This is a genomic window from Gilliamella sp. B3022, assembly GCF_028751545.1.
GTDB lineage: Bacteria > Pseudomonadota > Gammaproteobacteria > Enterobacterales > Orbaceae > Gilliamella.
The window spans coordinates 519,043-576,713 of record NZ_CP071867.1; the positions used below are offsets into that span (position 1 = coordinate 519,043).

Here is a 57,671-nt window from a genome sequence, read left to right on the forward strand (position 1 = left end):
AACGATACTGATCAAAATAGGCAACCTCAAGCTTAGTGCCACAATGCACACTACCTGATGTAGGTATTAAATTGCCAAGCATCAATTTTAACAATGTAGTTTTACCAATACCATTAGGGCCAATCAGTGCAATTTTATCGCCTCTCAAAACTTGTACTGAAAAGTCATTGATCAACAATTTATCTTCAACTTGGTAAGTCACATTTTCTAATTCAAAAACGATTTTTCCTGAACGTAATGCTTCCTCAATTTGCATTTTAGCTTTTCCCATCACTTGGCGACGCTCAGAATACTCTTGTCGCATTGCCTTTAATGCTCGTACTCGACCTTCATTACGGGTGCGACGTGCTTTGATACCTTGACGGATCCATACCTCTTCTTGAGCTAATTTTTTATCGAATTCGGTATTTTGTAGTTCTTCAACACGCAATGCTTCTTCTTTACCAAGTAAGTAATTATCATAATTACCACTCCAAGAAGCGATTTTGCCACGATCTAAATCAATAATCCGTGTTGCCATTTGACGAATGAACGAACGGTCATGCGAAATAAATACAATGCTACCATTAAAACTTTTTAAAAATTCTTCTAACCATTTGATAGTTTTAATATCTAAATGGTTAGTTGGTTCATCTAGTAATAAAACTGTTGGCTGACAAACCAAAGCTTTAGCTAAAGCCGCTTTACGCAACCAACCTCCAGAAAGTGATGATAATTGAGCTTCACTATCAAGTGATAATGATGAAATCACATTACGAATCCGATTTTCAAGTTGCCAACCATTTTGGTGATCTAACTGCTCTTGCATTTTAGCTAATTTTGTTAAATTACTTTCACTGGGTTCTAGCTCAACTCGACGCGATAATTCGTGAAAGTTCTTTAATAACTGCGATTGTTCTTGTAATCCTTCTGCCACAAAATCAAATACATTACCTTGGATATCACGAGGAGGATCTTGTTGTAAGCGTGATACGATAACGTTAGTTTCATAAACAATTTGCCCTTCATCCAATGGTACTTCTTTATTAAGTACTTTAAGTAAAGTGGATTTACCTGCACCATTACGACCAACAAGACAAACACGTTCGTTGGCTTCTATCGCCATATCAATATGATCCAATAGTGGTGCATCACTAAATGAAAGATAAGCATTGGTAAGATTAATTAATGACATATTTATGATTTTTATTTGGATATTAAATAATAAAGCGTTATTCTATCACAAAGTTGTGAAAGGCAACTAAAATTCAACTTACAAAGAATATAAAACCCTTACAAAATCAGAATTGTGTTTCTCTTCGATAACAGAAACAAATGCAACGATATTTATTGATAATTTTAGTTTAAAAAATTTATTACCAATTGAATATGCAAATAATATGTTGGTACGGAGGTTATTTATGAGTCATATGTGGACATTCCAACGGGTCGGTGGATTAGATCAAGTTGTATTTAAAAACGCTAGCGACATTATCAATCTACCTGATTTAGATCCTAAATTATGGGTAGCATTAAGTTGCCCAACTACAGGGTTAGATTTTGATAAACGAACCTTAGCTTTACTTGATACAGACCAAGACGGACGCATTCGTATACCGGATATTTTAGATGCAATTAGTTGGACCAAAGACAAAATATTATCGTTTGGCAGTATTTTACAATCCTCTAACACATTACCATTATCTGAAATCAACACCTCAACAGAACAAGGTAAAAAACTTTCCGTTACTGCACACAGCATTCTTGCGAATTTAAACAAACATGATATAAATTATTTAACTCAAGAAGATGTGCAAGATTCGATAAAAATTAATGCAGGTAAGCTTTACAATGGTGATTTAATTTTTCCATCTTCTGCCGAGTTATCACCTGAAATGCAAACATTCATTCAAACGGCAATTAAAACAACCGGTGCCATGAAAGATATGAGTGGGCAAGATGGCATTAACTTAGAGATTGCGCAAACCTTTATGGATAATCTTAAAACTTGGCAGCTGTGGCAAACTGACATTAGCAACACCCAAACTCCATTTGGTGAAAACCGAGCAGAAATTTGGAAATTAGTCCAACTTTTAAAACCCAAAATTGATGATTATTTTCTACGTGTTGAATTGGCCGAATATGCTCCACAAGCACAAACAGCGCTCAATGTAGACGAAAAATATATTGTCCCTAACGAAAATGGTTTACTCTCAGATGAAGCTTTATCTGAATTACCTTTATCAAAAATTGACTCCACCCGTTATCTTGATTTAGTCAATGGGCTAAATCCGCTTTGGAAAGAAAAAATTACTCGTTTTAAAACCTTAGTTTCCTCATCATTATCTAATCCTGACCAACTAACCCAACAAGAATGGCAAAATATTCAACACAGCTTACAAGAATACACTACGTTGATCAGTTCAAAACCAGAACTTGTACAATTAAATGTTGCTATCGAGCCAACAGCGAGTATAGAAGACATTCACAATGATGTTATCTCCAGATTGTTAAACTCAGATTTATTAATAGAATTCAAGCAAATGGTTGAGCAAGATAACCAAACCCCTATTTCAGCATCCGATGTGCTGGTGCTTGAAAAGTTAGTTTTGTTTCATAAACATCTTTATCGCTTACTGGTTAATTTTTCCTCGTTTGCTGATTTCTTCTCGCCCGAAAAAAGAGCTGCTTTTCAGCTAGGTAAACTGTATATTGATGGTCGCTGTGCTACCCTTTGTGTCGCCGTCGATAACATTGCCAAACATGCCAATATGGCAAATTATTCTGAGCTTTGTTTACTCTATTGTGAATGTACCCGTCATGGTGAAAAGAAACTGATTGCAGCGGCAATAACCGCTGGACAAGGTGATTTATTGATTGAAGGTCGTAATGGTGTGTTTATTGATAATGAAGGGAATGATTGGGATGCCAATGTGATTAAAATGATCACCAAACCTATCAGTATTCAACAAGCCATTTGGGCTCCATATCAACGTTTTGGTCGTTTAATTACCGAACAAATTAACAAATGGGCAACGGATAAAGATGCCGATATCGAAAAGTCTAGCGAACAAGCCTTACAAAATCCTGCTAATAAATTCGATATTGGTAAAAGCATGGGGATTTTTGCTGCAATTGGTTTAGCTATTGGAGCTATTGGTACAGCATTAGCCTCTATTTTTCAAGCAATCTTTTCGCTCGCTTGGTGGCAATTCCCATTAGTTATTTTTGGGCTATTTTTGATTGTCTCTGGACCTTCAGTAATCTTAGCATGGCTAAAACTACGCCGTCGTACACTTGGACCCTTACTCGAAGCATCAGGCTGGGCAATAAATGGACAAGTGAAAATTAACTTAATGTTAGGCGGATTGCTCACGAGCAAAGCCGAACTACCTAATAATGCTAAACGAAATTTGCGTGATCCCATGAAACAGAACAATCATAGGCTCATCGCTATTTTTTGGTTAGCCATATTATTAGGTGTGGGGATTAGCGGTGGCTGGCTTTGGCATAAAGGTTATTTAAACAAATTTATTGAACCACAACATCATATTCAACAAAATGTGCAACAACAATCACACATTCATAATAATAACAACGTAAGTGAAAATCATAAAAAAATGAAATGACTATCGGAGATTCAAGCCGATAGCCAATACAAACTTTGCCGACTGATTATGTCGGCAAAAGTTAACTAAATAACAGTCAATCAGTGTTGATAAACGGGTAAACGACGACAAACAGCTAATACTTTAGCTTTTACGGTTTGAATAGTTTGCTCGTCATCAATGTTATCTAAAACATCACAAATCCAATTTGCCAACTCACGTGATTCTGCTTCTTTGAAACCTCGGCGAGTGATGGCTGGTGAACCGATACGTACGCCTGATGTCACAAATGGGCTTTGCGGATCTTTTGGTACACTGTTTTTATTTACCGTAATATTCGCGCTACCTAATGCGGCGTCAGCTTCTTTACCTGTAATTTTTTTATCCACTAAATCAATTAAAAATAGATGATTTTGCGTTTCACCTGAAACCACTTTATAACCACGTTTTAAAATAACATCAACCATGGCTTGCGCATTTTTTATTACTTGATGTTGATATTCTTTATAGGCTGGTTCCATCGCTTCTTTTAAAGCTACCGCTTTGGCGGCAATTACGTGCATTAAAGGTCCCCCTTGAGCCCCAGGGAAGACAGATGAATTTAATCTTTTATAAAGATCGTCACTACCGCCTTTGGCTAAAATTAACCCCCCACGAGGTCCGCCTAATGTTTTATGAGTTGTCGTAGTAACTACATGAGCAAAAGGTACTGGGTTAGGATATACACCTGCGGCAACTAAACCAGCAACATGAGCCATATCCACAAACAAGAACGCACCGACACTATCAGCAATCTCGCGCATGCGCTTCCAATCGACCACACCTGAATAAGCAGAAAAACCACCAATAATCATTTTAGGTTTTGAATCTAAAGCTATTTTTGCCAATTGTTCGTAATCAATATGTCCAGTTTCGTCAACACCATAAGCGACTACATTATATAATTTACCTGAAAAACTGACTGGTGAACCATGTGTGAGATGCCCGCCTTCTGACAAATTCATACCTAGCACCGTATCACCTGGTTTTAATAATGTCATATAGACAGCAAAATTAGCCTGTGAACCTGAATGCGGTTGCACATTAGCATAGTCAGCACCAAACAACGTTTTTGCTCGCTCAATAGCTAACCGCTCAACAATATCAACGTATTCACAACCGCCATAATAACGTTTACCTGGATAACCTTCGGCATATTTATTGGTTAATTGCGATCCTTGTGCTTGCATTACGCGAGGACTGGTATAGTTTTCGGATGCGATTAGCTCAAGATGATCTTCTTGACGTTGTTCTTCACCTTTGATGGCATTCCATAATTCTTTATCATAATTGGCAATGGTCATATCTTTACTGAACATATTGGCTCCTTGTTAATAATTGCATTCACCATTAAGCATAACTGCACTTATTGGTTTAAAAACACATCATCAGCAATTATCCTCACTTAATCAGCATATTATTTCAATCTTTTTTTTGGATTATAAAAAAATTTTATATTAAAACGGTAGTTAAATACGACAGTTTTTATTGCTGGTTTCATCTGTAAAAACTTACTTTAAATTCAATTGTTTTATCAATTATCTTTTTTGACAAAACAAATTTTACTTAAATTCTGTAAACAAAAATCAACAACATTTCTTGAGTCACCTAGTTAGAATCAGTTTAGGTAATCATTTGATAGCTTTTGCCATCATCATAAAAACAAAATTATAGAATTGCGTCTAAATACACTTTTTTCTAATCGTGTTATTGGTATTCATTTTTTTCTAATGCCAATAATTTTATTTTGGTTTTGAAGAATTCAAATCCCCCATAGCGATAATGTCTTCATTCGCATCCATCTCGCTGCTTGATTCATAGATTTATGTGAACAGTCAAGTCCTTTAACAAAGGAGAGTAATGAAATAAATATAAACAAGATAAAGATAGTTAACTTCTTCATAGTTATTTCTTTTATTTAATGAAGTTAATAGTAGAACTGAAAAAGTTAATTGCCATTTATTTCATTAATTAACATAAATGAATTTTGTGTTTAGACTATACAAAAATGAAAGATTAAGTAATCATCAAAATAATATAAAAAATCAATTTTAATTATTTTGAATGTCACAAAATTGCAATAGCACTTTTTTATTTATTAATATTATGTATATACTGTTGCTAAAATTGATTATTGAGTAACACGTTTTATGCCCTTATCTACGCTCGTTATTTTGCCTTTTTTAATATTAACCATTACTTTTGCTTCACTTTTTCAACAAAAAAAATGGCAATTACTGATTATTGTCTTAATGACAGTTTTCATCGTGATGGAACTCACCTCTGTCTATTTTAGTGGTGGTTTTATTAACTATCAGTTTTTTGTGAATTTAAATGTAAATGATATCATTGAAGGTTTGTTCATTTTTAAACTGCAAGCGGTACTAGTTATTGCTGTCTTTTTTGGGTTGGTATTTATATTGTCAAAATTGGCCAATCTATACAAACGTAAATGTCGGTTATTTATTCGCTTATTATTTGCCGGTTTTGCCATCATCTCAATAAGTTACCCTAACGGTCCTTTAAGTCGTTTGTATGAAATATATCAAGTAACGAGTGCTCCTCATAAACCGTTTCAACAAGCGCTACAATCATTAAATATGATTGACTATCCAACCAAAGATCAAATTGTAAGCCAAAAGGGCAAAAATATTATCGTATTGTCTCTTGAATCTTTTGAACAAGGCTTTTTGGATTTTGAAGAAATTACACCCAATCTACGACAATTACGCCAAGATTATACCTTCTTTGCTAATATGCCAATGAGTACGGGCAGCAGTTGGACTACCGCTTCAATGTATACTTATATGACAGGCATGCCATTTCTAATTGGAGGATACACAACCTCACCATTAATGAAAGCAAACCAAACACAATTAGTAAGCTTGGGGGATGTACTTAGACAGGCAGGCTACCAAACACGTTATGTAATGGCGGGTCCTAACTTTGCAGGAATTGGGCACACAGCTGGATTATTTGGTATGCAAATTGTCTCCGAAGAAACTTATGTTGGTCAATATCCCAATGCCCCATTTGGATTATACGACAAGGATATTTTAGATATAGCTCAAAAACAGATTATTGAGATGAACAGCTCAGGTAAGCCATTTGCTTTATTTATTTCAACAGTTTCAACTCATGCGCCTAATGGCTTCAATGATGAACGCATGCAATCAGTCATATCACCTAAAGATGATAATATGTCATTTGTCGCTGCTTCGCTCGATTATAATGTTGGACAATTTATCCGATATTTAAAAGATAATGGATTATTGGATAACACTGTGTTTTATATTTTCCCCGATCATTTAATGATGGGTGCAGGCACTGCAACAATTAATCGCTTATCCCAAAAAGAGCGCAAACTTTACCTACTCACCAATGCTAAAACTAAAAATTTACATAAAACACCCGATCAAGTCATTTACCAAATTGATCTACCTCGTTTAATTTTAAATGGTGCGCAAGTTAAAAGTAATGCTAAATTTTTAACTGATTACCTAACGGAGCCCAATTTAAATAAAAAACAATTTATTGAGCAATATAAATCAAAAATTGCAACGATAAATAATTCTGCACAAGTATTTAAATAGGTATAAAATGACAGTCGATACATTAATGCTAGTCATCACTATCAGTTTTTTAGGATTGATTTCACCGGGACCTGATTTTTTTCTGATTCTGAAAAACAGTTTGAGCTATAGCCGAAAAATCGCGTTGATGTCTTGTTTAGGCGTGATTATGGCGATATTAATTCATATGAGTTATTGTATTGCCGGTATTGCCATACTCATTGCAACAACACCGATTCTTTATAATGGATTACGTTATGCAGGTTCAGCTTACTTATTATGGCTCGGAATAAAAGCATTACTAGCAAAGAAAGCAAGTACAACTTATCTTATTCAACAATCGAACATCAAATGTATTTCCGCTAAAACGGCCTTTATGCAAGGCCTATTTTGCAATCTACTTAATCCTAAAGCAACACTCTACTTCTTAGCAATTTTCACTCAAGTATTAAGTGCAAATTCATCAATGATTGATAAACTTTTGGTAGCACTTATCATTTGGATAGAAGCTGTTATTTGGTGGCCTTTTGTTGTGTATATATTCCAAACACCAGCTGTACAACGAAAATATTTTAAAATACAAATAATTATTGATAAATTATTAGGTATTATTTTAATAACATTAGGTATAAAAGTTGCATTAGGATTTTAATATAAATTTCTCAATATTTTTTTACTAAAACATTATGTTCACCTGAAACTTTTTTACATCAAAACTTTCTTTTTTTGAATCTTCTATAGTTAATGATACACTGTTAGCAATATGATTGATTATAATTAACCATTATTGATTATCGATTATAGCTATATGATTTACTTATATTTAAATATATTAGGTTAGTAAATATGAACAAATTATTACAATATGGTCGAGAACTTCTTGAATTAGAACTTCAAGAAGCCCAAAAATTACCTGATCGACTAGGTAAAGATTTTATTGAAGCGTGTCAACTTATTTTATCAAATAAAGGGAAAGTCGTTGTATCAGGTATTGGAAAATCCGGACATATTGGAAAAAAAATCGCAGCATCATTAGCAAGCACCGGTAGTCCAGCTTTTTTCATGCACCCATCTGAAGCCTTACATGGGGATTTAGGTATGGTCACTAAAAATGATGTAGCCATTCTTATCTCATACTCTGGACGAGCAAAAGAATTTAACTTTATTTTACCAATGCTGTCAGCAATGAACGTACCTGTGATAGCCATTACAGGTGGATTGGATTCTCCATTAGCTAAATCAGCGCAAGCAGTACTCGATGTATCAATCGAACAAGAAGCATGTCCAATGGGACTTGCACCGACTTCAAGTTCAACCAATACTCTACTAATGGGTGATGCACTCGCTATCGCAGTTATGCGTGCTCGTGGATTCAAAGAAGAAGATTTTGCTCGCTCTCATCCTGCGGGTAGTTTGGGAGCTAAATTACTCAATCATGTCAAAGATGTCATGAGACAAGGTGATTTAATTCCAAAAGTACCTCAGACTGCAACTGTATTCGATGCCATGTTAGAATTAAGCCGAACTGGAGTGGGTTTAGTTGCAATCTGTCAGGATAATAATAAAATAATTGGTGTTTTTACCGACGGAGACTTACGTCGATTATTACTAAAAAATGGTACATTGCAAGATAGTATTAGCTCTGTTATGACAAGCCCTGGCTATCAAATACCTGAGAGTTGGAAAGCAGTAGAAGCTTTAAAATCATTTAATGATCATAATATTACCGCAGCACCTGTCGTTAATAGTTCAGGTGAATTAGTAGGCGCTTTAAATATTCATGATTTACATCAAGCAGGAATAAGCTAAAAACTATTATAAATACTTATTGCAAAAAGGTACTATCTATTGAGATAATTACCGACCTAAATTTTTGTCGTTAGACGGAGATCCAAGAAAAGTTACACAGTTAACAATGCGAATGATTAAATAAATCATTGAACGTTAATGTTGTGTTGTATATTTTAACCAAAATTAATAGATGATGAAACTACAATGGCAGAAAAGCGAAATATCTTTCTAATTGGCCCAATGGGGGCAGGAAAAAGCACAATAGGCCGACAGATTGCACAACAGCTAGGCATGGAATTTTTTGATTCAGACCAAGAGATTGAAAAACGTACAGGCGCTGATATTGCATGGATTTTTGATTTAGAGGGTGAAGACGGATTCCGAGCCAGAGAAGAAAAAGTCATTAATGAATTGACTGAAAAACAAGGCGTAGTACTTGCAACCGGAGGGGGTTCAGTATTATCGAAAGAGACTCGTAATCGATTATCGGCTCGTGGCATTGTTGTTTATCTTGAAACAACCATTGAAAAACAAATGGCTAGAACGCAAAAAGATAAACGTCGTCCACTTTTACAAGGCGGCAATACTCCAAGAGAACTTTACGAAGAACTTGCCGGCGAGCGAGAACCTCTTTACGAAGAAATTGCGGATATTACAATCAAAACTGATGAACAAAGTGCTAAAGGTGTTGCAAGTTATATTATTGAGAAAATAGAGCAAATTTAAGTCGCTTATTTTAGAAATAATGGTACTTTATAAGGCAATAATCTTTTGATAGGTTAAGGAGGAAATATGCGTGTAGATAAAGACGATCGTTATATATCAGAACAACCTAGCAAGGATTCAACGCCCCCATTAAAATTGCCTAATTTTCTTCAAAATTATCCAAAGAAAAAACTTATTATTTGCGGTTTGATAATCCTAGTTATTTTTTTAATAATAAGCTTGATTATTTTCCGACCTTCACGAAAAAGCGAACCAACGCCTTTAACGCCTCCTGTGGTTAACGGTGTTGCTTCAACAGTTGAAACGGATAATATTAATGCTGTTTATGATGGACAAAGCAATGTTACAGATAATGGAAAAACTACTGATAATTCATTGGTGAATTTGGAAAGATTGAATCCATCTAAACCTGAAGTGCCAAAACCATCTGAAAATAACAGTAATGGTATAATTTCAACTGATAATTCAAATATGGCATCAAATGCCAATCGTAATGGCGAAAAAAAACCAACTAAAAAGATAGTTAATCTAAACGACGACAAAAATAGTTTAGCTAAAAACTCTAGGATAAAAGATGATCATTATGTGATTCAAATTACTGCATCTAGGTCGATTGAGGGCTTAAAAAAATTTGTTACACAAAATAAAATAGCGAATTACCATATTTATGAAACTCAATACAGCAATGGTAAATGGTTTATTTTAGTTAAAGGTAATTATTCATCAATTGATGAGGCTCATAAAGCGATCAAGTCACTACCAACAGCTCTCCAAAAAGATAAACCATGGGTTAAGTCGGGAGCAATGGTTAATAAAGAAAAAATAGTAAACTAATAAAGGATATCGTCCATTTATCCTACTAGCAACGAAAAAATAGGAGCAACCGTTGAAGAAGCAACGAGCCTTTTTAAAATGGGCCGGAGGAAAATATGCGCTTGTAGACACAATTAAGCAATATCTACCAGAAGGGGAACAATTAATTGAACCTTTTGTTGGCGCAGGTTCTGTTTTTTTAAATACCGATTACAAAAGTTATATTTTAGCTGATATCAATCATGATTTAATTGCACTATTTAAACTACTAAAAACAAACCCTGATCAATTTATTAATGATCTTAAACCATTATTTAATGAGCAAAATAATCAATCTGAGGCATTTTACCAACTTCGAGATGTATTTAATGGTAGTAACGATCAGTATTTAAGATCGTTACTCTTTGTCTATTTCAATCGACATGGTTATAACGGGTTATGTCGTTATAATACTAATGGAAAATTTAATGTACCCTTTGGTCGATATAAAACAGTCTATTTCCCTGAAAAAGAACTTTACTTTTTTGCTGAAAAAGCACAAAAGGCTGAGTTTATTTGTGCGCCTTATCATGAGGTCATGCAAAAGGCTGAACAAAATTCGGTGATTTATTGTGATCCACCTTATATTCCACCTAATAAATCAGGAGGATTTACGTCTTATTATTCCAATATTTTTGGCTTTGAAGAGCACAAAAATTTGTCTAAATTAGCGGAAACAGTGGCATATAAAAAAAATATACCCGTACTGGTGTCTAACCATTATACTGAATACACCATGACGCTCTATAATAAGGCGAGTTATCTTTACCGAGCAGAAATGCGTCGTTCAATCAGTTGTGCAGGTGGAAGCAGAAAAAAGATTGATGAGATTTTAGCTTTATATAAAAAGTCATGAGCAAGCTTATATGTAAAGTTGATTATTTAGAGGTAGGTTATGAAAGAATTTATTATTGCACCATCAATATTGTCCGCGGATTTTGCTCGCCTTGGGGATGATACTCAAAAAGTACTTGATGCGGGTGCAGATGTTATCCATTTTGATGTAATGGATAATCATTTTGTACCAAATCTAACCATGGGTTCAATGTTTTGCAAAGCGTTACGTGACTATGGGATTACCGCACCGATTGATGTGCATTTAATGGTTTCGCCAGTCGAAGAATTAATTACCTCTTTCGCCAAAGCTGGCGCTACGAATATCTCTATTCATCCGGAAGCGACCATCCATTTGGATCGAGCGATACAGTTAATCAAAGATCATGGTTGCAATGCTGGTATTGTATTTAATCCAGCCACCCCATTAGATTATTTAGATTATGTAATCGATAAAATTGATATTATTTTATTAATGAGCGTTAATCCTGGTTTTGGCGGACAATCTTTTATTCCTTCCACCTTAAAAAAATTACAACAAACAAGAAAACGCATTATTGATTCGGGACGAGATATTCGTTTAGAAGTCGATGGAGGCGTTAAAGTTGATAATATAGCCGAAATTGCCAAAGCTGGTGCCGATATGTTTGTAGCAGGTTCAGCTGTTTTTGGTGAACCAGATTATAAAACGGTAATTGACGCTATGCGCCAACAGTTAGCAGGAGTTACATATGCATAAATTACAAGATATTCAAGCAATCGCCTTTGATTTAGATGGCACACTTGTTGATAGTGTGCCAGGACTTACGCTTGCTGCGCAAAATATGCTTGCAGATTTAAAACTTGCCACTATAACAAATGAACAAGTAAAAAACTTTGTTGGAAATGGCATTGATGTGATGTTAGAACGCATATTTAAAGCAATTAATGTTATACCATCAGCTGAACAATTTGCCAAAGCTAAAGCACTATTTAATCAACATTATGACAAGGTCATCGATGCCGAAACTAAGCTATTCCCTCATGTCAAAGAAACCTTAAAAACACTGCATAATAATCAATATTCATTGGCACTAGTGACGAACAAACCCGCTCAATTTTTACCAGATTTGCTATCATCGCTTGGCATAAAAGAGTACTTTTCCCTGATACTTGGAGGTGGTGATGTTATTAAATTAAAACCACATCCAGCACCACTATACCAAGTCATGGCAACCTTCGGTTTATTCAGCGATCAGTTATTGTTTGTGGGAGATTCTAAAAACGATATTACTGCTGCCCAAAATGCCAAATGCCCTACTGTTGCACTAACCTATGGATACAATTATGGCATCTCGATTGCGACCAGCAATCCTGATTTTTTATTTGATGATTTTAAAGATATATTAACCTTATTACCTCAGCCCAAAGCTGAAGCTAAAAAATAATGATTAAAGATAAAAAATAACCAGATTAGGAATAAATTATGAGTAAACCGATTGTATTTAGTGGCGCTCAGCCCTCAGGCGAACTAACACTTGGCAACTATTTAGGGGCTTTAAAAAACTGGGTAACTTTGCAAAGCGAATATGATTGCGTTTATTGTATCGTCAATCAGCACGCCATTACTGTACGTCAGGATCCGCAAAAACTGCGTAAAGCAACACTTGATACATTAGCCTTATATTTAGCTTGTGGTATCGATCCGAAGCAAAGTACTATTTTTGTACAATCACAGGTACCCGCTCATGCTGAACTGGGTTGGGCATTAAACTGTTACACCTATTTTGGTGAATTGAGCCGTATGACGCAATTTAAAGATAAGTCTTCTCGTCATTCTGAAAATATTAACGCTGGACTGTTTGATTATCCTGTTTTGATGGCGGCAGATATATTATTATATCAAGCCAATTTAGTACCTGTTGGTGACGATCAAAAACAACATCTTGAATTATCACGCGATATTGCGATGCGTTTTAATGCACTTTATGGTGATATTTTTTCTGTACCTGAGCCATTTATTTCTAAGGTTGGCGCGCGGGTCATGTCATTACAAGACCCAACCAAAAAAATGTCTAAATCAGATGAAAATCGCAACAATGTGATTGGTTTACTCGAAAATCCTAAAGATATTGAAAAGAAAATTAAACGGGCAATGACCGATTCTGACGAACCACCAGTAGTACGTTATGATTTAAAAAATAAAGCTGGCGTATCAAACCTGCTCGATATCTTAACAGGTATTACCGGTAAACCAATTGCTGAACTTGAAAAAGAGTTTGAAGGCAAAATGTACGGGCACCTCAAAACCGAAGTGGCAACTCAAGTGATTGATATGTTAACCGCATTACAAACTAAATATTACCAATTTCGTAATGATGAGAATTATTTACTTTCAGTCATGCAAGAAGGGGCAGAAAAAGCACGCTCCAAAGCCAAACCAACCTTGAAAAAGGTTTATGATGCAATTGGTTTTGTATAAACAATAAGCCATTAACTGCTAAACCAAAAAACTGATAGTTAAAATTCAAAATTATTACCTATCACAAAAAAATAGTATAGATTGGCTTTAATTAATGGATATGATGAGTAACGATTAAAGTCATCTGAATATATGGGTTGGTTATGAAGATTATTATTCTTGGTGCCGGACAAACAGGCAGTGCTTTAGCTGAATACCTTGTTACCGAAAAACAAAACGATGTCACTGTAATTGATGAAAATCATGATAAATTGCAATCTTTACAAGAGCGTTTTGATTTACAGGTCATTTGTGGCAAATCATCTTACCCACAAGTATTAGAAAGCGCTGGTGCTGAATCGGCTGATATGCTGGTTGCCGTCACTAATTCGGATGAAGTCAATATGATGGCTTGCCAAATAGGTCATGTCATGTTTAATATTCCGCAAAAAGTCGCACGCATTCGCGCACCAGAATATAATGACGAAAAATATTCGTTCTTTAATAAAGATTGCATTAATATCGACCATATTATTGCTCCAGAGAATCTTATTACCAATCATGTCAGTCAGTTAGTACAATATCCAGGATCTTTACAGTTTGCTTCTTTCTACGATAATCGTGTATGTTTGGTTGCAGTCACTGCCTATTATGGTGGAGCATTAGTCGGAAGTGAACTGTCTGAACTGAAAGAACATTTACCCCATGTTGAAGCTAGGGTTGTTGCAATATATCGAAAAAACCGCTTTATTCGCCCATTAGCTTCCACACTTATTGAGGCTGGTGATATGGTCTATTTCATTACTCCACCTAGCAACATCAAAGCAGTAACAAGTGAATTACAGAGACTTGAAAAACCTTATAAGCGTATCATTATTAGTGGCGGTGGCGGCATAGCGGTTGCCCTAGCCAAACGTTTAGAAAATGATTATCAAGTCAAATTAATCGAACGTAATGCTGAGCGTGCCGAATTAATTGCCGAACAATTGGTCAATACCACTGTTTTACATGGTGAATCGTCAGATCAAGAGCTACTATCACAAGAACAAGTTGAACTGACTGATCTATTTATTGCCGTAACAAGTGACGATGAATCTAACATTATGTCATCAATGCTGGCTAAAAGAATGGGCGCAAAAAAAGTTATTGTTTTAATTCAAAAGCAAGCCTACCTTGAACTGATTAATGATAGTGTTATTGATATTGCTATTTCACCACAACACGCCACTATTTCAGAGTTATTAAGTCATGTAAGGCAAACAGGTGTAGTCAAAGTTGTCTCTTTAAGGCAAGGTGAATCAGAAATAGTAGAGGTGGTAGCTCAGGGGGATAAAGACAGTTCCAAACTGGTTGGTAAAAATATCAATGGTTTAAAGTTACCTTCAGGTGCCACTATCGGTGCAGTAGTGCGTGGGGAAGATGTGATTATCGTTAATACCGATCTAACCATTGAAAGTAACGATCATCTTATCATCTTCTTACCCGACCGTCGTGATATAACTGATATAGAAAAATTATTACAATAGCTTGTGTTAAATTTTTAGTCAGTCCATAATAAATACTCTTTGACTCGGGGTGTTTTTTGTAAAGTACAAAAAACTGAGATTTTACCCGTTGAACCTGATCTGGATTATACCAGCGTAGGGAAGTCTCAGCCTTGAAAATTCTAGATTGGCCACTCTTCCCTTAATTAATTTTAAACATCGTAGTAAGGAAAGAATATGTCTGCCATCAATACTCTACAACTAGCTCAAGTTAGGCCTTTTATTGATCACATAAAACAACGATCTCCATTAATACATTGTATTACTAATGATGTCGTACAGAACTTTACCGCCAATGTCTTATTAGCGATTGGTGCATCGCCAGCGATGGTCATTGCGGAACAAGAAGTTGCTACTTTTGCACAAATTGCCAGTGGTTTATTAATCAATGTTGGTACCATTCATAGCAGCAGTGCGCAAAGTATGTTATTAGCCGCTGCTAGCGCTCAACAAAATCAAACACCATGGGTACTTGATCCGGTTGCTATTGGGCCTGCGCTCGCCTATCGCAGTGAAATCGTCCAACAATTATTAGCTTTTAAGCCAACAGTAGTGCGTGGCAATGCATCAGAAATATTGGCATTAAATGGTGAGACCACATCTGCTAAAGGTCCTGATGGTCAAGACTCCACCGAATCTGCTTTAAATGCAGCTAAAAAGCAAGCACTAAAACATCAAACCATTATTGCTATTACGGGCGATATCGACTATATCACCAATGGCACGGAAACTTATAGCATCAAAGGTGGCGATATTACATTAACTAAAATTACAGGCACCGGCTGCTCGCTCTCTGCCATGGTTGCAGCGTTTATTGCCGGATCAACTAATCCCTTACTTGCAGCGGCTTCAGCTTGCTTTATGATGAAAAAAGCTGGCGAGCTTGCCAATAAACATCAAGGATTAGGCACTTACTCTGTGTCATTATTGGATAAGCTTTCACTATTTAACTCATTATATGTATAAAGAAATCACATGAAAAAACAACTCGATTTAAGTCTCTATTTAGTATTAGATCCAATGTTATGCGGTGGCATTAAAGGCATGATAGAAACCACCAAAATAGCTGTTGCCAATGGGGTAACGGCAGTACAATTAAGATCAGAACATGACTTTTCTGGCAAAGATTGGTATCACACCGCACTGGCATTAAAAGAGCTGCTAAATGACACTACCGTCCCCTTATTGATTAATGATCATGTCGATATTGCCCTAGCCGTTGATGCCGATGGTGTCCATATTGGGCAAAGCGATTTACCTGTCGATGTTGCCCGTAAATTAATCGGTAATGATAAGTGGTTAGGATTTTCGGTCGCCAATCGTCAACAACTGAATGCGGTTCCATGGCAACTTGTCGATTATATTGGGATTGGTCCTATTTATCCTACCACCACTAAACAAGATGCAGAACCAGCAATAGGCATGCCACAATTATCCCAATTAGTTAAGCTAAAACAATGCCCTGCTGTCGCTATAGGCGGTATTAATACCAACAATGCCACACAAATACTACAAACCGGCATTGAAGGTATCGCGGTGGTGTCAGCTATTTGTGGTCAAAAAAATGTACAACAATCTACGTTATTGCTACTCGAAAAAATACAACCAATTAAATTAAGATAGGAAGAAAAATTATGACAACAGTGGCCTTAACAATGGCCGGTTCTGATCCAAGTGGTGGTGCCGGAATTCAAGCCGATTTAAAAGCCTTTTCTGCGATCGGAGCATATGGAATGTCGGTAATAACAGCGCTCACGGCCCAAAGTACCCAAGGAGTAAATGGTGTGATGGCAATCGATCCCGAATTTGTAGCCGCACAATTTAACACCCTTTATCGTGATATCAAAATTGATTCCGTAAAAATAGGTATGTTAATGAATAAAGAGATTGTGACTACGGTTTATCATCTATTAAATGATAATCCTATTGCCAATATAGTGCTAGATACCGTAATGATTGCTAAAGGTGGACATTCACTTTTAAAATCTGATGCAGTTAAAGCAATTCGTGAATTACTATTACCTTTAGCCACGGTAATAACACCTAACTTACCTGAAGCTGCTGCCTTACTGGAATGTGATGAGGCAAAAAGCGAAGATGAAATGCAACAACAGGGGCATGACTTATTAAAATTCGGCTGTAAAGCGGTATTAATAAAAGGTGGGCATTTGCAAAGTCAAGAAAGCCCCGATTATTTAATCACCCCAACAAGAACCATCAAAATGGTATCATCACGCATCCAAACTAAAAACACTCATGGCACAGGTTGCACATTATCAGCAGCAATTGCAGCTTTGTTACCAACACATAATTTAGAACACACCGTACGACAAGCAAAAGAATACTTGCAAGGTGCGATAAGTCATGCGGATGATTTAAAAATTGGTCAAGGAATTGGACCAACGCATCATTTTTATCGATGGTGGTAAATGAAGTTTTTAATGAATATTGACAACAGGTGTAACTAATAAGATGATTAATACAATTTTTAAACATAACGACACAGTAGTACGGCATAGATACTCAAAGTATTTTAATTTTGATTAATAATTGAAATCAACTATCTATTAATGCTAATAAACCAATAACAACGAAAACTACAGGAATTAAAATCGTTATTGCACGTAGCATAAATCCAAATTACTTTTTAAAAAATAAATTTTTAAGTATAAGAGCAATGATTAAAATAACTTTGATAAAGCCCTTCAGTGCAACATAATTTTATATTAAAAGAATCTCCACATTACAAGGAATTAATGGCGATTCTTTGATTCACTCACACTACAGTGGAGCGTACCTTGTTTTACATTTTCATCTTCTGAATAAATAACCCAGCAACTCTTCATTGAAGGGTCAATTTTTTTGGTTATTGCAATTCCACTCTCTGCATATACACAAACAGCATAATAAGGGGCAGTATCTTCAGCATTATTGACTCTCCACACTAATTGCTGTTTAAAGCCATCACTTGTGCCAGATACGGGCACTTGCGCAGCTTTTTTCACAGGATTATCATAATAAAGTTCTAAATTTAAAAAAAATGAAGTAACAGTTTTATCTTCAGATACATCCCATCCATCGGGCTTATCTTCAACTTTTTCTTTAAAGGTGATCTCTTTTGGACAATCTATCTGGTACGCGTTCACAGTAAAAACGCTCGCTAACCAAGCGATAATTATCATAGTATTGCATAATCTTTTCCATGTCATATCCTATGTCCTCTCTAAACTGTCTTTACAATTAATAATTAGAAAAACAGGTTAATATTGTAAATTGTCATGATAATTTGATTAAAATAGTAAATAGATATCATTAAATTTTTAAAAATTAGATTATTCATTATCTTGTTTTGATAATAAAATTCTTACCTAATTTTTTGTATCGCTCGTTTTATTTGTAGTGCAGTTAAGCGAAACAACATTATTTACTACTTTTCCGTATTTATCCTCAGAATAAAAACTTTTGCATATATTCACTGAACGATCTATTTTTTTTATCATTTCGATTTTACTTCCAACATAAATACAGTCGACATAAAAAGGAATATCATCTATAGGTCGACTGACCTGCCAGGTAAGCTCAAATTGTTTACCCCAATTCTTACGACCAATTAAAGTTTCTTCTGGCTTTTGTTGAATCTTTTTAACTGGTTTATTGTAATAAACTGCTATGCTTAAAGGTTCATATATAGCACCATCTTCACTCTCAACAACCTCCCATCCATTTGTCAGATTTTCAACATATTTTTTGACTTTCAGTTCTTTTGGACATTCAATCTGATAAGCATTCACAAAAAAAACTGCTGCCAACCAAGCCATTGAAGCAACAGTAATACGTAATATTTTATCATCCATATTATAGATCCTTTAAAATTAGCACATTATCACATATACCAAATTTGCTATTATTTCAGATGATTATGCCAACACCATGAGAAAAATCAAGAAGAATTAATATGTTATATATTGGGGAAAATATTGATTTTTAAAAAAATAAACTAAACTTTTGGAGAAGATGGATGTTTAAATCGATTTTGTGTGATAAAAAAGGCGATTTTTTAGTTTAATCGCCTGAATTTATTAATATTATAAGTTTATATTATTAATTTCTAATACGAGATACCCACAAATTCAAATCCCGCTTCATTAACTGCTAAAATGGCTGCTTCTTGTGAGATCGTTCCTCCTTCTATATCAACTTCATGCTTAGTAAGATTTACAGTCACTCTCGCTTTAGGATCGATATCGTTGATTGCTTTAGTAATGGTATTTACACAATGTTGACAACTCATATTATCCACAATTAATTTCATAATGAACCCCTTATAGTTATTAAATAGTTTAACTACATTCTATCCTACTCACATCATAGAAAATGTCAGATTTTCTCTATACTTTTGATGCGTTGTACAAAACGATTTAGTTAGTTTTAGCCATCAGCTAAGTTAAACATATTGATTATATTACGCCAAAACTAACCAAATCCAAACCGACAAAAAAATAAATTGAACATGTTAATTTCAATTTAACGTTATTAAATTAAATACAAGAACCAATAAAACTGACATTGCCGCACAATTAGTATAAATAATGATACCCATATTAGACGGTTGAATAACCGGCAGATTATTTTGCAATTATATTTTCAAGTCATACACATCTTCCAATATAAAATTAAATAAATCATAGGATCAACAAAAATTGGAGGTATTGTATATATATTAAACGAATGAGTTGTTGTGATTGATTTGTATGCAATTTTTTAATTTTTCTTGGCTTAGGATTTTATGCCACACCATCGATTGACACAGCAATATCTAGCGCCTATAAAGATAAAGTTGGTATTGCATCAGGAATACCTAAAATGGCAATCTCATTAGGCGGTTCATTTGGGGTGGCAATTTCGGCATGAATCTATTCAGTAAGTATTGCCTGAGATCAATGTGTAACTATAGGTGTTGCACTAGAACTATGGTTCAATGTGGTATTTTGTCTCTTATGTTTTATCTCAATTTTAGTTTTAATTTTAATTTTAGTTTCAAATAATGCTGGAAAAAATAAATAAGTCAGCTTAATTTTTCATAATTTTACTATTTACTATAGGGTCGAAATTTTAAACTCTATACCTATTTTATAGAAGATAGATGAATTCAACCTATAAAGCTCAAAAAGCAATATAGGTTGAATATTGAAGAATCTCCAAAAAGGAGATTAATTTATAACGCTCAACTTATTTGCCAATACAAAATGAACTGAATATTCTTCCTAATAAATCATCAGAAGTAAATTGACCTGTAATTTCACTTAAGGCTTCTTGAGCTAGTCTGAGCTCTTCAGCTAATAGTTCACCAGCATGAAATGTCGCGAGTTGGTATTTACCATTATTTAAATGCTCTGAGGCTTTTTCAAGTGCTTGCAAGTGGCGACGCCGAGCTAAAAAACCACCTTCTGTGCTGCTTGAAAAGCCCATAGCTTGTTTTAGATGATCACGCAATAGTGTTATACCTTCACCCGTTCGAGCTGATAATTGTATGAGCGCATACCCCTCTTGTTCGCTATAATCAAGTATTTCGCCGGTTAAATCAGCTTTATTGCGAATTACGGTTATAGGAATATTTTTAGGTAATCGTTCAATAAATTCTGGCCATAATTTTTCTGGATTGGTTTCACTAGTAGTTGTGCTATCAACCATAAATAAAACGCGATCGGCTTGTTCTATTTCTTGCCATGCACGCTCAATACCTATACGCTCTACTTCATCACTGGCCTGACGCAGTCCAGCTGTATCAATGATATGCAAAGGCATACCATCAATGTGGATATGTTCTCGCAGTACATCACGGGTAGTCCCTGCAATATTAGTAACAATAGCAGCATCACGCCCAGCTAGAGCATTAAGCAAACTGGATTTTCCCGCATTGGGTCGACCAGCAATGACCACTTTCATGCCTTCACGTAATAATGTGCCTTGTTTGGCTTCCTGTCGAACTTCATTAAGGCGAGTAATAACATCGTTAAGTTGCGCCTCAATTTTACCATCGGATAAGAAGTCAATCTCTTCTTCCGGAAAATCGATAGCCGCTTCGGTAAAAATGCGTAAATGGATCAATGCTTCAACCAACGCATTCACTTTTTTAGAAAATACGCCTTGCAAAGATGATATCGCTGATTTTGCTGCTTGTTCTGAACTGGCATCAATTAAGTCAGCAATAGCTTCGGCTTGGGCTAAATCAAGTTTATCATTTAAAAATGCCCTTTCCGAAAATTCACCCGGTTTGGCAATGCGAACGTTAGCTATTTCAAGTACGCGTTTTAAAAGTAAATCTAAAATAACAGGACCACCGTGTCCTTGCAATTCAAGCACATCTTCACCAGTGAATGAGTGCGGATTAGGAAAGAATAACGCTATACCTTCGTCAAGTGTTGAGCCATCATTCGCTAAAAAGGGAAGATATTCGGCATACCTTGGTTTAGGTAATTTACCTAATACTGCGTGTGCAATCTCTTGCGCTTTCGGGCCTGATATACGCAATATGCCCACCCCCCCACGCCCTGGTGGCGTTGCTTGTGCAACAATTGTATCTGATTTCATAATTTTGTTTATAGCTAAATTAAATTGAATAGTTAATAATATCATGGACGCCCGGCAAAAACAGCTGTGACTATCGCTTTTGCTGAGCAGTTATTCGCTAATTTTAGCGTATTTTATATATCATTTTGTGGTTAATTTGTAAGTTTTGTATTGTCATCAGGATGATCAAAGAGCCAAGAGTTTGCTAATGCAAGCGGCTCACGAATTAATGCCACATATTTATCAGCATCATTAAATGCTAATGGTGCTGATAAACCTGATACATCATTAACACCTGAACGTTTGGCAAGCATTATTGAACGCAAAATATGAAAATCATTGGTGACCACTACCGTTTTCCCCAAAGGTAATATCCGATTTGCAAAAATAAATTGCTCAGCAGTGCGCCTTGACTTATCTTCTTGATAAACTCGGTTTGCATCAATTCCTTTGTCGATAAGATATTTTGCCATTACACTGGCTTCAGCTGTGGACTCATCTTCACCTTGTCCGCCACATACTATCACTTTAGTTTGAGGATTTTTATTGAGGTATTGGACAGCAGCATCTAATCTGTCCGCTAAAGTAGGTGGGGCTATAGCGGGTGTACCCGTGACTTGGGCCCCCAATATAACCATTGTTTGAGCATGTTGACTTGGTTTTTGCTGAGCATAAATATAGATAACAATGTTACAGACGATAAAATAGATTAATATGAATAAAAAACCAAACTTTAGTAATTTCATTATCATAACCCTACTCTCCTAGTTTCATTTTTTTAAAACAATTTTCAACATGATCATCGACAAGTCCCATTGATTGCATAAAAGCATAGCATATAGTTGAACCTACAAAAGAAAATCCACGTTTTTTTAGCTCTTTTGACATTCGATCAGACATATCGGTATTAATTGGTACTTCGCTTTTATCTTTAAAGTGGTTGATTATTGGTTTATTATCAACAAAAGACCAAATAAATTGTGAAAAATTCTCACCATTTTCCATCATATTTAAATAAGCATGAGCATTGTTAACAATACTATTAAGCTTTAAACGGTTGCGAATCAATCCTTTATTCTCAAGCAGATGTTCAATATCTTCAGGCCTGAGTTGGATGATTTTACAAGGGTCAAAATTAAAAAAACAACGACGATATTCATCACGTTTTTTTAAAATAGTAATCCATGATAATCCTGCTTGTTGCCCTTCAAGACAGATTTTTTCAAATAATTTTAAGCTATCATATTGAGCAACGCCCCATTCATTATCATGATAATTAATATAAATTTGATCGTTTAACAACCAATCACAGCGCACTTTTTTAATATGATTCATTCTTATTTTCATCCAAATTATTTAATATTTTAAAAATATTTATTCGATTAAATTATAAATCAAACCCTCGGTTTTATTGCATACATTAAATTTTTTTATGACGGAAAAAAAGCCAAATTTTTGTGGCAGAATAATTTCTACATTTAAAAAGATCAAAAAAGATAGTTTTTTTCTATCTATCTCAAATAAATAGAAGGTTTTTTCATGAGTCAATCTGAAATCAATGCCCAATGGCAACCCAATGCTCGACCATTAAATAGTAAGGATTTTAAAACATTAATCTTGTCATCTTTAGGTGGAACCCTTGAATTTTATGACTTTGTTATCTACGCACTATATATTGATACCATTGTCAAACCACTGTTTTTACCTCATACCTTATCCCCATTAACATTAGATTTGTTTGCCTGGGGTATTTTTGCTGCTGGTTATTTGGTTCGTCCAATTGGTGGTATTATTATGGCACACTTTGGTGACAAAGTAGGTAGAAAACAGATGTTTACCCTAAGTGTAGCAATGATGGCGCTACCAACCTTTATTATTGGTGTGTTACCAACATACGAAACAATTGGCATTTTTGCACCATTACTATTGTTAGTAATGCGTATGCTACAAGGTGCCGCAATCGGAGGGGAAATGCCAGGTGCTTGGGTATTTATTGCAGAACATACGCCAAAACAACGTTATGGTTTAGGCGTTGGCACTTTAACCTCTGGTATTACGGGTGGTATATTACTTGGATTTTTCGTCACAATTATTATTGATCTCTATTTTACTAACCAAAGTATTTTGGATTTTGCATGGCGTATTCCATTTATTATTGGTGGTATTTTTGGAGTCATTTCCGTCTATTTGCGCAAATTTTTATCTGAAACGCCAATTTTTAAAGAATTAGCAGCCCGCAAAGCTTTAGAAAAAAGCATTCCAGTTGTAACTGTGTTAAAAAAACATAAAAAAGCTTGTTTGATTGTTGCTTTATTAACTTGGTCATTATCAACTGCAATTATGGTTGGTATTTTAATTACCCCAGGGCGAATTGTTGGCGGTATGTATCATTTTACTAACCTTGATTGGCGCATTGGTGGATGCATCGCAGCATTAACATTATCTATTGGATGCATTATTGTTGGTTGGTTGGATGATAAATTAGGTACAGCAAAAACCGTTATCCTAACTTGGGGAGGTTTAGCAGTAATTAGTATCTATTTTTACAGTTCACTAAGCGCAGATATATCATTAACTAAACTTTATTCTATTTGGGCAATATTTGGCTTATTTATTGGAGCAATCGCAATGACACCAATTATAAGTACTAGAACGTTCCCACCAGCTATTCGTTATTCTGGATTATCGTTATCTTATAATTTAGCTTATGCATTGTTTAGTGCAATTACACCGACTTTAACAATCTATTTATTAAGCCCTGATCATATGTTAGGCGCATATAGTTACCTTGGTGCAGGTATTTACATCTCGTTTGTAGCATTAATAGCAATAGGTATAGGTTTTCATCCGCTTGCTCAACATGGATGGCATAGTGATTCAGCCGATTGTTAACCCATAAATGCCATAATCGCGAAAAAGCAATAAAAGCAAATAAAGCAGGATAATTACCCTGCTTTTTTTATTACTTCAATCGTTACCGTTAACGCATAGTAACGAACTCTTCTGCAGCTGTCGGGTGGATAGCGACGGTGCTATCAAAGTCTTTTTTAGTAGCACCCATTTTAAGTGCTACAGCAAACCCTTGCAACATTTCGTCCATACCATAACCTATACCATGTATTCCAACAATTTTTTCATCCGGTCCAACACAAACCAATTTCATTCGGCAAGGTTGGCGATGACTTGTCACAGCTGTATACATAGCAGTAAAGCTTGAGGTGTAAACTTTGACGTTTTCATCACCGTATTCTAAAATCGCTTGCGGTTCGGTTAAGCCTACAGTGCCAATAGCAGGATGTGTAAATACCACGGTTGGAATGTTAGTGTAGTCTAGATGTTCATCAGGTTTGTTATTGAACAATCTTTCCGATAAACGACGCCCAGCGGCAACAGCGACGGGAGTTAGCGCCATTGCACCTGTATCATCACCAACAGAATAAATGCCAGGTACGTTCGTATTTTGGAATTTATCTACTGTAATAAATCCTTTATCATTAACTTCAATACCTGCAGCAAATAAATTCATATCCTGTGTAGCGGGTTCACGACCTATTGCCCAAATTAAACAATCAACAGTATAACTTTCACCATTTTCTAGGGTTAAAGTTAAACTACCATCGCTATTTTTAGTGACTGATTGTGGAATGGCAAAAGTATGTAGATGCTGTCCTTCAGCAGTTATCACTTCCATTAGCGTTTTAATAATCAACGGATCAAAAGATCTTAATGGTGTTGCTTGACGAATAAATTGATGCGTTTCGGATCCTAATGCATGCACAACTCCAGCGATTTCACAAGCAATATATCCTGCACCAACAACAGCAACTCGTTTAGGCAAGGATTTTAATGCAAAAAAACCATCCGAGGTAATGCCATATTGTGCGCCAGGGATATTGGGTACAGTCGGTTTACCCCCTACTGCAATTAAGATATGATCGGCACTATAGAGTTCACCATTTACTTCTATTGTATGGGCATCGATAAATTTAGCATAACCATAAATGATATCAATATTGTTATTAGTTAAAACACGATCATAAGATTGATGAATACGATCAATATAGGCATTTCGGCTATCAAGTAATTTATCCCAGCTAAATTGGTTAATAGTTGCATCAAAGCCATAATCTGGACCGTAGTGATTAATCGCTTCGGCAATTTGTGCCCCATACCACATCACTTTTTTAGGTACACAACCTACGTTAACACATGTTCCACCTAATAATTTTGCCTCTATAATTGCACATTTTTTACCGTATGATGCCGCTCGGTTTACTGATGCTATACCACCACTTCCACCACCAATTGCTATATAATCATAATGTTTAGTCATTAAATAACCTCTATAAACTTTCTCTAATTTATCTAATAGCTTTGCACAAAGTGAATAATAAAAAAAGTGTTAATTATAAAATTTAATAATAGATATTAACGATTGATCTTACCTATATTGAATAAAAAACCAATTTATTAGTAGTTTAGGTACTAAGAAGATATTTAATTCTATTAACTGCTTATCATTAATATTAAACAGAGAAGAGTATAAAACATTGATTAGTGTAATTTTGACAAACAATCGGCTACTTATCTCAGTAACCGATTGTATCATAGAAAATTAGCGGTTTTTTATTGCATTAATAATGTGGGTGGTTGAGCAACCATCTTCAAAATTGAGGACTTTTACTGTACCACCAGCAGCAGTGACTTCTTTGCCTCCAGCAATATCTTCAGGTTTATAATCGCCACCTTTGACTAATACATCTGGCAAGATTTTGGCAATTAGACGTTGTGGAGTTTCCTCTTCAAATGGCACCACCCAATCAACAGAATCCAGTGCACCTAGTACAATCATACGCTGCATAAGTGGATTAATGGGTCTTGATTCACCTTTTAATTGTTTTACCGATGCATCACTGTTAACAGCAACGATGAGACGATCGCCGAGTTTTCTCGCATTAGCAAGGTAAGATACATGTCCTGCATGCAGAATGTCAAAACAACCATTGGTCATCACGATTTTTTCGCCACGCATACGCGCTTTTCTAACTTCTTCTTTAAGCTCATCTTCAGTCATTACACCAAAACCATCATCTGATCGAGCACGGATGGCGTTGCTAAGTTCAACTTGTGAAACTGTTGATGTGCCCAGTTTACCAACCACTACACCTGCTGCAGCATTGGCTAGGAAACAGCTTTCTTCTAATGATTGACCTGCCGCTAAAGCAGTAGCTAATGTAGCAATAACCGTATCACCTGCGCCAGTTACATCAAAAACTTCCTTAGCTTGGGTTGGTAGATGATAAATCGGTTTGTTTAATTGCAACAAAGTCATCCCTTTTTCACTACGAGTAACTAATAGTGCTTTTAGATCATATTGTTCAATCAGTTGATAACCTTTTTCTACAATATCTTCTTCTGTTTGACATTGACCGACTACGGCTTCAAATTCCGACATATTTGGAGTCAATAATGTAGCACCACGGTAACGTTCAAAATCCGTACCTTTAGGGTCGACCAATACCGGAACATTAATTTGATTAGCCAATTTTATCATAGTTTGCACCGCTGATAACGCGCCTTTGGCATAATCCGACAAGACCATAACTTTATGTGTTTCTAATGCGGTTTGAATGCGTTCAAGCATAGACTTGGAATCAACATTGCCAAACCCTTCTTCAAAATCAATACGAATCAATTGCTGATTGCGAGATAAAACGCGTAATTTGGTAATAGTCGGATGTGTCGAAACTGATACAAAATCACATTGCACTTTATGTTTCATTAATTGTTCATTAAGAATTTTGGCCGGTTCGTCAATTCCCGTTAAACCAATTAGACGGGCATTACCACACAGTGAGGTGATATTCATTGCAACATTGGCAGCTCCACCAGGTCTTTCTTCTAATGCATCAATTTTGACCACCGGTACAGGCGCTTCAGGCGATATGCGATTAGTGCTTCCATACCAATAGCGATCGAGCATGATATCACCCACAACTAGTACATTAGCACGGTTAAAATCAGGTAATGACGTTTTCATTATGATTAGTTATCCTTACTGGTTATTTGAATCATAGCTATCTGTAATTACTTTTCATCATCATTCGATGCAAAATTATCTTCTTCACTGTCTTGGTGTTGACGTGGTTGGTAAAAACGAGCAAAGAAAGTACCAATTTCGAAAAGCAGACAGATAGGTACAGCTAATAAAATTTGAGAAAAGACATCTGGAGGTGTGACAAACATAGCAACAGCAAACACCCCGACAATAATATATGGGCGTTTTTTACGTAAGCTTTGAGGCGTAGTTATACCTGTCCAACAGAGTAATATAATGGCAACCGGGACTTCAAAAGCGAAGCCAAATACAATAAAAAGTGTCATCACAAAATCAAGATATTTCGTGATATCAGTATTAATTGCTACATCAACAGGTGCCGTATGAATAAAAAAATAAAATGCCAGCGGAAATACTACAAAATAAGCAAATGCAATACCAAGATAAAAAAGAATGGTGCTAGATACAATTAATGGCATGACCAGACGTTTTTCATGCTGATACAAAGCGGGGGCAACAAATCCCCATACTTGGTAAAGTACATAAGGAATTGAGATAAATATCGCTACTACAGCAGTTAATTTAATGGGGGTAAAAAATGGTGCAGCAATATCCGTTGCGATCATACTGCTACCTTGTGGTAGCTGGCTGATAAGTGGATTAGCCACAATATGATAAATTTCATTAGAAAAATAGAGCAAACCAGCAAATACGACTAGAATACAAATAATACAACGTAGCAGCCGTGCTCTGAGTTCGACAAGATGTCCAATTAAAGGTTGTGTAGCGTCGTCAGTCATGATTTATCTTTATCTGAGTGAATTTGAGGATCCAATTGAGTGGCCAAATCGATCTCTTTTTGTAACGATTCTGTTACGCGTTTTAAGTCATCAATGGATTCCTGAATTTCTGGAGTCAGAGATTTTAAACCGCTTTGTTCAGCCTTTTTTAAACTGTCTTGCAGCTCTTGCAATTTTAGTTCTTTGTTTAATTCCAGTTGCACTGTTGCTGACATGCGGCGCAATACTTTTATCCAACCAGCAACAGTTTTAATTGCAACAGGCAACCGCTCCGGCCCTAATACCACCAGTCCAATAATTAATAATAATAATAGTTGACCAAAGCTAATGTCAAACACGCGTTACTCTTTTTTAGAATTATTGTCATCGGTCGAATCAAGATTTTCGACTTTCGCTGAATTACTGCTTTCTGGCTTATCATCATCATTCATGGCTTTTTTAAAGCCTTTGATTGATGCGCCAAGGTCAGAGCCCAATGAGCGTAACTTTTTGGTTCCAAATAATAACACAACAACTGCAATTAATATGAGTAGCTGGGGTAGACTTGGCATCATGATATTTTTCTCCATTAAAGTTGATATTTAAATTATACACTTAAATGATAAGATTCCAAACAGTACCGATTAATGAAGTATGAACAGTACCATTCCAATAACACCGATTAAAGCAAGTATTGCCATTAAATATTGCTGACATCTTTTACTTTGTTGCAATTCTCGGTTAATTTGTTTTAGTTGGGCATTCATCTGTTTGGTAATTCGCTCATAATCATTCAATTTTACTGGTAATTGAGGCAAGATAGCACGCCACTGTGGTAGTGAAGCCCAAGCTTGTTGCAATAGCTTTTGCGCACTATATTTATCTTCATACCATTTTTCCAAAAAAGGTTTTGCGGTTTGCCATAAATCAAGTTCAGGATAAAGCTGGCGACCCAAACCTTCAATATAAAATAGTGTTTTTTCAAGAAGTATTAATTGTGGTTGGATATCCATCTCAAATTGACGTGCAACCTCAAATAGTTGCAATAAAATTTGTGAAAATGATATTTCAGCTAGTGGTTTAGCAAAAGCAGGCTCACAAACATTTCGCATAGCTCTTTCAAGAGCCATAATATCGGTTGTTTCAGGTACCCAGCCAGAAGCAATATAAGTTTCCGCTATTTTTCGATAATCGCGATTAAAAAAGGCTAAGAAATTTTCAGCAAGATAACGCTGATCATCTTCACTTAATATACCAACAATTGCACAGTCAATACCAATATAGCGAGGATCGTTAGGATCAGAGATATCAACAAAAATATTACCTGGATGCATATCTGCATGAAAAAAATTATCCCGAAATACTTGAGTAAAAAAGGCTTGGACGCCACGCTGGGCAAGTAATTTCATGTCGATATTGTGGTGCTTAAGCTGATCAATATTGGCAATAGGAATTCCTTTGATGCGTTCTTCAACAAGAACATTTTTACGGCATAAATTTTCATATACATAAGGGATATATAAAATATTACTATTGATAAAATTTGCTCGTAATTTAGCAGTATTGTAAGCCTCTTGCAGCAAATCGAGCTCTTTTAATAAAGTTGACTCATAATCACGCACAATTTCAATGGCGCGTAATTTCTCACCATGCTTTATACGCTTAGTAAATTGTTTTGCCACCCAATACATTAAACTAATATCGGCTTGAATTACTGGCAGAATATCAGGACGTAATACTTTTATTACGATTTCAGATTGGCTATGTTTTAAAATAGCCGTATGTACTTGTGCTATTGATGCTGATGCTAATGGCTTTTCATCAAAATTTGCAAAATAATAATCAATTGGTTGTTCAAGTGCTTGTTCAATAAGTTGTTTAGCAATTTTACCGTCAAAGGGGTCAACCTGATCTTGTAATTTTGCTAATGCATCAGCAATCTGTTTAGGTAACACATCACGTCGAGTTGAGATCATCTGCCCAAATTTTATCCAAACAGGTCCTAACTCCTGTAAGGCTTGACGTAAACGTTCGCCAATTGCTTGTTGCTTGGCCTTAGGTTTGACCCAAAATAGACAAAGCGATAAAAAGCGTAGCCAGTTTGATAATCGATGTGCTGGCAAAAGCTCATTTAAACGATAAGCATGAAATACTTTTATTATTTTATATAGTCGAAAAAATATCATTATCTGTCATCGCTTCAAAATTTAAAGCCAGTGTGTAATGCGACAATTCCACCTGTCATGTTGTGGTATTTAACATCAACAAAGCCTGCATTTTCCATCATTTTTTTTAAGGTATTTTGATTTGGATGCATGCGGATTGATTCTGCTAAATAGCGATAACTATCAGAATCATTTGCCACAATTTTGCCCATTAAAGGTAACATAGTAAAGGAATAAAGATCATAAGCTTTATTAAGAATTTTGTATTGTGGTTTAGAAAATTCCAAAATGAGTAAACGTCCACCTGGCTTTAATACTCGCCACATAGATTGTAATGCTTTGTCTTTATCAGTAACATTACGAAGACCAAAGGAAATGGTAATACAATCAAAATAGTTATCCGCGAAAGGTAATTCTTCAGCATTTGCCTGAACGTATTCAATATTTTTAAATAGTCCTTTATCACGCAGTTTATCACGTCCAACTTTTAACATGGATTCATTGATATCTGCTAAAACAACTAAGCCATTGTCACCAACAAGTTGAGAAAATTTTGCAGTTAAATCTCCTGTTCCTCCAGCAAGGTCTAACACTTTTTGACCTTTGCGAACACTGCTATATTCAATGGTGATTTTTTTCCAAATACGATGAATACCAAATGACATCAAATCATTCATTACATCATATTTATCCGCAACAGAATGAAATACATCGGCGACACGTTTGACTTTTTCTTCTTTTAAGACTTGTCGATAACCAAAATCAATTTTTTCTTGATTGTTATTATTTTGATTGTCAAATGATTGAGACATATAAATTTACCTATCATAAAGATTTAGCTTATTTTAACACAAGCATGAATAAATGTGATGAACTAAATCAAAATGATAACTTCATTTTAGATCTTTCCCTTCTTTTTTAAAAAGAAGTGTGTATTATTGGACTAACGTATCAAAATTAATATGATAAAATCAATTTATTGCTATTTTCTATTGCTATTGAATGGCATCCCCTATGCAAAATTGCAATGCGAGTACGGTCAGTTTTTTTAAGACAATGTTAATTATTGGAGTTAAAATCTCGCATTATATATACCATTACTGATATATTATGTAGTGTAAATGTAGGTGAATTTCAATAATAACTCATTGAATTTATCCAACAATAAATTGCTACTTTTTATCAAAAAATGGTTTAGCTGCATCAGCAATAAATGACCCATATTTATAAGGATTTTGACGAATTTGTGTCGCACTGATGTTCATAAAATTACGATCAGCATCAACAATAACTACTGGACAGCCGAAATAGAATTCATAATTTTTAACATCTTGTGGTTCACTAGTGAAGACAACATTAGGTTTAATGTTATGCTTAAATAAAATCTGTTTAACGCGATCGCTCCAATCTTTCCAGCCATTGGGATAAGACTCAATTCCCGCTTCATCTAAAACATGTACATGAATATTATGACGGTCTTTAAACGTTTCTTTCAACCATGAAAAGCGATCGCTCACTTGAGGTTGTCTTGGTAGATGGCTTTTCTCAAAAAGTTTCTTATCTCGTGTCGCTTCACAACCCAGAAAAACATGCAGTTCATCAACTTGCGTCATAGCTTGTTCAATTAAATAGATATGACCATAATGTAAGGGATAAAACTTACCAAAAATCATACCAATTTTGTACTTTGAGCCCATAATAAATACCAACACATTTATATGCTTTATTTGTTAACAATGTACAGAAAAATAGAGCGATTTCTAATCAAATATTGCTATAAAATATATTTCACCAAAAATTTCTCAGTTTTTTCAATGAAACGATATGATAATGATTGATAAATTCACAGTTCATTATCTATATAAATTTGATAATAAGATCCCTGTAGCCACTGAGATATTCAGCGCCGGCATATTATCATTACCTTTCAAATGTACAACGACATCAGCACAGTTGACCAGTTTCATATTAATTTGCTGAAAAATAACCAAAACAACTTTCTTATCAAATTGAACTTTATGTAACTCGCTAGAATCTATCGATTTAGTTTGACAAGGTAGCAAAGCAACAATTTGATAACCACGTTGCTTTAAGATATCAAGCGAAGCAAGAAAATCGTCACTTTTAATTGATTCTACTGCTTCAATGCCGCCTTCTGATACTCGCATTGCAGCACCGCTATCAAGCAGATTTGATTGACGTAACATGACAGCATTTACATCATAAAAAGCCGCACTTCTTATCAATCCACCTAAATTATGCGGATTATTAACATCATCAATAGCTAAAATACAATCCTTATTTGCATCACTTTTTTCATCTAAATAATTGAATAAAGTTAATGGAGCACGTTTTTTAGCAATTAAACAAACACCACCATGATGCTGTGTTTGAGTTATTTTATTGAGCTGTTCATTCGAAACAATATCATAACCTAAACGCTCCTGAACTAACCAGTTAATTAACTCTTTAAACTGGTAAGTCATCTCTTGGATAATAAATAATTTCACAATAGCGCTGCGTCGATGTTTGAAAACGGCTTTACAGCTATTTTCGCTGTAAACTAAGGTTTCTTCTTTACGTTGTCGATATCCATCATAACCAAATGTTGGTGTTTGGTCATTCGCACGTACTTTCTTCTGCCATGGCGAATCATGTTCAAATTCCGATGGAGATCGATTTAATTCTATAACAATACTCTGTTTTGCAAACTTAGGTCTATCACTGCGCGCTTGAAATGTTTCAATACGGTCATTACGATCGCGTTTCGGTTTAGACTGAAATGCATCATTTTTACGCCTCTCTTTCCATCCATTTGATTTTTCTTTATTAGCCCGAGAGTGTTTTTTCGGCTCGCTATGTTTAGCGTAAAAAATAGTTGGTTTACTTTTTTCAGTATTGTCGGTCATATCAATCTCACAATTAATCGGTTATCGCGTTCGGATGGTTGGCGCTATTTTATCTAATACACCATTAACAAATTTATGGCTATCAGCAGCACCGAATGTTTTCGTCAAGTCTATCGCTTCGTTTATTACTACTTTATAAGGCACATCCTGACGCTTTAATAATTCATAAAGTGCAATGCGTAATATGGCGAGTTCAATCTGACCTAGCTCTTCGACTTTACGCTCAGTGAGATAAGGTGCCATTTTTTCGTCTAATTCCACGGTGTTTTTAGCCACGCCATGTAATAGTTCACGAAAATACTTAGTATCAACACCTTTCATATCTTGTTCTGCAATAAAACTGGTCTCAACATCCGCAAGATCGTTTCTAGAAACTTGCCAAGAGTATATAGCCTGTACTGCACACTCTCTTGCTCGACGACGAGGATTAACTAATGCCACTAAATTACTCCTTAATTGCTTTGATAATATTTAGCATTTCTAATGCAGTTAACGCTGCTTCGGCACCTTTATTGCCAGCTTTTGTACCTGCACGTTCAATAGCTTGTTCAATAGATTCGGTTGTTAAAATACCAAATCCTACGGGAAGAGTATGATCCAAACTTGCACTCAATAATCCAGAACTTGATTCGCCCGCAACAAAGTCAAAATGTGCAGTGCTACCACGAATAACTGTACCTAACGCCACAATTGCATCGTATTTTTTTGATTGAGCTGCAACTTTAGCGGTTAAGGGAATTTCGTAAGCACCTGGCACCCAAATTACCGTAATGTTTTTTTCGTCAACTTGACCGATACGAGTTAACGCATCAACAGCACCATTGACCAAACTTTCATTAATAAATTGATTAAATCGAGCCACTATAATGGCAACTTTAGCATTAGGTGCAGCAACTTGACCTGTTACAGTTTGCATATTAATTCCTTATCTATTGATTTTAAATGCAATTTCACTATTTTTATTTGTGAAAATTTTCCGGAAAAATTGTACCACAATTTAACGGCTTATCCTATTAACAAATAACGCCTCCAACAAGCTTTATCTAACAATTTATTGGAAAAGAAATACAAATATTTTGTCTATTAATACAAAGTAATTTTTTATTACTTGTTAACAAAAAAATTCCTTTAATTTATCGACTCATTTATGCTCAATTCCTCTTCAATTTTTACTTAAACATATATCTTACCTGAAACTTTTTTACACAATTTGGCATTTAATTTTTATTATCACTTGCAAGCAGTTAGGAAAAAACTAAAATGGTAAAAAGCTTTTTTTACTTATGAGGTAAGACTGATGTATATTAATAATATTCGAAATGAATTAACCCAAGCTATTGAAGTATTAACAAACTTTGTTTCGGATGATAAAAATCTTGAAGTTATTCAACAAGCAGCGGTATTAATTGCCGATTCATTTAAGCAAGGCGGTAAGGTTCTATCCTGCGGTAATGGCGGTTCTCATTGTGATGCTATGCATTTTGCTGAAGAGTTAACGGGTCGTTTTCGTGATAATCGTCCTTCATATCCAGCGATTGCAATATCTGATGTGAGCCATATTTCATGTGTAGGTAATGATTACGGATTTGATTATATTTTTTCACGCTACGTGGAAGGTGTGGGTAATCAAGGTGATGTACTACTTGGCATTTCAACTTCAGGCAATTCAACTAATGTTATTAAAGCCATTGAAGCGGCTAAACAAAAAGGCATGAAGATCATTACACTCACTGGTAAAGATGGCGGAAAAATGAATGGTCTTGCTGATGTGGATATCCGTGTTCCGCATTTTGGCTATGCTGATCGCGTACAAGAAATCCATATTAAAGTTATTCATATTCTTATTTTGCTTATTGAAAAAGAGATGATCAAATAAAATGTGTGAATTGTTGGGTATGAGTGCTAATGTGCCAACAGATATCTGCTTTAGTTTCACCAGTTTAATTAAAAGAGGTGGAGATAAAGGTCCCCATAAAGATGGCTGGGGAATCACTTTCTATGAAGGCAAAGGTTGCCGAACATTCAAAGATCCCGAACCTTGTAGTTACTCTGCTATCGCCAAAATGGTTCAAGAGTATCCTATCAAATCTAAAGCAGTAGTTGCACATATTCGACAAGCTAATCGTGGCGCTGTTGCACTTGAAAATACCCATCCATTTACCCGTCAGTTGTGGGGAAAAAATTGGACTTTTGCCCACAATGGTCAACTGACTGATTACCAAGATCTCAATACAGGTTTTTTTCAACCAATAGGTGAAACAGATAGCGAATATGCTTTTTGTTATTTAATTAACCAATTACACCAAAAATTCCCTCAGCAACCCTGTGATGTTCTCGTTTTATTTCGCTTTATCAAACTTTGTGCTGATAAGCTAAGTGAGCAAGGAATATTCAATATGTTACTTTCTGATGGGCAGTTTGTACTTGCTTACTGTACCACTAATCTGCATTGGATAACCCGTAGAGCGCCATTTGGCAAAGCAAAATTACTTGATGAAGATGTAGAAATTGATTTTCAAAAACATACAACACCGAATGATGTAGTTACCATTATTTCTACCTTACCTTTAACATCAAATGAGACTTGGCATAAACTTGATAGAAGCGAAGCAATCTTGTTTAAAAATGGTGAAATTATCCAATCTTTTTCATCTTTATGCGAACCATAGGTGGTTCATTTTTGAATAGATATTGTAAATAGGCTAATGTTACTAAACCAATAAAAGTTAAAATAATCCAAGGCAGATGCGGAAAACCAATCTGTATGGCAATATCATAAAGCCATCCTGCACCGGTATAACCCATAAATCCACCTAGGGCAAGTCCTAACCGACTAAATCCCATATAACTGCCTTTAGCTTTAGGATTCGTTAGGACCGTTGATAATGTTTCTCGGGCAGGTTCAGCAATAATTGCTCCTAAATAAAATAGTGCAATTAGTGATAAAAGCATAGATAAATGTGTAGTGAAACCAATAATGATGAAAGCAAATGACATCAAGAACAGACCGAATTTAAGACGTTGATCTAATCTAAAATATTTTTCACTTAAACGTGCTAGTGGATAAAGCAATACTAGTGATATACAAGCTTGAATTGCATACATCCATTTTACATAACTAGGGCTACCAGATACCTGAGTTATAGTGAGCGGTAACATCAACATTATTTGTACCCATAATACATAATAGCCGGTCAAAGTAAGCACATAACTGGTAAATTTCTTATCTTTTACAACCATTTTCATACCATTAATAATCGAGGCTTTACCTATGGCAATATGGTAAGCTGGCAAAAAGAACATGTTGAAAATACCGCACAAGAAAAAAATGAAAGCCCCACACCAACAAACTAAATGAAAGTCATAATCAATCAGAATTCCACCAATAAGCGCACCAATAACTGCCCCGGCATTATCTTGTATCATTAATAACGAAATAAATTTGCCTCGCTCATGTGGACGAGTAAATTTAATGGTTAATCCCATTCGAGGAGGATCAAAGAGTAACCCTCCTAATGCGGAAAGCAAACAAGAAAGTAATAATAGCCAAGGTTCATTAGCAATCGCCATCGAAATAAATCCGATACAACGCAAAAACATTCCTGTAACAATCATTGGTTTTGCGCCAAAACGATCCGCTATCGCACCACCAATAATGCCAAAACCTTGTTGCACAAATTGTCGAAGACCTAAAGCAAAACCGACAAAGAGGGCACTCCATCCAACTTGACTTACAAAATGCGTTGAAACCAGAGGAAAAACGACATAAAAACCTAAAACAATAAATAAATTATCTAACAAGAGTATTTGTCTGCCAGTTTTGCGAATTTGAGATGGTATTGGCATTTACTGGACTCTTTCGATTAAATAACCTTGGTAATCAGGAATTTCGATATCGACTTCATGTTCAAACATTGCTGATTGAATTAATGCATTAGCAGTAGCTTGATTAGTTGCAACAGGAATATTCCAAACTGTTGCTAACCGCAGTAACGCTTTAACATCTGGATCATGCGGTGCGGCGTTAAGTGGATCCCAAAAGAAGATAAGCATATCAATTTTACCTTCTGCGATTAAAGCGCCAATTTGCTGATCTCCACCCATTGGACCACTAAGCATTGGCGTAATATTTAATCCGATCTCTTTTTTTATTAATCTGCCAGTTGTTCCTGTACCCCATAAATTATGATGTGCAAGCTTTTCACTATTTTTTTGACACCAGGTTAGTAATGATTCTTTCAAGTGATCGTGTGCAACTAACGCAATATTTTTTTTTGCAGGTAATTTACGAGTGGTATAACGCATTTTTTTATCCTAATTCTTTATTATTTTTTTAATTTTTTAACAGAGTATGAATTAAAGTGCAAGAGATATTTATTAATCAATAGATAATAAAAAAGGCACCGAAGTGCCTTTTTAAACTTTAACCAGTTACAACTAATTAGAATTGATAGATTAAACCAAGTGCAACGGTATCTTTGGCAGTTGCTTTAATTTGAGACTTAGTAAATGTACCATCTTCATATAAAGCACGACGTGCGCCAATATCATCCTTATCTAACAAGTTGATTTTATAATCAACAATTGCTGATAAATTTTTGTTGAAGTCATAAGTTAAACCAACATCAACATATTTAGCTAGATCATTACCTTTAAGACCCGCATCACTTGTTAAGCTAGACGCATCTTTAACTTTATGTTGGATATAAGCAACAGATGGAGTTAAACGACCAATATCAAAGTCAATACCATATTGTGCTACAATTTCAAATCCTTTAGTTTTTAAATCATCAGCACGACGATTTGTTGAAGCATTGTTCCAACCATATTTTTGCTTACCTTCAATGTAAAGTGCTGCTAAATATATGTTGTTGTTGTCATATTTAACACCAGCTGACCATGATTTAGCATCTTTATGACCGCCTGTTTGTGCATAACCTGCACCAACAGTTAAACCAGTATCAAGCACATCCCAATCTACAACTGAACCCCATGCTTCGGCACTATTGTGACCATTTTGAGTTTGTCTATTGAAATGATCAGTTGAACTGTTATCACCATTGTCAGCGTATTGAACAGCAAAACGTAAACCATCAACTAGACCGAAGAAATCTGAATTACGGTATGTTGCTACAGCTTTAGTACGTGCAGTTAATGCATAAAAATCATTGTTTGATGCATCTCCACCAAATTCTGGTAAAACATCAGTGTAGGAAGTTAACGTTTTTAACACACCATCATTACGACCATAATCGAATGAACCAAAATCACCAAAGTTTAAACCAGCAAATGCATAACGAGTTTCGTTATCAGCGTCTTTACCTGTTTTTGCTTCATATTCCCAACGACCATAACCTGTTAAACTGTCAGTGATTTGTGTTTGTCCTGACATGCCTAAACGAGCGGTAGTTTTGTCACCTTCGCCAGTTTGATTGTTGCGATCAGTAATATAGTTTAAAGCATAAACTCGACCATAAAAGTCAACTTTATTTCCATCTTTGTTCCATACTTCAATAGAAGCGTTAGCTGTACCTGCAATTAAAAGCGCAGGGATAGCGATTGCTAATAGATTACGTTTCATTTTGTTACCCTCGTAGGTATATTTTATTATTAAAAAAGCAAATTACTTTGCTCTGGATTTAATAATTAACTACTAAAAATAGCAATTATATTATTACGGTGATATCTATTTTAATTTTTATAAATAGATTTTAATCATATATACTATCTATTTAACAATGTTCTTTAGATAAAATCTGAGGTTTTGCGATTATTTTAATATTTAATATTAATTTTTTTAAACATTAAATGTTTTTTTGCTTAAAAAAATTTTTATTAGGTAATATAAAAGGCACCTAAGTGCCTTTTATATAGGGGTTAAGAGATTAGAATTGGTAAATTAAACCAACACCTAACACATCTTTAGTACCTGGTTTGTTTTTGTGACCGCGAGAATTTTCAGTATTGTTTGCAGCGCCGACATCTTTACGATCAAGAAGATTGAATTTATATTCAACAATCGCGCTAAAGTTTTTATTTAGATCATAAGTTGCACCTAAAGAAACATATTTAGCTAAAGGTGAGGTTGATGAATGATCTGCATAACGATAATGATCAATACTTTCTTTATGTTGTACATAAGCTAAAGATGGAGTTAAGCGACCCACATTTAAATCAATACCATATTGTGCAACTAATTCAAAACCTTTGATTTTTTCATCAGAAATATATCTATTACCATTAGCATTGTTAGTTACAATCCATTTATTTTTAATTTTGGTTTGGAAATAGTTAGCAGCTAAATATAAATCATAATTTTCATATTTAAGACCAGTAGTCCAAGTGCTATGGCGATGATCGCTTGAAGTTGATTGAGCATAACCTGCACCTGCTGTTAAACCTGTATCAAAAATACGCCATTGAGCATTAAGACCATAAGCTTCTCTTGATTCACCACGAACTGAATCTTCAGTTTGTGAATTATCACCGTTATCAGCATATTGTAATGCAAAACTGATATCATCAGCTAAACCAAATAGATTGTTGTTACGATAAGTTGCAACCGCTTTAGTACGAGCTGAAAGCACGTTCCAATCATTATTCGCTGCATCACCGCCAAATTGTGGTAATACGTCAGTATAAGCAGTGATTGCTTTTAAAACACCATCGTTACGACCATAATCGAATGAACCTAAGTCACCAAAGTTTAAACCAGCAAACGCATAACGAACTTCGTTTGAAGAATTTTTACCTGCTGCCGCTTCATATTCCCAACGACCGTATCCAGTCACGCTATCAGTGATTTGCGTTTGACCAGACATACCTAGACGAGCTGAAGTATCATCACCTTCATTTTTTTGACCACGGTCAGTGATGTTGTTAGCTGCTTTTACTCGACCATAAAAGTCAACTTTGTTGCCGTCTTTGTTCCATACTTCGATAGAAGCGTTTGCACCAGCTGCAACTAAAAGTGCAGGAATAGCGATTGCTAATAGATTACGTTTCATTTTTTACCCTCATGGTTATTTTATTGCTGACACAGTCCATAGGATTTGAGTCAATTTCTACTACGATGATTATTCATCCAAAAATAATATTTTTGTCTATTATTTTTATCCAATTTTCATAGCAGAGTGAATTATGTCTAAATTTAACTTAAAATCAAGTGAACTTTTCGTTAAACATGATGTCTAATGTCAAAAAGGGGTCTGTTTGACTAATTTTTATACTTTTTTTGAATCTGTATTGTGCTTTTTTCATCTAAACCGACTTAAAATCGGTTTAGTGTATGAAATATAATCAGTTTAGAAGTTTGCGTTACGCGGGGTTCTTGGGAATGGAATAACATCTCGGACATTTTGTACACCAGTAACATAGACAATTAAGCGTTCAAATCCAAGACCAAAACCAGAGTGAGGGACTGTTCCATAACGACGTAAATCACGATACCACCAGTAATCTTCTTTTTTAAGACCCATTTCGTCCATACGTTTATCTAACATATCTAAACGTTCTTCACGTTGTGATCCACCAATGATTTCACCAATGCCTGGTGCTAACACATCCATTGCAGCCACAGTTTTACCATCGTCATTCATGCGCATATAAAATGCTTTAATATCTTTAGGGTAATTTTTAACAACAACTGGCGCTTTAAAATATTGCTCAGCTAAATAACGTTCATGTTCTGAGGCTAAATCAATACCCCAACTCACTGGATTTTCAAATTGAGCATCACAATTTTGTAAAATGGTGATGGCATCGTTGTAATCAACTTGTGCAAAATCAGCCTTAATAAAGTTTTCTAGACGATTAATCGCATCTTTATCAATATGTTGAGCGAAAAATTGCATATCGTCAGCTCGTTTTTCGAGTACTGTCTTAAATACATATTTCAACATGTCTTCAGCGAGTTTAGCGTTATCATCAAGATCAGCAAACGCAACTTCAGGCTCCATCATCCAAAACTCAGCTAAATGGCGTGTAGTATTTGAGTTCTCAGCTCTAAAAGTTGGACCAAAAGTATAAACTTTTGAAAGCGCACATGCATAAGTTTCAGCATTTAATTGACCAGATACCGTTAAAAATGCTTCTTTACCAAAAAAGTCTTTATCGTAATCAATTTTACCGTTATCGTTTTTTGGAAGATTTAACATATCAAGCGTTGAAACACGAAACATCTCGCCAGCACCTTCGGTATCCGAAGCGGTAATAATTGGCGTAGAAAGCCAAAAAAAGCCACGTTCGTCAAAAAACTGATGAATAGCCTGAGCAAGAGTGTGACGAACACGCGTAATTGCACCGACAATATTAGTTCTTGCTCGTAAATGGGCAACTTCACGTAAATATTCAATTGAGTGACGTTTAGCCGCCATTGGATACGTTTCAGGATCGTCAACAAAACCATATACATCAACCTGCGTTGCTTGTAATTCGTATTTTTGTCCCTGCCCTGGTGATTCCACAACTTTACCAGTGACTTTAACCGAGCAACCCGCGGTTAAACGCAAAATATCTTGTTCATAATTAGGTAAGTTATTTTCGATAACAGCTTGAATAGGCGAAAAGCAAGAGCCATCATAAACTGCTAAAAATGAAATACCTGCCTTAGAATCACGGCGAGTTCTTACCCAGCCTTGAACGGAAACGGTGCTACCAACAGCGATTTTGCCTTGTAACACATTAACAATAGGTGCAACTGAATTCATTTTATTATCCATCTCTACATTAATTTGTTTAATTAAATTTTAAGTTATACTAATATATTTTAACGATTTCCCATAATAGAATGGAATCAATACCCCAATTAAAAAAGTTTTATTTTGGATTTATATTTATAAGATTAATAATAAGTTATTATTAATATTTAACGTTGAAAGTTCGTTTTAACTCATCAATAAAATTTAAATCTTGAGATATTGTTTTACCTGGACTGTCAGATAATTTAGCTACAGATTGATTATTGCATTGCGTTAATTTAATTACAATATTCAATGCTTTGGTATTCACTTCAGTTGAAGGAATATCACACGCCAAAAAACCACCTATACCAAATGACAGTTTTACTCGATGATTAAAATGGTTATAAATTTTAATAGCTTTATCAAAATTTAAACTATCAGAAAAAACAAGTAATTTAGTCTTAGGATCTATCCCTAATTTTTGATAATGTTTAATCGCCTTTTCACCCCATTCAATAGAGTCCCCCGAATCATGACGAAGACCTTGATAACAAGAAGCAAAGTGATGATCGAAATCACGCAAAAAAGCATCCATGGTAATACAATCAGTTAAAGCAATATCTAAATCATGAGGATACTCGTCTAACCAAACTCGAAGCGCATCTTTTTGGCAATCTTTCAAAATTGGACTTAATCGTTGATGCGCTTGAAACCATTCATGAGCTTGTGTTCCAACAGGCGTTAACCCCAAACGATAAGCAAGTAAATAGTTGCTGGTGCTATGAAAATTTTCAAAATTATCTTTCAAATAGCTAACAACGGCTTCTTGCACCGCAAACGAATAACGCCGACGCGTACCAAAATCCATTAAATTAAAATCAGACTTATCCATATTAGCCGTTTTTTCATTAAATTGAGCTAATTTATCTTTCAGCCTGGCAATGGCCTCCGGTACGCCAATTTGTGGAGAACGAGCCTTATGTACAATTTCACTGATTACCGCAAGTAAGGGGACTTCCCATAAAATAACATCTAACCATTTACCTTCAATCGAAATTTCAAGCATGCCATCTTCGTTTTTAATGGTGAGTAAATCACTATTAAAGTGCCAATTTTTAAGCCAATTTAAATAGTCAGATTTAAAAAAAGGAATGTCAGATAAATAATTAAATTCATCATCCGTAAGTGATAATGATTCCATTAATTTTACTTGATACATTATTTCATCAGCATAGTGCCCTAATAAGTCATCACTACGACATCGGAACTGCGCAACGACGGTTGCATCAGGGTAATGATGAAAAACGGCTTGTTGCATATGCAACTTATATGCATCAGTATCTAAAATTGATGTAATTATTGCTGGTAACATATGTATCTATTATTACTACTATAAAGAAAATTCCTCAGATTATAGCAGAATAATAGTGAAGAGATAGATTAATTATGTAATAAGACTGTTTTTAATCAGCTATAATACTCACTAAATAGAAGATAGATTAAATACCAACCAAAAAGGTCATGACAAAATGAATACCAAAACAGCGGAATTACAACCCATTGCCAAATATCGTCTTGATTATAAAGCACCAGATTTTACTATTACTGACATCGATCTTGATTTTGATTTAGCAGCTGACATCACGACAGTCATAGCTCGCAGTCGTGTTGTGAAAAAAAACAAGCAAGCAAAAGATCTCATTTTAGATGGCGAAGACCTTAAGCTCATTTCGATCAATATTAACGAACAACCATGGCAAGACTATCAAATTACTAAAACAGGGTTAATCATTCAAAACGTTCCAAGTGAATTTATACTCACCATAGTTAACGACATTAAACCAATTGATAATACGGGATTAGAAGGACTATATGTTTCGGGTGAAGCGCTATGTACTCAATGTGAAGCTGAGGGATTTAGACATATTACCTATTATCTTGATCGACCTGATGTCCTTGCTCGATTTTCAACTCGAATTACCGCCAATAAACAAAACTACCCTTACCTACTTTCTAATGGTAACCGTATTGCACAAGGTGAACTTGCTGATGGACGTCACTGGGTTCAATGGCAAGACCCTTTTCCTAAACCAGCCTACCTATTTGCTTTAGTTGCAGGTGATTTCGACATCTTAAGAGATCAATTTACCACTCAATCTAATCGTAAAGTTGATTTAGAAATTTATGTCGATAAAGGTAATTTAGACCGTTCACATTGGGCTATGGCCAGCTTAAAAAATTCTATGCGCTGGGATGAAACACGTTTTGGATTAGAATACGATTTGGATATTTTTATGATTGTCGCCGTTGATTTTTTCAATATGGGAGCAATGGAAAATAAAGGTCTGAATATCTTTAATTCCAAATATATATTAGCCAAACCAGAAACTGCAACCGATACGGACTATTTAGGAATAGAAGGTGTCGTTGGTCACGAATATTTTCATAATTGGACCGGTAATCGCGTCACTTGTCGAGATTGGTTCCAACTTAGCTTAAAGGAAGGATTAACGGTATTTCGCGATCAAGAATTTAGTGCTGATATGGGTTCAAGAGCCGTTAAGCGGATTGATGATGTAAAATTAATGCGCACAGTACAGTTTGCTGAAGATGCAAGTCCGATGTCACACCCTATTCGACCTGACCAAGTCATTGAGATGAATAATTTTTACACAGTAACCGTATATGAAAAAGGTGCTGAAGTTATCCGTATGATGCATACCTTATTAGGAGAAGACAAATTTCAAGCTGGTATGAAGCTCTATTTTGAGCGTCATGACGGTAGTGCAGCAACATGTGATGATTTTGTAGCTGCTATGCAAGATGCATCGGGAATCGACTTAACTCAATTTAAATTATGGTATAGCCAATCAGGAACACCTGAATTAATGGTTACTGACAGTTATGACCCCAAAAATCAGCAGTATACTTTAACTGTTGAACAACATACCCCTGCAACTCAAGATCAAGCAGAAAAACAAGCGCTGCATATTCCACTAGATATTGAATTATATCAACATAATGGCCAAGTGATGACACTACAATATCAAGGAAAACCCATTCACCATGTGTTAAATCTGACGCAGCCTAAACAGCAATTTATTTTTGACCATATTAATGAAAAACCAATTATTTCACTACTACGAGATTTTTCAGCGCCAGTTAAATTGACTTATGATTATCTAGACGATGATCTGATTTTCTTGATGCAACATGCTACTAATGCTTTTAGCCGTTATGATGCATCCCAAATGTTATTGGCAAAATATGTTCGTTTAAATGTCGTAAATTACCAAGAAAATCGTGAATTAACATTACCAGAATCCGTATTAGATGCCTTTAGGGCAGTATTATTATCAGAAACAACTGATCCAGCTCTAATTGCACAAATTTTAACTTTACCGTCTGAAAACGAATTAGCCAATTTATTTAAGGTCATCGATCCAGCCGCTATTTATCAAGTTCGTCAATTTTTATTAAGCCGTTTTGCCAACGAACTGAACGACGAACTCAATGCGGTTTATTTTAATAATAAAGCTGTTGACTATCATATTGAACATATAGATATTGCTAAGCGATCTCTTAAAAACTGCTGTTTAACTTTATTAGCCTATGCTGATAATAAATCCCATGCAAACACATTAGTAAGTCAGCAATACTATCAAGCAAATAACATGACTGATTGCTTAGCGGCTTTAACTGTAGCAGTTAAAACGCAACTCGATTGCTCCAATGAATTGTTAACTGATTTTGATGAAAAATGGCATCAAGATGGTTTGGTAATGGACAAATGGTTATCCCTCAATGCAACAAGTCCTGATACCGAGGTGCTATCAACTGTGAAGAAATTATTAACTCACCGTTCATTTTCAATGAGTAACCCAAATCGGATCCGTGCATTAATTGGTGCTTTTGTGAATAATAACCTTGTTGCTTTTCATGCACAAGACGGCAGTGGGTATCATTTCTTAGTTGAGATTTTAACTGAGTTAAACCAAAAAAACCCACAAGTTGCTGCTAGATTAATTGATCCACTGATTCGATTAAAACGTTATGACGAAAAACGACAACAACAGATGCGAACAGCGCTTGAAACATTACTAAAACTTGATAATCTTTCTAAAGATTTATATGAAAAAATCAGTAAAGCCTTAACGGCATAATCAAGAAAAATATCATCCTACATAATCATTGTAGGATAATATAACGGTGTTAGTTGATATTTTTTACTAAAACGTATAGGTAACCTCAAACTTTTTGACAAACATGATAATGAGTTTTTAAATGACAACGACCATAAAATCAATTACACCTGTGGAACTAGCACAGAAAATAGAGGCATCTGAAGAATTATTCTTACTTGATGTTCGTGAACCTAATGAAGTCGACATATGCAGCATTAATGGGTCAACACACATTCCAATGAATCTTATTCCATTATATTTAGATAAAATTCCAGATGGTATCGATATCGTTATTTATTGCCACCGTGGTGTAAGAAGTTTAAATGTTGCGAATTATTTAGTCGAAAATGGCTTTGATGCCCAAAACCTATATAATCTCACAGGTGGAATTGATGCTTGGGCATCAGTTATAGATAATCAGATGATAAGATATTAAAAAGCCCGTGACTAAACCGGCTTTAGGCGACTAGTTTCCTCTATACTACTATGCATTAATTTGTATTTTGATTTATTCCTTAGGCATTACCCAATAACCATTTTGATTATGTGCTTTCATATAATCTTTGAATTGTTGGGATTGATAAATACGCTTAATATCTTGAGCCCACTGACTATTTTCATTGCCACCGTTTACAACAACCATAATTTCTAAATCAGGAATAATGGTTTCTAAAAGTAACGCTTTACTTGAGTCAATGTTAGCTGAATAAACGATACTTCCTGGTATTACCGCAAAATCAACCTCATTCATTACACGGGGTATGTTCGCTGAATCCATTTCAATAATCTCAATCCCGGCAATATTTTGAGCGATATCATTTTTGCTAACGATGATCGGATCTGCATTGTCTTTCAACTTAATCCAACCTGTTTTTTCTAATAAGTTATAAGAACGGGCAGCATTTGATGCATCTTGTGGGATCGCAACTTTAGCGCCCGCAAACACTTGATCTAATGAGGTATATTTATTCGAAAATATGGCAGCTGGTACAGATGGAACATGAACCACAGGCTTTAAATTTGCTTTGCGTTGACTATTAAAAACATCCATATAAGCAGTATGCTGAGCGACGGTTAAATCAATACTTCCTTCGCTTAAAGCTACATCCGATTCAAGCAAATGTGGGAAATTGATCAATTTAACCTTATAACCTTCTGATTCCAATATTGGCTTAACGGCATCTTTAAACAGATCATTATAGGGACCGGGCGATACCCCCATACTGATCTCTTTTTTCGTTTGATTATCGGTTTGCTTGGATGAGTCATTACAAGCATTTATAAAAAATGCTGAACATATGATGAAAACAAGTGATAGGTATTTAAACAATTTTTGTTTGATTAAACATTTTTTCATGTGAGTTACCCTTGATAAGCTATAAACACTTGATACACTCTATCATATAAAAAATAGTTCATTTATTCCAAGTAATTCTATCTTATAACTTTTTGGAATAAGATATAAAAAACGATTATTAGAGAGATAAATAAGCCTATGTTACCGTTAATGCCATCAATCATCATTAATCGTTGGATAAATTATGAGTCAAACTATCGCAAATACTATTCATCAGCTTTTTGTCGAATTACACCAAAATCCTGAACTTTCTAATCAGGAATTTGAAACCACAAAACGATTAAAATCTTATTTACAAAAAGCCAATATCCGCATTTTAGAATTAGGAGCTAAAACGGGAGTGATAGCAGAAATTGGCTCAGGTTCACCAGTGCTAGCATTACGTGCTGATATTGATGCATTGCCTATCAAAGAACAAACTACTTGTGACTACCGCTCAAGAAATCCAGATGTGATGCATGCCTGTGGTCACGATGTACATGCCTCTATTTTAATGGGAGCAGCTTATTTACTAAAAGCACATGAAAACGATTTAAAAGGAACAATTCGTCTACTGTTTCAGCCTGCTGAAGAAAACTTTAGTGGTGCGTTACATTTTATTGAAATCGGCGCATTAAATGGTGTTGATGCAATAGTAGGGCAACATAATAATCCCAATTTATCCATAAATCAGATGGCATCCTGTGCCGGACCGTTTTCTGCTAACGTCGACCGTATTGAAATTACTGTTAAAGGTGTGGGCGCACATGCAGCAAGACCAGAAACCGGTGTTGATCCTATTGTTGTTGGTGCTCAAATAGTGAATGCCATTCAAACCATATCGAGTCGCAGTATCAGCGGATTAGATGCAGTTATTGTAAGTATAACCAAATTTCAGGGTGGAAATACCTGGAATGTAATTCCCGAAACAGTAGAAATGGAAGGAACGGTTAGAACGCTCACCCCTAAAATTAGAGCTAGAGTTAAACAGCAGTTAACAATTATTACTGAAAATATTGCTTCTGCCCTAGGCGCACAAGCTGAGCTGCGCTGGTTTGATGGCCCACCTTCAATTATCAATGATGCCAAATGGGTGGAATTTGCCAAACAAGTGGCTCAGCAGCAAAATTATGAAATTGTTGATTTTAAACCTCAATTAGGTGGCGAAGATTTTGCTCATTACTTACATCATGTTCCAGGCGCTTTTATTAACCTTGGTTCACAAAGTTCTTATGCTGTGCATCATCCTAAATTTCAAATTAATCGAGATATGATAATGCCTGCGGTTAAATATTTATCTGAACTTGCCCAACAAGCACTCATCCAATTAGCACAAAATAAAAAGCCGGCGGTAAACCATGATTAAATTTGAATGTGTATCAAAACAATACGAGCGTAATGGCATTACTACCCAAGCATTAAATAATATCAACCTAACCATAGCAAAGGGTGATATTTATGGCATTATTGGTTATAGCGGGGCAGGAAAAAGTACACTTGTTCGTTTAATTAATTTTCTTGAAAGGCCCACTCAAGGCAATGTCTTTATTCAAAATCAATCACTCAACCAATTATCTAGTAAAGATTTACGCCTAGTTCGTCGAAAAATCGGTATGATCTTTCAACATTTTAATTTACTCGAGTCGAAAACTGTATTTGAAAATGTCGCCATTCCGTTAGTTCTAATCAAAAAAGATAAACAAACGATTAAACGAAAAGTGAGGGAACTTTTAGAATTTGTGGGATTAAGTGATAAAGCTAATAGTCATCCTAAAGAGCTATCAGGTGGACAAAAACAACGCATAGGTATAGCGCGAGCTTTAGCTAACGATCCTGATATACTGTTGTGCGACGAAGCCACATCTGCGCTTGATCCACAAACCACCCAAGCCATTTTAGATTTAATAAGAAAAATCAATGAAAAATATAAAATAACCGTCGTATTAATCACTCATGAGATGAGTGTGATTGAACGAATTTGTCACAAAGTTGCCGTAATGGAAAAAGGCAGAATTATTGAGCATGGTAATGTGCTTGATGTATTTGGCTATCCGAAACACCATACCACCCAAAATTTTGTCAGCTCTGTGATAAACGATCAAATCCCAAGTGGGGTAATTGAAAATCTATTAAAGATTGAGGAAAACAAAAATAATATCAAATTATTCAAATTGGAGTTTTTAGGACGTTCAGCCTCTGAACCCGTCATTAACTCACTCATATTACAACAAAAAGTCATCGTGAATATTTTATTTGCCCATATGTCAGAAATCGAAAAAACGGTTTTAGGCAGTATGTTTGTTCAATTAAAAGGAGATGATAACCACATTAAAGAAGCGGTACACTATCTACGTGAACGTGATGTTCAAGTGACCGAAATAAAACAATGGGAGATCAACTAAATGCAAATATTAAATAATATATTGAGTTATTTAAGCACGACTTTTGCCACAACGGTCACTTCTGATCAGTTTGTACAAGCCTCTTACGAAACATTGATTATGGTCGTGTGTTCTTTAATATTGGGCTCATTAATTGGCATTCCGCTAGGTATCTGTTTAGTCACAACTCGTCCTTCAGGTCTGCTTGAAAACAGACGGGTATACCGGGTTATCAACCCAATGATAAATTTAGTCCGTTCCTTGCCATTTATCATTTTGCTTGTGGCAATTTTGCCTTTAACAAAGTTTATTGTCGGTAGCTCAATTGGCACCACAGCTGCAATTGTCCCACTGACTTTTTATGTCGCCCCTTACATAGCTCGATTAGTGGAAAATTCGTTATTAGATGTAAAAAGCGGTATTATTGAAGCAGCCCAAGCCATGGGCGCAACACCTATCCAAATAATTTGGCACTTTATGTTACCTGAAGCTTTTAGCTCATTACTTTTAACGCTTACAACCGCCACAATTGGATTAATTGGAGCTACCGCTATGGCAGGTGCTATTGGTGCTGGGGGTATCGGCGATTTAGCGGTTTCATATGGTTATCAACGTTTTGACACCACAGTGACTTATATTTGCGTCTTTATTTTGGTTATTGTCATTCAATTTGTCCAAAGTACGGGTAACTACTTAGCCCGTAAGGCACGCCATGAATAGCTCAATTACGCGTTGATATATAGAGTAAATTACTCTTGTTGATTGCATTAATTCCATTACATGAGTTCAAATTCTATTTTATTGCATATTAATAAAAAATAATGAGTGTAAAAAAGTTTCAGATTAACTATACGTTTGAGAATAAAATATCTGAATAATCAAGTTATAATATCGCTAAAACAGTAAAAACAGACTCACTGATAATGTGTTTAATAGATTTCATTATTTATAAATATCAAGTAAAATAGGCGAAATTTTAATTCTGGTAGTGTAGGAAATCATTGTGACTGATGCATTACAGCAAAATTTGGTTGAAATACACGATATGTCTTTTTATCGTGGAACGCGACCTATTTATAAAAATATGAGTTTGACCGTTCCAAAAGGTAAAATAACCGCTATTATGGGACCTTCTGGAATTGGTAAAACTACACTATTAAGACTGATTGGTGGACAATTAAAACCACAAACAGGACAGATTTTATTTGATGGTGAAGACATACCCACCATGTCCCGCGCAAGGCTATATGAAGTACGCAAACGCATGAGCATGCTATTTCAATCAGGCGCATTATTTACTGACCTATCAGTATTTGATAATGTTGCTTATCCACTGCGTGAACATCTTAGATTACCTGAGCCAGTATTACATAATTTGGTATTAATGAAGTTACAATCCGTAGGACTTCGTGGTGCGGCAAACATGATGCCATCAGAATTATCTGGAGGGATGGCTAGGCGAGCTGCATTAGCTAGAGCGATTGCACTTGATCCAGATTTAATCATGTTTGATGAACCTTTTGCTGGGCAAGATCCCATTTCAATGGGTGTAATAGTTAAGCTTATTTCTGAAATCAACCAATCCTTAGGCTTAACATGCATTGTGGTCAGTCATGATGTAAATGAAGTATTGAGTATAGCCGATTACGCCTACATTGTAGCAGAACAGCATATTATCGCTGGAGGTACCTCAGAGCAACTACGTGACAATAACGATTTACGAGTCAAACAATTCTTGGAAGGACTTGCTGATGGACCTGTGCCTTTTCATTATCCTGCTAATGATTACAAATCGGACCTATGTAGAGGGATAAAATAATGTTGAATTTACTCGAGAAAATTGGGCAATGGTTGATTAATGTGATCGCCCTAATTGGCCGATCAGGAATGATGCTATTTGGTGCATTGATTGGTCAGCCTCAATTTAAAAAACAATTCCCATTACTGATCAAACAATTCTATTTTGTTGGTGTTCAATCACTATCCATTATTATCGTGTCAGGTCTGTTTATCGGCATGGTACTAGCGTTACAAGGTTACTTTATTTTAACAACATTTGGTGCTGAAGCCAGTTTAGGGATGTTGGTTGCATTGGCATTATTACGAGAGCTAGGACCTGTTGTTGCGGGACTGCTTTTTGCCGGTCGTGCAGGTTCTGCTTTAACAGCTGAAATTGGTCTTATGAAAGCAACCGAGCAATTATCGAGTATGGAAATGATGGCAATCGATCCGTTACGCCGAATTATCGCTCCACGGTTCTGGGCAGGATTTTTCAGCATGCCTTTTTTAACAGCGATTTTTGTTGCGGTCGGCATCATAGGTGGCGTATTAGTTGGTGTTGATTGGAAAGGGATTGACGCAGGATTCTTTTGGTCATCCATACAAAGTAATGTCGATTGGTGGCATGATTTAGGTAACTGTTTTATTAAAAGTTTCGCATTTGCTATTGCGAGCACTTGGATTGCACTTTTTAATGGATACGATTGTGTACCAACATCGGAAGGAATTAGTCGGGCAACAACTAATACAGTTGTTTATTCATCATTGGTTATTTTGGGGTTAGATTTTATTTTAACCGCATTAATGTTTAGTAATTGAGGTCATTTAACATGAGTCGTAAAGTAGAAATTACAGTGGGATTATTTATGGTGCTGGTTATTGTCTCAGTACTATTCTTATGCTTTAGAGTAACTGACCCAACATCGTTTATCAGTCATAATTCGTATAGAGTTTATGCGCAATTTGATAATATTGGTGGTTTAAAAGTACGCTCACCAATTAAAATTGGTGGTGTTGTTATTGGCCGTGTCAGTAATATAAGTTTAAAAGCTACGAACAATGAAGACTATAAACCTTGGGTAACCATGGATTTAGACACCCAATATAATAAAATTCCAAAATTAAGTGCACTTTCAATTAAAACATCAGGTCTATTAGGTGAACAATTTATCGATATTAACTTTGGATTAGATCAAAGCATAGAATACGATGTTGATGCTTTAGATGCACCGACATCTTTACCAAGTAAGGACAGTCATAATAAAGAAGATATCAATCCTTATCTTGAAGATGGCTCTATTATCTATAACACAAAGCCAGCAGTAGTCATTGAAGATTTAATTGGACAATTTTTATATAGTGCCGGTGGATCATCAGATAAAGATAAAAAACAAGATACTAATGACAATAAGGAGTAACTATGTTAACCAAATTTAAACAAACCTTTTTTTTAGTACTGACTTTAATGATAAGCGCTACGGCATTTGCAAACGATCCATATCAAGATATGCAAGTTGCAGCAGACAAAATTTTTAGTACGATGAAAGCGGAATCATCAACAATTAAATCTGATCCGAACAAACTTAAAGATATGGTCAGAAGGGATTTACTTCCTTACGTACAAGTTAAATATGCAGGGGCATTAATCTTAGGTAGTGCTTATAAATCTGCGACTGAAGCACAACGTACAGCTTACTTCAACGCGTTTGAAAACTATTTAATACAAGCATTTGCTCAAGCGCTATCAATGTACAATGGTCAGAGTTATCAAGTTGAAAAATCAAAAAATTTAGATGGCAAATCACTTGTTTCAATCCGGATATTATTAAATCAACCAGATAAAAATCAACAACCTATCCGTATTGATTTCCAATGGCGAAAAAATACTGTTACTGGTGAATGGAAAGCTTATGACCTAACCGCTGAAGGGGTAAGCATGGTTACCACTAAACAAAACGAATGGGCAACTATTTTGCGCCAAAAAGGGATTGAAGCATTAACCAAACAACTCAATGATCTATCAAATCGCAATATTGATCTTAACGCTAAATAAAAAGGCTATTTTATAATGTCGCGAATCAAAACAGATAAACAACAAGATGTATTGTATTTACAGGGTGAACTCGATGTTCACGCTTTAAATGATTTATGGTCAGCGCAAAGCTCTATATTAAATGGTGTTAAATACATTGATTTAGGAGAGCTGAGCCGAGTTGATTCTTCAGGACTCGCGACTTTAGTCTATTTTTGTATTAAATATTGTGTAAAACTCAAAAGTATAAATCCACAATTACAAACATTAATCACTTTATATGATTTACAACATGTCATTGATGATTGATTTATTAGATTTTATACTGAAACACCCCCATAACCTGAAACTTTTTTACAAAAATAAACTCTATAGTTTAGAGTAATGATGAGAATAAATAATGGATAAACAAGAAATTATAAATAAATTAAAAGGTTCACTTGAACTTGACGATATTCATGTTATGACTGACGACGGAAGTCACTTTCAAGTTATTGCAGTTGGAAAATTATTTGCTGATCTTAGCCGAGTAAAAAAACAGCAAGCCATTTACGCTCCTTTAGCAGAATTTATTAATGATAATCGTATCCATGCGCTATCCATAAAAACGTATACACCTATTGAATGGCAACGTGAGCGCAAACTAATGGGATTATAAGGATCATTCTTATTAAACCTTGAATAAACGTTTTTTAGCCTCAATATTATTCTCTATTAATAGAAAATATCAATGTACATAAGGTATCGTAACATGACTAACCCATTATTAACAAACGCACCGTTACCCCTATTTTCAAAGATTAGGCCAGAACATGTTTTGCCAGCCATACAAGAAACATTAAAAAATAGCCGTCATACGATTGAAACAGTATTAAAACAAAACAACCACTATACTTGGGAAAATTTAATCCAACCAATTGATGAAATGGACGAAAAATTCAGTCGTGCTTGGTCGCCTGTTAGTCATTTAAACTCGGTCAAAAATAGCCCTGAATTACGCGAAGCTTATGAAGCGTGTTTACCACTACTCTCTCAATACAGCACTTGGGTTGGTCAACATAAACCTTTATATGAGGCATATAAACAACTTAAAGAAAGTGAACAATATGCCAAACTGACAAAAGCTCAGAAAAAAGTTATTAATAATGCCCTACGTGATTTTGAATTATCAGGCATTGGCTTACCCGATGAAAAACAGAAACGTTATGGTGAAATTGTTGCAAAACTATCCGAATTATCATCAACCTATAGCAATAATGTATTAGATGCAACTATGGGTTGGTCTAAATTAATCACGGATGTTAAAGCCTTGTCGGGGCTACCCGAAAGTGCCCTTGTAGCTGCCCAAGAGCAGGCTAAAGCTAAAGGTGAAGAAGGCTGGTTACTTACCTTAGACATTCCAAGCTATCTGCCCGTAATGACCTATTGCGATAACCGTGAACTACGCTTTGAACTCTATCAAGCTTATAATACCCGTGCATCAGACCAAGGTCCAAATGCTGGTAAGTGGGATAATACCCAAATCATCAAACAAATTTTAACGTTACGCGATGAGCTTGCACAATTATTAGGATTTAAGACCTATGCTGACCAATCACTTGCGACAAAAATGGCAAAATCCACCACGCAAGTAATCGAATTTCTGACTGATCTAGCCTCTAAAGCCAAACCACAAGGCGAAAAAGAACTTGCCGAACTTAAACGTTATGCTTATGAGTTTTTCGGTGCCAGTGATATACAACCATGGGATATAGCCTATTACAGCGAAAAACAAAAACAGCATCTTTACACCATCAATGATGAAGAGTTACGCCCGTACTTTCCAGAGCAACGCGTGATTAGTGGTCTATTTGAAGTTGTACATCGGCTCTTTGGTATTACTGCGAAAGAACGCCAAGATGTTGAGGTTTGGGATCCAGAAGTTAAATTCTATGATCTTTATACTGCTGATGGAGAACTTAAAGGTAGCTTCTATCTTGATTTATATGCACGCGAACATAAACGTGGTGGCGCCTGGATGGATGATTGCATCGGTCGAATGCATTTTGCTGACGGTCATATACAAAAACCTGTTGCTTATTTAACGTGTAATTTTAACCGACCGATTGGTAATAAACCTGCGTTATTCACTCATAACGAAGTCACTACCTTATTTCATGAATTTGGGCATGGCTTACACCACATGTTGACCGAAGTTGAAGTACCAGGCGTTGCCGGTATTAATGGTGTACCTTGGGATGCGGTGGAATTACCAAGTCAATTTTTAGAAAACTGGTGCTGGGAGCCCGATGCACTTTCGTTTATCTCAGGACATTATCAAACTGGTGAACCATTACCAAAAGAGATGTTAGATAAAATGTTGGATGCTAAAAACTATCAAGCGGCATTATTTATTTTACGCCAGTTAGAGTTTGGCTTATTTGACTTTACTTTACACAGTCAAAAAGATCCGGATATTTTAGAAACACTAAAAAAAGTCCGACAACAAGTAGCTGTAGTGCCCACTGTTGAATGGGGTCGGTTTCCACATGCTTTCAGTCATATCTTTGCTGGTGGTTACGCCGCTGGTTACTATAGCTATTTATGGGCAGAAGTATTGTCAGCTGATGCATTTTCACGATTTGAAGAAGAAGGTATCTTCAATACTAACACCGGCAATGCTTTTCTTGACAATATCTTGTCACAAGGTGGCAGCGATGAACCAATGACATTATTCAAAAATTTCCGGGGTCGCGAACCACAACTTGAGGCATTGCTTCGTCACTATGGAATTAAGTAATCCTGACACTGCTCAGCTCAAACGAATCGCTGAGCAGTGGTTATCCACACATACCGATCTGCCGTTCACTCTTGTAAATCAAAACAACCAACTCGAATTACAAAAAAACGACGAACCCAAATTAGGCTCAATATGCGTCAATTTTGTATCCGGTGCTATGGCTCATCGTCGTCAATTTGGTGGAGGACGAGGTGAAGCTATCGCTAAGGCTGTTGGCGTTAAAGGGGAGCATTTACCAATGGTTATCGATGCCACCGCTGGACTGGGCCGCGACGCATTTGTACTTGCCGCCATTGGTTGTCATGTCACTATGTTTGAACGACATCCTGTTGTTGCGGCACTATTACAAGACGGTCTACAGCGTGCTTATTTAGATGAAAATATTGGTTCTTGGTTACAGCAACATCTACATTTGATTTATCACTCAAGTATAGATGGATTAGGCACTCACACTCAAAAACCCGATGTGGTCTATCTTGATCCTATGTTCCCTCATCGAACCAAAAGTGCACTCGTCAAAAAAGAGATGCGCATTTTTCAGCAATTAGTGGGCAGCGATGAAGATGCAGACGGTTTACTTGAGCCAGCAAGGCTGTTAGCCAACAAACGTGTAGTGGTTAAACGCCCTAGCTA

55 protein-coding genes, 2 pseudogenes and 1 riboswitch (2 of these 58 only partly in view) are annotated in these 57,671 nt (G+C 35.6%); of the genes and pseudogenes, 31 read left to right on the top strand and 26 right to left on the bottom strand.

Annotated features, from left to right (window positions below):
* Positions 1–1,174 carry the 5' portion of an ABC transporter ATP-binding protein gene (locus J4T76_RS02265; RefSeq protein ID WP_267339504.1) on the bottom strand. The gene continues 755 nt to the left of window position 1, outside the view, so the window shows 1,174 of its 1,929 coding nt (coding positions 1–1,174); the start codon lies at positions 1,172–1,174; its stop codon lies off the left edge, out of view.
* 226 nt (positions 1,175–1,400) lie between these two features.
* On the opposite strand from J4T76_RS02265, the gene J4T76_RS02270 reads away from it, so the two are divergent.
* On the top strand, positions 1,401–3,608 hold the full coding sequence (locus J4T76_RS02270; protein WP_267339505.1) for a hypothetical protein: 2,208 nt from the start codon (positions 1,401–1,403) through the stop codon (positions 3,606–3,608).
* 80 nt (positions 3,609–3,688) lie between these two features.
* Here J4T76_RS02270 and glyA read toward each other — a convergent pair whose 3' ends face one another.
* Positions 3,689–4,945 (bottom strand): serine hydroxymethyltransferase, encoded by a 1,257-nt coding sequence (gene glyA / locus J4T76_RS02275; RefSeq protein ID WP_267339506.1) that lies wholly within the window; start codon positions 4,943–4,945, stop codon positions 3,689–3,691.
* A gap of 831 nt (positions 4,946–5,776) precedes the next feature.
* On the opposite strand from glyA, the gene J4T76_RS02280 reads away from it, so the two are divergent.
* The 13 genes from J4T76_RS02280 to thiD all read left to right on the top strand — a co-directional run bounded on the left by J4T76_RS02280 (position 5,777) and on the right by thiD (position 17,814).
* Complete coding sequence (locus tag J4T76_RS02280; RefSeq protein ID WP_267345208.1) at positions 5,777–7,219, top strand: LTA synthase family protein; 1,443 nt, start codon at positions 5,777–5,779, stop codon at positions 7,217–7,219.
* Positions 7,220–7,226: 7 nt separating this feature from the next.
* The gene (locus J4T76_RS02285; RefSeq protein ID WP_267339508.1) at positions 7,227–7,850 is read left to right on the top strand and encodes a LysE family transporter; all 624 of its coding nucleotides are present in this window, start codon (positions 7,227–7,229) and stop codon (positions 7,848–7,850) included.
* Positions 7,851–8,044: 194 nt separating this feature from the next.
* Positions 8,045–9,007 carry an arabinose-5-phosphate isomerase GutQ gene (gene gutQ, locus J4T76_RS02290; RefSeq protein ID WP_267345207.1) on the top strand — a complete coding sequence of 321 codons (963 nt, stop codon included), beginning with the start codon at positions 8,045–8,047 and terminating at the stop codon, positions 9,005–9,007.
* Positions 9,008–9,193: 186 nt separating this feature from the next.
* The gene (gene aroK / locus J4T76_RS02295; RefSeq protein WP_267339510.1) at positions 9,194–9,715 is read left to right on the top strand and encodes a shikimate kinase AroK; all 522 of its coding nucleotides are present in this window, start codon (positions 9,194–9,196) and stop codon (positions 9,713–9,715) included.
* A gap of 66 nt (positions 9,716–9,781) precedes the next feature.
* Entirely contained in the window at positions 9,782–10,549 is a 768-nt protein-coding gene (locus J4T76_RS02300) for an SPOR domain-containing protein (RefSeq protein ID WP_267339511.1), read from the top strand.
* Positions 10,550–10,601: 52 nt separating this feature from the next.
* Positions 10,602–11,423: a Dam family site-specific DNA-(adenine-N6)-methyltransferase gene (locus tag J4T76_RS02305; RefSeq protein ID WP_267339512.1), complete on the top strand. Its 822-nt coding sequence runs from the start codon at positions 10,602–10,604 to the stop codon at positions 11,421–11,423.
* A gap of 39 nt (positions 11,424–11,462) precedes the next feature.
* Positions 11,463–12,140 (top strand): ribulose-phosphate 3-epimerase, encoded by a 678-nt coding sequence (gene rpe, locus J4T76_RS02310; protein ID WP_267355741.1) that lies wholly within the window; start codon positions 11,463–11,465, stop codon positions 12,138–12,140.
* Complete coding sequence (locus J4T76_RS02315) at positions 12,133–12,828, top strand: phosphoglycolate phosphatase (RefSeq protein WP_267339514.1); 696 nt, start codon at positions 12,133–12,135, stop codon at positions 12,826–12,828. The genes rpe and J4T76_RS02315 overlap by 8 nt, the downstream gene beginning before the upstream one ends.
* A 38-nt stretch (positions 12,829–12,866) precedes the next feature.
* A complete protein-coding gene (trpS, locus tag J4T76_RS02320; RefSeq protein ID WP_267339515.1) occupies positions 12,867–13,862 on the top strand; it encodes a tryptophan--tRNA ligase in 996 nt (331 codons plus the stop codon).
* Positions 13,863–14,005: 143 nt separating this feature from the next.
* A complete protein-coding gene (gene trkA / locus J4T76_RS02325) occupies positions 14,006–15,367 on the top strand; it encodes a Trk system potassium transporter TrkA (RefSeq protein WP_267339516.1) in 1,362 nt (453 codons plus the stop codon).
* A 35-nt stretch (positions 15,368–15,402) separates the two neighbouring features.
* A riboswitch (TPP riboswitch) is annotated at positions 15,403–15,505 on the top strand.
* A 57-nt stretch (positions 15,506–15,562) separates the two neighbouring features.
* On the top strand, positions 15,563–16,351 hold the full coding sequence (thiM, locus tag J4T76_RS02330; RefSeq protein ID WP_267354465.1) for a hydroxyethylthiazole kinase: 789 nt from the start codon (positions 15,563–15,565) through the stop codon (positions 16,349–16,351).
* 9 nt (positions 16,352–16,360) lie between these two features.
* Entirely contained in the window at positions 16,361–17,008 is a 648-nt protein-coding gene (thiE, locus tag J4T76_RS02335; protein WP_267354466.1) for a thiamine phosphate synthase, read from the top strand.
* An 11-nt stretch (positions 17,009–17,019) separates the two neighbouring features.
* Positions 17,020–17,814, top strand: a complete 795-nt coding sequence (gene thiD, locus J4T76_RS02340) for a bifunctional hydroxymethylpyrimidine kinase/phosphomethylpyrimidine kinase (RefSeq protein ID WP_267354467.1) — start codon at positions 17,020–17,022, stop codon at positions 17,812–17,814.
* Positions 17,815–18,138: 324 nt separating this feature from the next.
* Here the strand turns inward: thiD and J4T76_RS02345 are convergent, their stop codons facing one another.
* The 3 genes from J4T76_RS02345 to J4T76_RS02355 all read right to left on the bottom strand — a co-directional run bounded on the left by J4T76_RS02345 (position 18,139) and on the right by J4T76_RS02355 (position 19,697).
* Positions 18,139–18,594, bottom strand: a complete 456-nt coding sequence (locus J4T76_RS02345) for an STY0301 family protein (protein WP_267339520.1) — start codon at positions 18,592–18,594, stop codon at positions 18,139–18,141.
* Positions 18,595–18,753: 159 nt separating this feature from the next.
* Positions 18,754–19,239, bottom strand: a complete 486-nt coding sequence (locus J4T76_RS02350) for an STY0301 family protein (protein ID WP_267345202.1) — start codon at positions 19,237–19,239, stop codon at positions 18,754–18,756.
* 254 nt (positions 19,240–19,493) lie between these two features.
* Positions 19,494–19,697 (bottom strand): heavy-metal-associated domain-containing protein, encoded by a 204-nt coding sequence (locus J4T76_RS02355; RefSeq protein ID WP_267339522.1) that lies wholly within the window; start codon positions 19,695–19,697, stop codon positions 19,494–19,496.
* 455 nt (positions 19,698–20,152) lie between these two features.
* Between J4T76_RS02355 and J4T76_RS11810 the strand changes: the two are divergent.
* Positions 20,153–20,293, top strand: a pseudogene (locus J4T76_RS11810) (hypothetical protein); the annotation flags it as partial.
* 321 nt (positions 20,294–20,614) lie between these two features.
* Here J4T76_RS11810 and mnmE read toward each other — a convergent pair.
* The 3 genes from mnmE to J4T76_RS02370 form a co-directional block, all read right to left on the bottom strand.
* On the bottom strand, positions 20,615–21,979 hold the full coding sequence (gene mnmE, locus J4T76_RS02360) for a tRNA uridine-5-carboxymethylaminomethyl(34) synthesis GTPase MnmE (RefSeq protein WP_416380327.1): 1,365 nt from the start codon (positions 21,977–21,979) through the stop codon (positions 20,615–20,617).
* A 128-nt stretch (positions 21,980–22,107) separates the two neighbouring features.
* The gene (locus J4T76_RS02365; RefSeq protein ID WP_267339524.1) at positions 22,108–22,701 is read right to left on the bottom strand and encodes a YdcF family protein; all 594 of its coding nucleotides are present in this window, start codon (positions 22,699–22,701) and stop codon (positions 22,108–22,110) included.
* Between the two features lie 10 nt (positions 22,702–22,711).
* Entirely contained in the window at positions 22,712–23,290 is a 579-nt protein-coding gene (locus tag J4T76_RS02370) for a DNA-3-methyladenine glycosylase I (protein ID WP_267339525.1), read from the bottom strand.
* Positions 23,291–23,494: 204 nt separating this feature from the next.
* On the opposite strand from J4T76_RS02370, the gene J4T76_RS02375 reads away from it, so the two are divergent.
* On the top strand, positions 23,495–24,847 hold the full coding sequence (locus J4T76_RS02375; RefSeq protein ID WP_267355743.1) for an MFS transporter: 1,353 nt from the start codon (positions 23,495–23,497) through the stop codon (positions 24,845–24,847).
* An 88-nt stretch (positions 24,848–24,935) separates the two neighbouring features.
* Here the strand turns inward: J4T76_RS02375 and gorA are convergent, their stop codons facing one another.
* The 11 genes and pseudogenes from gorA to ribH form a co-directional block, all read right to left on the bottom strand.
* Positions 24,936–26,288: a glutathione-disulfide reductase gene (gene gorA / locus J4T76_RS02380; protein WP_267355745.1), complete on the bottom strand. Its 1,353-nt coding sequence runs from the start codon at positions 26,286–26,288 to the stop codon at positions 24,936–24,938.
* Between the two features lie 282 nt (positions 26,289–26,570).
* The gene (gene hldE, locus J4T76_RS02385) at positions 26,571–27,995 is read right to left on the bottom strand and encodes a bifunctional D-glycero-beta-D-manno-heptose-7-phosphate kinase/D-glycero-beta-D-manno-heptose 1-phosphate adenylyltransferase HldE (RefSeq protein ID WP_267339528.1); all 1,425 of its coding nucleotides are present in this window, start codon (positions 27,993–27,995) and stop codon (positions 26,571–26,573) included.
* 47 nt (positions 27,996–28,042) lie between these two features.
* Positions 28,043–28,813 carry a twin-arginine translocase subunit TatC gene (tatC, locus tag J4T76_RS02390; RefSeq protein WP_267345198.1) on the bottom strand — a complete coding sequence of 257 codons (771 nt, stop codon included), beginning with the start codon at positions 28,811–28,813 and terminating at the stop codon, positions 28,043–28,045.
* A 14-nt stretch (positions 28,814–28,827) separates the two neighbouring features.
* A pseudogene (gene tatB / locus J4T76_RS02395) lies at positions 28,828–29,151 on the bottom strand (Sec-independent protein translocase protein TatB); the annotation flags it as partial.
* Positions 29,152–29,154: 3 nt separating this feature from the next.
* Complete coding sequence (gene tatA, locus J4T76_RS02400) at positions 29,155–29,367, bottom strand: twin-arginine translocase TatA/TatE family subunit (RefSeq protein ID WP_416380320.1); 213 nt, start codon at positions 29,365–29,367, stop codon at positions 29,155–29,157.
* A gap of 69 nt (positions 29,368–29,436) precedes the next feature.
* Positions 29,437–30,978 carry a ubiquinone biosynthesis regulatory protein kinase UbiB gene (gene ubiB, locus J4T76_RS02405; protein ID WP_267355747.1) on the bottom strand — a complete coding sequence of 514 codons (1,542 nt, stop codon included), beginning with the start codon at positions 30,976–30,978 and terminating at the stop codon, positions 29,437–29,439.
* A gap of 14 nt (positions 30,979–30,992) precedes the next feature.
* The gene (gene ubiE, locus J4T76_RS02410) at positions 30,993–31,769 is read right to left on the bottom strand and encodes a bifunctional demethylmenaquinone methyltransferase/2-methoxy-6-polyprenyl-1,4-benzoquinol methylase UbiE (protein ID WP_267339532.1); all 777 of its coding nucleotides are present in this window, start codon (positions 31,767–31,769) and stop codon (positions 30,993–30,995) included.
* Between the two features lie 360 nt (positions 31,770–32,129).
* Entirely contained in the window at positions 32,130–32,654 is a 525-nt protein-coding gene (gene nadR / locus J4T76_RS02415; protein WP_267339533.1) for a multifunctional transcriptional regulator/nicotinamide-nucleotide adenylyltransferase/ribosylnicotinamide kinase NadR, read from the bottom strand.
* A gap of 156 nt (positions 32,655–32,810) precedes the next feature.
* Entirely contained in the window at positions 32,811–33,866 is a 1,056-nt protein-coding gene (locus J4T76_RS02420) for a TrmH family RNA methyltransferase (protein WP_267339534.1), read from the bottom strand.
* A gap of 21 nt (positions 33,867–33,887) precedes the next feature.
* The gene (gene nusB, locus J4T76_RS02425; RefSeq protein ID WP_267339535.1) at positions 33,888–34,307 is read right to left on the bottom strand and encodes a transcription antitermination factor NusB; all 420 of its coding nucleotides are present in this window, start codon (positions 34,305–34,307) and stop codon (positions 33,888–33,890) included.
* A gap of 4 nt (positions 34,308–34,311) precedes the next feature.
* A complete protein-coding gene (gene ribH / locus J4T76_RS02430) occupies positions 34,312–34,782 on the bottom strand; it encodes a 6,7-dimethyl-8-ribityllumazine synthase (protein WP_267339536.1) in 471 nt (156 codons plus the stop codon).
* Positions 34,783–35,163: 381 nt separating this feature from the next.
* Between ribH and lpcA the strand changes: the two genes are divergently transcribed.
* Positions 35,164–35,742, top strand: coding sequence for a D-sedoheptulose 7-phosphate isomerase (gene lpcA / locus J4T76_RS02435; RefSeq protein WP_267355749.1), 579 nt, complete (start codon positions 35,164–35,166; stop codon positions 35,740–35,742).
* Between the two features lies 1 nt (position 35,743).
* Complete coding sequence (locus J4T76_RS02440; RefSeq protein WP_267339538.1) at positions 35,744–36,535, top strand: class II glutamine amidotransferase; 792 nt, start codon at positions 35,744–35,746, stop codon at positions 36,533–36,535.
* On the opposite strand, the gene mdtH is transcribed toward J4T76_RS02440, so the two are convergent.
* The 6 genes from mdtH to pncB all read right to left on the bottom strand — a co-directional run bounded on the left by mdtH (position 36,501) and on the right by pncB (position 43,919).
* Entirely contained in the window at positions 36,501–37,712 is a 1,212-nt protein-coding gene (mdtH, locus tag J4T76_RS02445) for a multidrug efflux MFS transporter MdtH (RefSeq protein ID WP_267339539.1), read from the bottom strand. The two genes, J4T76_RS02440 and mdtH, sit on opposite strands and share 35 nt — an antisense overlap.
* Positions 37,713–38,171, bottom strand: a complete 459-nt coding sequence (locus tag J4T76_RS02450) for a methylglyoxal synthase (protein WP_267345195.1) — start codon at positions 38,169–38,171, stop codon at positions 37,713–37,715.
* Positions 38,172–38,307: 136 nt separating this feature from the next.
* Positions 38,308–39,447, bottom strand: coding sequence for a porin (locus J4T76_RS02455; protein WP_267339541.1), 1,140 nt, complete (start codon positions 39,445–39,447; stop codon positions 38,308–38,310).
* Positions 39,448–39,751: 304 nt separating this feature from the next.
* Complete coding sequence (locus J4T76_RS02460; protein ID WP_267339542.1) at positions 39,752–40,873, bottom strand: porin; 1,122 nt, start codon at positions 40,871–40,873, stop codon at positions 39,752–39,754.
* Positions 40,874–41,170: 297 nt separating this feature from the next.
* A complete protein-coding gene (gene asnS / locus J4T76_RS02465) occupies positions 41,171–42,574 on the bottom strand; it encodes an asparagine--tRNA ligase (protein WP_267339543.1) in 1,404 nt (467 codons plus the stop codon).
* Between the two features lie 151 nt (positions 42,575–42,725).
* On the bottom strand, positions 42,726–43,919 hold the full coding sequence (pncB, locus tag J4T76_RS02470; protein ID WP_267345192.1) for a nicotinate phosphoribosyltransferase: 1,194 nt from the start codon (positions 43,917–43,919) through the stop codon (positions 42,726–42,728).
* Between the two features lie 157 nt (positions 43,920–44,076).
* Between pncB and pepN the strand changes: the two genes are divergently transcribed.
* Together pepN and J4T76_RS02480 are read left to right on the top strand one after the other, a co-directional pair.
* Positions 44,077–46,710 carry an aminopeptidase N gene (gene pepN / locus J4T76_RS02475; RefSeq protein WP_267339545.1) on the top strand — a complete coding sequence of 878 codons (2,634 nt, stop codon included), beginning with the start codon at positions 44,077–44,079 and terminating at the stop codon, positions 46,708–46,710.
* A gap of 121 nt (positions 46,711–46,831) precedes the next feature.
* Positions 46,832–47,167, top strand: a complete 336-nt coding sequence (locus J4T76_RS02480) for a rhodanese-like domain-containing protein (RefSeq protein WP_267339546.1) — start codon at positions 46,832–46,834, stop codon at positions 47,165–47,167.
* A gap of 72 nt (positions 47,168–47,239) precedes the next feature.
* Here J4T76_RS02480 and J4T76_RS02485 read toward each other — a convergent pair whose 3' ends face one another.
* A complete protein-coding gene (locus tag J4T76_RS02485) occupies positions 47,240–48,088 on the bottom strand; it encodes a MetQ/NlpA family ABC transporter substrate-binding protein (protein ID WP_267355751.1) in 849 nt (282 codons plus the stop codon).
* Between the two features lie 184 nt (positions 48,089–48,272).
* Between J4T76_RS02485 and J4T76_RS02490 the strand changes: the two genes are divergently transcribed.
* The 11 genes from J4T76_RS02490 to J4T76_RS02540 all read left to right on the top strand — a co-directional run.
* The gene (locus J4T76_RS02490; protein WP_267339548.1) at positions 48,273–49,433 is read left to right on the top strand and encodes an amidohydrolase; all 1,161 of its coding nucleotides are present in this window, start codon (positions 48,273–48,275) and stop codon (positions 49,431–49,433) included.
* The gene (locus J4T76_RS02495; RefSeq protein WP_267345186.1) at positions 49,426–50,469 is read left to right on the top strand and encodes a methionine ABC transporter ATP-binding protein; all 1,044 of its coding nucleotides are present in this window, start codon (positions 49,426–49,428) and stop codon (positions 50,467–50,469) included. The genes J4T76_RS02490 and J4T76_RS02495 overlap by 8 nt, the downstream gene beginning before the upstream one ends.
* Positions 50,470–51,168: a methionine ABC transporter permease gene (locus J4T76_RS02500; protein ID WP_267339550.1), complete on the top strand. Its 699-nt coding sequence runs from the start codon at positions 50,470–50,472 to the stop codon at positions 51,166–51,168. It abuts the gene before it with no gap.
* A 325-nt stretch (positions 51,169–51,493) separates the two neighbouring features.
* Complete coding sequence (gene mlaF / locus J4T76_RS02505; RefSeq protein ID WP_443135235.1) at positions 51,494–52,267, top strand: phospholipid ABC transporter ATP-binding protein MlaF; 774 nt, start codon at positions 51,494–51,496, stop codon at positions 52,265–52,267.
* On the top strand, positions 52,267–53,046 hold the full coding sequence (gene mlaE, locus J4T76_RS02510; protein WP_267339552.1) for a lipid asymmetry maintenance ABC transporter permease subunit MlaE: 780 nt from the start codon (positions 52,267–52,269) through the stop codon (positions 53,044–53,046). Before mlaF ends, mlaE begins: the two co-directional genes overlap by 1 nt.
* An 11-nt stretch (positions 53,047–53,057) precedes the next feature.
* Positions 53,058–53,645 (top strand): outer membrane lipid asymmetry maintenance protein MlaD, encoded by a 588-nt coding sequence (mlaD, locus tag J4T76_RS02515; protein ID WP_267339553.1) that lies wholly within the window; start codon positions 53,058–53,060, stop codon positions 53,643–53,645.
* Between the two features lie 2 nt (positions 53,646–53,647).
* The gene (gene mlaC / locus J4T76_RS02520; protein WP_267339554.1) at positions 53,648–54,280 is read left to right on the top strand and encodes a phospholipid-binding protein MlaC; all 633 of its coding nucleotides are present in this window, start codon (positions 53,648–53,650) and stop codon (positions 54,278–54,280) included.
* Positions 54,281–54,295: 15 nt separating this feature from the next.
* A complete protein-coding gene (locus J4T76_RS02525; RefSeq protein ID WP_267339555.1) occupies positions 54,296–54,568 on the top strand; it encodes an STAS domain-containing protein in 273 nt (90 codons plus the stop codon).
* Between the two features lie 91 nt (positions 54,569–54,659).
* Positions 54,660–54,917, top strand: coding sequence for a BolA family protein (locus J4T76_RS02530; protein WP_267339556.1), 258 nt, complete (start codon positions 54,660–54,662; stop codon positions 54,915–54,917).
* 93 nt (positions 54,918–55,010) lie between these two features.
* Positions 55,011–57,038, top strand: a complete 2,028-nt coding sequence (prlC, locus tag J4T76_RS02535; RefSeq protein ID WP_267339557.1) for an oligopeptidase A — start codon at positions 55,011–55,013, stop codon at positions 57,036–57,038.
* Positions 57,025–57,671, top strand: the 5' portion of a protein-coding gene (locus J4T76_RS02540; protein WP_267345182.1) for a class I SAM-dependent methyltransferase. The gene runs 85 nt beyond the window's last position; 647 of the gene's 732 nt are visible here — the first part of the coding sequence; it begins with the start codon at positions 57,025–57,027; its stop codon lies beyond the right edge, outside the window. The genes prlC and J4T76_RS02540 overlap by 14 nt, the downstream gene beginning before the upstream one ends.

Coding starts and splice junctions, on each gene's coding strand:
- J4T76_RS02270 (WP_267339505.1), top strand. CDS start 1,401: ATGAGTCATATGTGGACATTCCAACGGGTCGGTGGATTAGATCAAGTT.
- glyA (WP_267339506.1), bottom strand. CDS start 4,945: ATGTTCAGTAAAGATATGACCATTGCCAATTATGATAAAGAATTATGG.
- J4T76_RS02280 (WP_267345208.1), top strand. CDS start 5,777: ATGCCCTTATCTACGCTCGTTATTTTGCCTTTTTTAATATTAACCATT.
- J4T76_RS02285 (WP_267339508.1), top strand. CDS start 7,227: ATGACAGTCGATACATTAATGCTAGTCATCACTATCAGTTTTTTAGGA.
- gutQ (WP_267345207.1), top strand. CDS start 8,045: ATGAACAAATTATTACAATATGGTCGAGAACTTCTTGAATTAGAACTT.
- aroK (WP_267339510.1), top strand. CDS start 9,194: ATGGCAGAAAAGCGAAATATCTTTCTAATTGGCCCAATGGGGGCAGGA.
- J4T76_RS02300 (WP_267339511.1), top strand. CDS start 9,782: ATGCGTGTAGATAAAGACGATCGTTATATATCAGAACAACCTAGCAAG.
- rpe (WP_267355741.1), top strand. CDS start 11,463: ATGAAAGAATTTATTATTGCACCATCAATATTGTCCGCGGATTTTGCT.
- J4T76_RS02315 (WP_267339514.1), top strand. CDS start 12,133: ATGCATAAATTACAAGATATTCAAGCAATCGCCTTTGATTTAGATGGC.
- trpS (WP_267339515.1), top strand. CDS start 12,867: ATGAGTAAACCGATTGTATTTAGTGGCGCTCAGCCCTCAGGCGAACTA.
- trkA (WP_267339516.1), top strand. CDS start 14,006: ATGAAGATTATTATTCTTGGTGCCGGACAAACAGGCAGTGCTTTAGCT.
- thiM (WP_267354465.1), top strand. CDS start 15,563: ATGTCTGCCATCAATACTCTACAACTAGCTCAAGTTAGGCCTTTTATT.
- thiE (WP_267354466.1), top strand. CDS start 16,361: ATGAAAAAACAACTCGATTTAAGTCTCTATTTAGTATTAGATCCAATG.
- thiD (WP_267354467.1), top strand. CDS start 17,020: ATGACAACAGTGGCCTTAACAATGGCCGGTTCTGATCCAAGTGGTGGT.
- J4T76_RS02345 (WP_267339520.1), bottom strand. CDS start 18,594: ATGACATGGAAAAGATTATGCAATACTATGATAATTATCGCTTGGTTA.
- J4T76_RS02350 (WP_267345202.1), bottom strand. CDS start 19,239: ATGGATGATAAAATATTACGTATTACTGTTGCTTCAATGGCTTGGTTG.
- J4T76_RS02355 (WP_267339522.1), bottom strand. CDS start 19,697: ATGAAATTAATTGTGGATAATATGAGTTGTCAACATTGTGTAAATACC.
- J4T76_RS02365 (WP_267339524.1), bottom strand. CDS start 22,701: ATGAAATTACTAAAGTTTGGTTTTTTATTCATATTAATCTATTTTATC.
- J4T76_RS02370 (WP_267339525.1), bottom strand. CDS start 23,290: ATGAATCATATTAAAAAAGTGCGCTGTGATTGGTTGTTAAACGATCAA.
- J4T76_RS02375 (WP_267355743.1), top strand. CDS start 23,495: ATGAGTCAATCTGAAATCAATGCCCAATGGCAACCCAATGCTCGACCA.
- gorA (WP_267355745.1), bottom strand. CDS start 26,288: ATGACTAAACATTATGATTATATAGCAATTGGTGGTGGAAGTGGTGGT.
- hldE (WP_267339528.1), bottom strand. CDS start 27,995: ATGAAAACGTCATTACCTGATTTTAACCGTGCTAATGTACTAGTTGTG.
- tatC (WP_267345198.1), bottom strand. CDS start 28,813: ATGACTGACGACGCTACACAACCTTTAATTGGACATCTTGTCGAACTC.
- tatA (WP_416380320.1), bottom strand. CDS start 29,367: ATGATGCCAAGTCTACCCCAGCTACTCATATTAATTGCAGTTGTTGTG.
- ubiB (WP_267355747.1), bottom strand. CDS start 30,978: ATGATATTTTTTCGACTATATAAAATAATAAAAGTATTTCATGCTTAT.
- ubiE (WP_267339532.1), bottom strand. CDS start 31,769: ATGTCTCAATCATTTGACAATCAAAATAATAACAATCAAGAAAAAATT.
- nadR (WP_267339533.1), bottom strand. CDS start 32,654: ATGGGCTCAAAGTACAAAATTGGTATGATTTTTGGTAAGTTTTATCCC.
- J4T76_RS02420 (WP_267339534.1), bottom strand. CDS start 33,866: ATGACCGACAATACTGAAAAAAGTAAACCAACTATTTTTTACGCTAAA.
- ribH (WP_267339536.1), bottom strand. CDS start 34,782: ATGCAAACTGTAACAGGTCAAGTTGCTGCACCTAATGCTAAAGTTGCC.
- lpcA (WP_267355749.1), top strand. CDS start 35,164: ATGTATATTAATAATATTCGAAATGAATTAACCCAAGCTATTGAAGTA.
- J4T76_RS02440 (WP_267339538.1), top strand. CDS start 35,744: ATGTGTGAATTGTTGGGTATGAGTGCTAATGTGCCAACAGATATCTGC.
- mdtH (WP_267339539.1), bottom strand. CDS start 37,712: ATGCCAATACCATCTCAAATTCGCAAAACTGGCAGACAAATACTCTTG.
- J4T76_RS02450 (WP_267345195.1), bottom strand. CDS start 38,171: ATGCGTTATACCACTCGTAAATTACCTGCAAAAAAAAATATTGCGTTA.
- J4T76_RS02455 (WP_267339541.1), bottom strand. CDS start 39,447: ATGAAACGTAATCTATTAGCAATCGCTATCCCTGCGCTTTTAATTGCA.
- J4T76_RS02460 (WP_267339542.1), bottom strand. CDS start 40,873: ATGAAACGTAATCTATTAGCAATCGCTATTCCTGCACTTTTAGTTGCA.
- asnS (WP_267339543.1), bottom strand. CDS start 42,574: ATGAATTCAGTTGCACCTATTGTTAATGTGTTACAAGGCAAAATCGCT.
- pncB (WP_267345192.1), bottom strand. CDS start 43,919: ATGTTACCAGCAATAATTACATCAATTTTAGATACTGATGCATATAAG.
- pepN (WP_267339545.1), top strand. CDS start 44,077: ATGAATACCAAAACAGCGGAATTACAACCCATTGCCAAATATCGTCTT.
- J4T76_RS02480 (WP_267339546.1), top strand. CDS start 46,832: ATGACAACGACCATAAAATCAATTACACCTGTGGAACTAGCACAGAAA.
- J4T76_RS02485 (WP_267355751.1), bottom strand. CDS start 48,088: ATGAAAAAATGTTTAATCAAACAAAAATTGTTTAAATACCTATCACTT.
- J4T76_RS02490 (WP_267339548.1), top strand. CDS start 48,273: ATGAGTCAAACTATCGCAAATACTATTCATCAGCTTTTTGTCGAATTA.
- J4T76_RS02495 (WP_267345186.1), top strand. CDS start 49,426: ATGATTAAATTTGAATGTGTATCAAAACAATACGAGCGTAATGGCATT.
- J4T76_RS02500 (WP_267339550.1), top strand. CDS start 50,470: ATGCAAATATTAAATAATATATTGAGTTATTTAAGCACGACTTTTGCC.
- mlaF (WP_443135235.1), top strand. CDS start 51,494: ATGTCTTTTTATCGTGGAACGCGACCTATTTATAAAAATATGAGTTTG.
- mlaE (WP_267339552.1), top strand. CDS start 52,267: ATGTTGAATTTACTCGAGAAAATTGGGCAATGGTTGATTAATGTGATC.
- mlaD (WP_267339553.1), top strand. CDS start 53,058: ATGAGTCGTAAAGTAGAAATTACAGTGGGATTATTTATGGTGCTGGTT.
- mlaC (WP_267339554.1), top strand. CDS start 53,648: ATGTTAACCAAATTTAAACAAACCTTTTTTTTAGTACTGACTTTAATG.
- J4T76_RS02525 (WP_267339555.1), top strand. CDS start 54,296: ATGTCGCGAATCAAAACAGATAAACAACAAGATGTATTGTATTTACAG.
- J4T76_RS02530 (WP_267339556.1), top strand. CDS start 54,660: ATGGATAAACAAGAAATTATAAATAAATTAAAAGGTTCACTTGAACTT.
- prlC (WP_267339557.1), top strand. CDS start 55,011: ATGACTAACCCATTATTAACAAACGCACCGTTACCCCTATTTTCAAAG.